The following is a 50,005-nucleotide window of genomic DNA, read 5'->3' on the forward strand; positions in this document are numbered from 1 at the left end:
CCCCCCCCCCCCCCCCCCCCCCCCCCCCCCCCCCCCCCCCCCCCCCCCCCCCCCCCCCCCCCCCCCCCCCCCCCACGCCGGGGGGCCGGTTCAGGCGTCCAGACGGACCGGCATCAGCAGGGAGAACGCCGTCCCGTCCTCGGGGCGGCGGACGGCCAGCGGGGCCGTCGGCGCGCCGAGTTCCAGGACCAGACGGTCCGCGCCGCCGGCGGCGAGGGCCTCCAGCAGGTAGGCGCGGTTGACGGCGACCCGGTCCGGCTCGCCGTCGCCGTCGCCCTCCTCGCAGATGACCGCCTCCCCGTCGGCCACCGTGAGGACGCTGAGGTCGCAGGCGCCGCCGTCGCGGCCCTCACCCGCCACCACCGGTCCGTTCTCCAGGGCCGCGCGGAAGGCCGGCACGTCGACGAGGACGCGGCGTCCGGCGGGCAGCCGGACCAGACGCCGGTAGTCGGGGTAGTCGTGGTCCGGGCAGGTCCCGGCGGTCTGGCGGTCCCCGGCCTCCAGGGAGACCCGGCCGCCGTCCACGGTGACGAGCGCGGTCGTGGAGCCGGCGAGCAGCGCCCGCATCGCGTCGGCGAGCGGGGACGGCACGACGACCTGGGTACGCGGCCCCTCGTGCCCGGCGGCGGGGACCTGGGCGACGGCCATGCGGTAGCGGTCGGTGGCGACCAGGTGCAGGCTCTGCCCCCGGAGGTCGAGGAGAACGCCGCCGAGGGCGGGCAGTTCCGGGTCGGTGGCGGCCGCGAAGCGGACCGAGTCGAAGGCGGCGGCCAGTGCGGCGGCCGGAACGGACGCACGGGCGTGCGCGGTGCTGAGCGGGGCCATGGGGTTCTCCTTGCGGGCGAAGAGCGAGCGGACCGCGGAGAACTCGCTGCGCGCCTCGGCCAGGCCGCGTTCGAGCCGGCGCAGATGGGCCTGGAGCAGCTGGCTGACGGCCCCGGTGTCCGGGCCGGGCCAGCCGGCGAGGACGAGCCGGATGTCGGCCAGCGGCATGCCCGCCCGGCGCAGCCGGGCCAGCAGACGGGCCTCGTCCACCTGCTCGGGGCCGTACCAGCGGTAGCCGCTGACCGGGTCCACCCGGGCCGGGACGAGCACACCGGCCCGGTCGTAGAACCGCAGGGCGCTCACCCCGAGGCCGCTGTCCCGTGCCGTCTCGCCGATACTGCGCATCGCGTTCTCCACGCCCGTCACTGTGGTCCCTGCACCAGGTCGAGGGTCAACATCCGCCCGGCCGCGGCGCTCACCGCGCGTCCGACGGGCCCGGGCCGGCCGCCCGGCGGAGGGCGTCGAGGACGCGGGCGACCGCGGGGGCCACGTCGCCGCCGCGGCGCGTGGCGGCGATGACGTGGCGGGTCGGGCGGTCGTGCGGGAGCGGGCGGACGGTGACGCCGGTGGCGCGGCCGGCCGCCATGCGGGGGATCAGCGCGACGCCCATGCCCGCTTCCACGAGGGCGAGGATCGCGGTCCAGCCGGCGGCCGAGTGGGCCTGTTCCGGTACGAAGCCGGCCGCCTCGCAGGCGGTCCGGGTGATCTCCGACCAGGGGCCGGAGCCCCCGTAGATCCACGGTTCCGAGGAGAGGTCCGCCAGGCGCAGGCCGGGCGCGGCGGCCAGGCGGTGGTCCGGCGGCAGCGCCACGTCCAGGGGGTCCGCCAGCAGCGGGATCCGGGTGAAGCGGGGGTCCCGGGCCGTCGGCGCGTGCGCGGCCAGCGAGACGGCGAGGTCGACGGCGCCCGCGGCCAGCAGTTCACAGGACTCCGCCGCCTCGGCCTCCCGTACGCGCACCTCCAGGCCGGGGTGGGTCCGCCGGAGCGCGGCCACGGCGGGCACGACGAGGGCGGGGACCGCGGTGGAGAAGGCGCCGACCCGGACCTCCCCGGTCTCACCGGCCCGGTACCCGGCCAGCTCGGCACCGGCGCGTTCCAGCTGGGCGAAGACCGCCTCGGTGTGCCGCAGGACGAGGTGGGCCGCGTCGGTGAGGCGGACGCCCCGGCCCTGGGCCTCCAGCAGCACCACGCCCAGCTGGCGGGCGAGGTTGGTCAGCTGCTGCGAAACGGCCGAGGGCGTCATGTGCAGCGCCTCGGCCGTGGCGGTCACGGTGCCCCGGTCGGCCAGGGTCCGCAGGACCCGCAGCTTCTTGATGTCCCAGTCGGTCACACGGTGAAACTACCGGCGGGCCGCACTGCCCAGGGCGACCCCGCCCAGGATCAGGGCCGTGCAGAGCAGCTGCGCCGGGCCGGTCCGCTCGCCCAGCAGGAGCAGGCCGAGGCCGGCGACGCAGACGGGCTGGAGGTAGTAGACGACGCCCGCGCGGGCCGCGCCGATCAGGGAGACGGCCCGGTTCCAGGCGAAGAAGGCGACGGCGGAGGAGAACACGCCGACGTACAGGAGCGGGCCGACGGCGGCGGCGGTGACCTCGAAGCCGCCCTGGACGGTGAGGGAGACCGCGTACGCGGGGGCCAGCATCAGGGCGCCGAGCACGAAGGTGGTGATCAGGAAGGCCAGTCCGCCGATCTCGGCGGGCTTGCGCTTGAGGAGGGCGCTGTAGGTGGCGAAGGAGAAGGCGGCGGCGAACATCCACAGGTCGCCGGCGCCGAAGTCGAAGCTCAGGGAGCCGTCACCGACCAGCAGCAGCACGCCGAAGGCCGCGAGCAGCATCCCGGACACCCGCCGGGCGCCGAGCCGTTCGCCGCCGAGGCGGGCGTACAGGGCCATGATGACCGGCGAGGCCGCCATGATCGCGCCCATGTTGGAGGCGGAGGTGGTCAGCCCGGCCTGGTGGACGAGGGTGTTGTAGAGGGTGACGCCGAAGAGGGTGGCGAGGCTGATGTAGCCGAGGTGCCGGCGGATCAGGGCCCGCTGCTGCCAGGCCTGGCGGGCGGCGAAGGGGGCGACCGCGACGGCGGCGATGATCCAGCGCCAGAAGACGGCCTGGACCGGTGGGACGGTCCCGGCCATGCCGCGGGTGGCGACGAAGCTGCCGGACCAGACGACCGTCGCCAGGAGGGCGAGGAGGACGCCGAGGCCGAGGGCGCCCTTCGCCCCCGTACCGGGCGTGGGCTGCCGGTCCTGCTGAGCCATGGTCCGCGCGCGGTCCGTGACGGCCACTTCTGGTGTCCCCCTCCGGGTTCGTCGGTTGTGGTGCGCTTACCGTCGCACTCCGGAACCATCCAGGTCCATCGAAAGATTTCGACAGGTTGGTTAAGCACACGCGAATGGTCCCCGGGAGGCGGGGTGACCGACCTCCCGGGGACCGGGCAAGGGGACCGGCAGTCTCAGGCGATCCTGACCTTGGGGGCCTCGGCCGCCGGGGCCTGCGCCACGGCCGGCTGCGGGCCCGCCGCCGCGGCCTGTGCCGTGGGGGCCCGGCCGGGGAGCTGTCCGAAGACGGTGGCGCCGAAGGCGATCGCCATGCCGAGCACCTGCACGAGGGTCAGCGACTGGCCGAGCGCCGCCCAGCCGATGACGGCGGCGGTCAGCGGGGAGAGGGGGCCGAGCAGGGTGACGGAGGTCGCGGAGAGCTTGCCGATGCCGCGGAACCAGAGGAAGTAGGCGGCGCCGGTGTTGATCAGCATCATGTAGCCGTAGCCGAGGAAGGCCTTGCCGTCGAGCGCCGGCGGGGCGCCCTCGACCAGGGCGGCGATCGGGATGATGACCAGTCCGCCCGCGGTGAGCTGCCAGCCGGTCACGGCCAGCGGGCCGACGCCCTCGGGGCGTCCCCAGAGCTTGGTCATCACGGTGCCGGCGCCCATGGAGGCCGAGGAGACGAGGCCGGCGATGACGCCGACCAGGTCGAGCTGGGCCTGGGAGGTCAGCACCACCATGCTGACGCCGAGTGCGGCGACGATCGCGGCGAGCACGGTGCGCAGCCTGGCCCGCTCGCCCAGCAGCAGCGCGGCCAGTCCGACGACGAACAGCGGGCCGGCGGAGCCCAGGACGGCGGCCACACCGCCGGGGAGGCGGTAGGCGGCGAGGAAGAGGAGCGGGAAGAAGGCACCGATGTTGAGCGTGCCGAGGACCGCCGACTTCCACCACCAGGCGCCCTTGGGGAGCGCCCGGGAGAGGGCGACCAGCAGGAGACCGGCGGGCAGGGCCCGCATCGCGCCGGTGAAGAGCGGCCGGTCCGGCGGCAGCAGCTCACTGGCGACGAAGTAGGTCGAGCCCCAGGAGACGGGGGCGAGCGCGGTCAGGACGATGGTGGTGACTCGGTTCACGGTCACTCACTCCTCGGGCAGGTGGCGGGTACGGCGGCTGGGGACGTTGGGCGCGACCCACCCGGGGGCCCGTCCCGGCCTCCCCGGGTAGGTCGCTTGTAAGTAGCTTAGCACTAAGCTACTTTTTGGCAAGCGACTTTCTTGTGAGCGAGTAAGCGGAACCCGATACTTGCGGGTATGACCGCACTGAAGAAGGACACCGCCAAGGACGCCGTCGACGCCATCACCGACCAGTGGTTCGCGGTGAGGCCCGACCTCGACACCACGCCGATGGCCGTCTTCGGCAGGATCTACCGGATCGCCAAGGCCATGGGGGACGCGGTGGAGCGGGCGTACAACCGTCACGGGATGTCCCGCGGGGAGTTCGACGTCATCGCCACGCTGCGCCGATCCGGAAGCCCGTACACGCTCTCGCCCCGCGAGCTGTCGGCCACCCTGATGCTCACCACGGGCGGGATGACCGGGCGCCTGGACAAGCTGGAGAAGGCGGGGCTGCTGACCCGCAGCCCCGATCCGAACGACCGCCGCGGGCTCCAGGTGACCCTGACCGACCGTGGACTGGCCCTCGTGGACGAGGCGGTCGCCGACGGCATCGAGGTGAACCGGACCGCCCTCGCCGGCTTCAGCCCCGAGGAGGTCGAGGCGCTCGGCGGGCTGCTGCGCAAGCTCCTCGCCCACATGCCCTGAGGCCGGTGGCCACGGGCGCCCCGCGCGGGGCCACCCCGCGCCCGGCGCCCCGTACCCGGGTACGCCAAGGCGCCGGAGGTCGCTGCGCAACCGGCTCATGCCGGCTCCGCGGACCTCCGGCGCCCGGAAGTGCTGGGGTTACTGGACCGCCCGGGGGCGGATCAGCCCTGGTTCTGCTGCTTGCGCGACTTGTCGCCGACCATCACGAGACCCGTGATGACCAGGAAGATCACGATCGGCAGGGCCACGTACAGGCCGAGCGTCTCGCCGATGCTCAGCCCCTGGCCCGGGTCGTCGCCGTCGTCGCGGGTGAGCGCCAGGGCGGGAGACGTCATCAGCAGCATCATCAGCGCGGTTCCGGCCGAGACGGCGCCGGCGCGCAGAGCGTTCTTCTTGTCCACGGTGCAAACGTAGCGAACACCTAAAGCGGGCGCGCGCCCGGGGGTGCCGTACGGGTCTGCGCGCCCTCCCGCACCGCGCTCAGCAGGGCGTTCGCCCGGGGCGAGGCCATCAGCGCCTCCAACGTCAGCGGCCGGCCCGCCGCGTCGGCCACCGGCAGCCGCCAGTTGGGGTACTGGTCCCAGGTGCCCGGCAGGTTCTGCGGCCGCCGGTCCCCGACCGCGTCCGGCAGCCACACGCCGACCAGCCGGGCGGGGGTGCGCAGCAGGAAGGCGTACAGGGCCCGTACGGCGCCCTCCTCGTCCTTGGCCTCCAGCCCCAGCCCGTCCAGCACCCGCAGCCACTCGGCGGTGTCGGCGGCGTCCTCGGCCCGTTCCTCCTCCACCGGGCGGGTCAGCAGGCCCAGCCGGTCGCGGAGTTCGACGTGTGCGCCGGCCAGCTTGGCGGCGGTGGGCGGCAGGTCGTGGGTGGTCGCGGTGGCCAGGCAGTCGGCCCGCCAGGCCCCGGGCGCGAGCGGCCGGCCGTCCCCGGCCCAGTCCCGCTCGAACCAGAGCACGGAGGTGCCGAGCACGCCGCGCCGGGCCAGCGCCTCCCGGACCCGGGGCTCGACCGTGCCCAGGTCCTCGCCGACCACCACCGCACCCGCCCGGTGGGCCTCCAGGACCAGCACGGCGAGCATCGCCTCGCCGTCGTAGGAGACGTACGTCCCCTCGGCCGCCGGGGTCCCCTCCGGGATCCACCAGAGCCGGAACAGGCCCATGACGTGGTCCACGCGCACCGCGCCCGCGTACCGGAACACCCCGCGCAGCAGGGCCCGGAAGGGTGCGTACGCGGCGGCCTCCAGCGCGTCGGGCCGCCAGGGCGGCAGCCCCCAGTCCTGGCCGCGCGCGTTGAAGGCGTCCGGCGGCGCGCCGACGGACACGTGCCGGGCGTGGAAGGGACCCGTACGGGCGTCCGAACCCTCGGGGTGCACTCCGACGGCCAGGTCGTGGACGATGCCGACCTCCATCCCGGCCTCGCGGGCGGCCCGCTGGGCGGCGGTCAGCTGGGTGTCCGTCAGCCACACCAGCCAGGCGTGGAACTCGGCCCGCTCCCCCGGGTCCTCCCCGGCGGCGGCCGCGCACCAGGCGGCGTGCGCGGCGAGCCCCTCGCCCTGAGCGCTGCGGAACGCCCGGTAGGCGGCCTCCCGGGCGGGGGTTCGCTGGACGCGGTACAGCAGCTCCAGGGCCGCGCGCTTCAGGGCCCACACCGCGTCCCGGTCGATCAGGGCGCCCTTGTCCAGCACCTCGCGGCGCAGCTCCCCGCCCCGCACGGCCAGTTCGGCCAGGGCCTCGCGGTCCGGGCAGGCCTCCCACTCGGGCAGGTCCCCGACGCACAGGTACACCGGGTCGGGGAAGCGGCGGGAGGCGGGCCGGTAGGGGGAGGGGTCGGTGGGGGTGCCGGGGACGGCCGCGTGCAGCGGGTTGACCTGGATGAACCCGGCGCCGTGGGTGCGGGCGGCCCAGCGGGCCAGTTCCGCGAGGTCGCCGAGATCACCCATGCCCCAGGACCGCTCCGAGAGCAGGGAGTACAACTGGACGAGCAGGCCGTGGGCCCGCTCGGGCGCCGCCGGGGCCCGGTCCGGGGCCACGATCAGGGTGGCCCCGGCGGTGCGGCCGTCGGGGGTCTCGGCCGTCAGCCGGTGCACCCCGAGGGGCAGGCGCGGGTCCCACGCCGCCTCCCCGGCCCCGTCCTCCAGGGTCACCCGCAGCCGGGTCCCGGCCGGCAGCGAGGGCGGCGCCTCGGGGACGGGCTCGCCGCGCCACTGGACCAGCGTCGGCGGGAGCAGCCGCCCGGCCGCCTCCCGGTCGGCGCAGTCGGCCATCCGCCGTACGTCCTCGGGGGTGTCGACGGGGACGCCGGTCAGCCCGAGCACGGCGCGGACCGTGGCCGGGGGCACCCGGACGGTGACGTCCTCGGCGGGCTGGTAGGAGGTGGCGACGCCGTGGTGGGCCGCGAGCCGGTCGAGGTCGTCCATCTGCATCCTTGGGGCTGGAAGGGCTAGGAAACCGCCTCGCTCGTGAGCGGGGCCTCGTGCACGAGCGGGGTCTCGCTGGTCAGCGGTGCGTACGCCGCGCCGGGCAGCGGGGTTTCACTGGTCAGCGGCGCGTCCGCGCACCCTGACAACGGCGGCGCCCCGGCCGGGGGCACGTCCGCCGGGCCCGACCGGGCAGGCAGGTGGGCGAGCGGGGCGCGGCCACGGGCGGCGGGCGGCGCGGTGCGGGTTTTCATGAGGGCTCCCTCGTACGTGCTTCGGGCCGGTGCTCCGGACCCTTCCGGTCCGGCGGACCCGCCCATGCAACACCTGCGCCGGACACCGCAGCCATACCCAGTACGGGGCACCGCATTCCTGGCCGATCTTGGTCAGATCGCCCTCCGTGGATTGACACTTCAGCCGCACGGGTGGTGGGCTCGGGCTCATTCGTACGGGCGGGGGACGACTCGGGACGGGGAGGCTCCGTGCAGCTCAGGGGCAGGAAGAGGAGCACCGCCGCGGCGGTCGCCGTCATAGGTTCACTGCTGGGCGGGGCGGTGGCCTCGGTCCCCGAGGGCATGCTGGCCGCCACGCCCGGGTCCCCGGCGGTGCCGCGCCCCGACAGCGGGTCCGCCGCCGTCGCCTCCGGCGGCCCCGGACCGCTCCTCGACCCGGCGTACGACGTTCCGCGATCCCCTTCCGAGGGCCCGGCGGTGTGGCCCCGGCCCCAGTCGGCGTCCGCCGACCCGGCCCGCGAGGTGCCGGTGGCGGCGGAGGCGGTGCTGGTGGCACCGGCCGACGCGGACCCGTACGCCGTGGACGTCGTGCGCACCGCCCTGCGCGCGGCAGGCGTACGGACCCTCCACGACCGGCCGCCGGGGGCGGTGCTGCCCGAAGGGGCCCTCGTCGTACGGCTCCAGGGGCCCGACGCGGAGGTGGCGCTGCGGGCGCTCGGCGCGGCCCCGGCGGGGGACCTGCCCGAGGGCGGCTACCGGCTGGCGGTGGGCAGGGCCGGCGGCCGTGACACGGTCGCGCTGGCCGGGGTCGGCTCGGACGGGCTGTTCCACGCCGCGCAGACGCTGCGTCAGCTGCTGGCGGCCGGGGGCGGGAAGGTACCCGGGATGCTGGTGCGGGACTGGCCCATCGCGCCGGTGCGCGGGGTCACCGAGGGGTTCTACGGGCAGCCCTGGAGCCGGGAACAGCGGCTCGCGCAGCTGGACTTCATGGGCCGCACCAAGCAGAACCGGCTGCTGCTGGCCCCCGGTGACGACCCGTACCGGACGACGGCCTGGCGCGAGGAGTACCCGGAAGCGGCCCGCGAGGACTTCCGCGCCCTGGCGGAACGGGCCCGGGCCGACCACGTGACGCTGGGCTGGGCGGTGTCCCCGGGCCAGTCCATGTGCCTGGCCTCGGCGGAGAACCGGGCGGCGCTGCTGCGCAAGGTGGACGCCATGTGGGACCTGGGCTTCAGGGCCTTCCAGCTCCAGTTCCAGGACGTCAGCTACGCGGAGTGGGGCTGCCGGGCCGACCGGGTGCGGTACGGCACGGGGCCCGTCGCGGCGGCGAAGGCGCACGCGGAGGTCGCGGGCGAGCTCGCGGCCCACCTGGCCGAGCGGCATCCGGGGGCGGCCCCCCTGTCGCTGCTGCCGACCGAGTACTTCCAGGAGGGCGCCACCGCCTACCGGACGGCTCTGGCCGGGGCCCTGGACCCGCGCGTGGAGGTGGCCTGGACGGGCGTGGGCGTGGTGCCGCGCACCATCACCGGCAAGGAGCTGGCCGGGGCGCGCTCCGCCCTCGGGCACCCCCTGGTGACGATGGACAACTACCCGGTCAACGACTGGGACCCGGACCGCATCTTCCTCGGCCCGTACGCCGGGCGCGATCCGGCGGTGGCGGGCGGTTCGGCGGCGGTGCTGGCCAACGCGATGCCGCAGGGCACCCTGTCGCGGATCCCGCTGTTCACGGCCGCCGACTACGCCTGGAACCCGAACGGGTACCGTCCCGGGGAGTCCTGGGCGGCGGCGGTGCGCGACCTGTCGGGCCCCGACCAGCGGACCCGGGCGGCGCTGGCCGCGCTGGCGGGGAACACCGCCTCCTCGGGGCTGAAGCTGGAGGAGTCGGCGTACCTGAAGCCGCTGGTGGAGGAGTTCTGGCGGGCCCGCGCGGCCGGGGACAAGGCCGCGGGTGACAGGCTCCGGGCGGCGTTCACGGTGCTGCGGGAGGCCCCGGCGCGGCTGCCCGGCCTCTCCGGGGAGGCGGGGCCCTGGCTGGAACGGCTCTCGCGCTACGGGGCGGCGGGCGAGCTGGCGGTGGACCTGCTGCGCGCCGAGGCCCGGGGGGACGGGGCGGCCGCCTGGCAGGCCTCGCGGGCCCTGGCGGCGGCGCGGGCGGCGCTGGCGGAACAGGACGGGGTCCGGGTGGACGCCTCGGTGCTGGACCCGTTCCTGGCGAAGGCGGCGGCGGAGTCGGACGCCTGGACGGGCGCCTCGCGGACCGCCGGGACGGTGCGGCACGATCCCGGCGCGTGGACCGTGTGGCTGGACGAGCCGCGGCCCGTGGCGGCGGTCACGGCGATGACCGACCCGCTGGCGCCCGGATCGCGGGGCGCGGCGGTGGAGGTCCACGTGCCGGGCGAGGGCTGGCGGCGCATCGGGGAGGCGGCGGGGTCCGGGTGGACCCAGGCCGACGCGGGCGGCGTCCGGGCGGACGCGGTGCGGCTGTCGTGGGCCGGCGAGGAACCGGTGGTCCACCAGGTGGTCCCGTGGTTCGCCGACGACCCTCAGGCGGGTTTCGAACTGGCGGACGGGGGCCGGGTGGACGTGGAGGCCGGCGGGGCCCCGCGGACGGTGTCGGCGCAGCTGTCGGCGGTCCGCCCCGGCGAGGTCCGGGGCTCCCTCACCCTCTCGGGGCCCCCGCCGGCGGGCATCGAGGTCCGCCTCCCGGGCGAGGTCACGCTCCCGCGCGGGGGCCGGCTCTCCCTGCCGGTGGAGGTCCGCCTCCCGGCGTCCACCCCGCCGGGCACGTATGCGATCCCCCTCGCCTTCGACGGGCAGGTGCGCACGCTCACGGTCCGGGCGGTCCCGCGCACCGGCGGCCCGGACCTGCTGCGCACGGCCCGCGTCACGTCCTCGGGGGACGAGTCGCCGCGGTTCCCGGCGTCGGCGGCGGTGGACGGCTCGGAGGCGACCCGGTGGTCCTCGAAGCCGGTGGACGGGGCGTGGTGGCAGGCCGAGCTGGCCGCCCCGGCCCGCGTCGGGCTGCTGACCCTGCACTGGCAGGAGGCCTACGCGTCGGCGTACCGGGTGGAGACCTCCTCGGACGGGGTCACCTGGCGGCCGGCCGCCGCCGTCTCCTCCCGGGGCGGTACGGACACCGTCCGCCTGGACCCGGCCGCGGACACCCGGTACCTCCGCGTCACCTGCGACCGGCGCGCCACGCGCTACGGGTGCAGCCTGTGGTCTGCGACGGCGTTCGCCGTGCAGTAGCGCCGCCGCATCCGGCCCCGCCGGCACCCCGGCGGGCGGCGGCCGGGGGGAGGGTCCGGGGGCGGGGCCCCCGGGCCCGTCAGGACGCGGCGGCGGTCGGTACCCCGATGCGCTCCAGCGCGTCGTCCGCCCCGTACGGCTGGAGGTAGGGCATCCAGCGCGGATCCCGGTGTCCGGTGCCGATGATCCGCCACGCCAGCCCCGACGGCGGAGCCGGCTGGTGCCTCAGCCGCCACCCCAGTTCCAGCAGGTGGCGGTCGGCCTTGACGTGGTTGCAGCGTCGGCACGCCGCGACCACGTTGTCCCAGACGTGCTGGCCCCCGCGGCTGCGCGGGATGACGTGGTCCACGCTCGTCGCGACGGCCCCGCAGTACATGCAGCGGCCGCCGTCGCGGGCGAACAGCGCGCGGCGGGTGAGTGGAACGGGCCCCCGGTAGGGGACCCTCACGAAGCGCTTGAGCCGGACCACGCTGGGCGCGGGGACGGCCTGTGTCGCGCTGTGCAGGAAGGCGCCGGATTCCTCCAGGGAGATGGCCTTGTTCTCCAGGACGAGGACGAGCGCGCGGCGGAGCGGTACGACGCCGAGGGGCTCGTACGACGCGTTGAGGACCAGGACGTGCGGCACGGACTGCCTCCTTGTACGCCGGCGGCGCGTGGCTCGCGCCGGGACGATCTGTTCTCCAGTCTCCCCTTACGGCTGGTCGAAACGCCACCACGCGCCGGTAACGGGCCCGAGGTGTTTTCAACCACACTCCCTACATCCCCAGGTGAGGGCGGTCTCTCCCTCGAACACCGCAACGAGGTCGGTGCCGTGCCCGGTTACTGTGGAAGGCCTGCCCGTACACCGCGTTCCGTTTCCACGGGCAGGACGCCATGCCTGGAGGTTCCCCCGTGCCCTCGCCCGCCACCCTGCTCCCGTTGGCAGCGACCACCACCGACGACGCCGCCGAGAGCGTGACCAACGCCGCGAGCTTCATCGAGGAGAACTGGGCCACCTGGCTGAGCATCGGCCTGCGCATCCTGCTGATCATCGTGATCGCGGCCGCGCTCCGCTCGGTCGTCCGCAAGGCGCTGACCAAGCTGATAAGCCGGATGAACACCAGCGCGGAGGCCGTCGAGGGCACCGCGCTCGGCGGTCTGCTGGTCAATGCCGAGCGCCGGCGGCAGCGTTCCGAGGCGATCGGCTCGGTGCTGCGCTCCGTGGCCTCGTTCCTGATCCTGGGCACGGCCGCGCTGATGGTGCTGGCCGCATTGAAGATCGATCTGGCCCCGCTGCTGGCGAGTGCCGGTGTGGCCGGTGTGGCGATCGGTTTCGGTGCCCGCAACCTGGTGACGGACTTCCTGTCCGGCGTGTTCATGATCATGGAGGACCAGTACGGCGTCGGCGACAAGATCGACGCGGGCGTGGCCTCCGGCGAGGTGATCGAGGTCGGTCTGCGCGTGACCAAGCTGCGCGGCGACAACGGTGAGATCTGGTACGTCCGCAACGGCGAGATCAAGCGCATCGGCAACCTCAGCCAGGGCTGGGCGACCGCGGGCGTGGCGGTGCAGGTGAAGCCGACGGAGAACCTCGCGCGACTGCGCGAGACGCTCCAGGAGGTGGCCGACACCTTCGCCAAGGAGTCGCCGTGGGACGAGCGGCTGTGGGGTCCGGTGGAGGTGCTGGGCCTGGACGAGGTGCTGCTGGCCTCGATGACCGTGAAGGTGTCGGCGAAGACGATGCCGGGCCAGCAGTTCGCGGTGGAGCGCGAGCTGCGCTGGCGGATCAAGGAGGCCTTCGACGCCGCCGGCATCCGGATCATCGGCGGACTGCCGGCCGCCGACGAGGAGGAGGCCCCGGCCGACCCGTCGGCCTCGGTCGCCCCGCCGTCGGCGCTGGCCAACCCGGCCTCGCCGCAGTCCGTGGCCACGACCCCGATCCCGGCGCCCCAGTTCCCCAAGTAGTCGCACGGTCCCCCTCCGCCCCGCCGGTCCTCCCGGCGGGGCGGTTTCATTGACAGGGCTCAGCGGGCGATAGGAAACTTACCTAACAGTTCGCTTCGGTGAGGGAGAGCCCCGTCATGCCCGCCGCCATGCCCGGAACGCCCAGCCTGCTGCGCGCCATCAACGACCGCGCCGCCCTGGAACTGCTGCTGACGCACGGCCCCCTCTCCCGCACCCGCATCGGACAGCTCACCGGCCTCTCCAAGCCCACCTCCTCCCAGCTGCTGGCCCGTCTGGAGGCCGCCGGGCTGGTCGTGGCGACCGGGACGGACGGGGGCCGGCCCGGCCCGAACGCCCAGCTGTACGCGCTCAACGCCCGCGCCGCCCACGTCGGCGGCCTCGACGTCACGCCCGACCGGGTGCTCGCCGCCGTCGCCGACCTCACCGGAGCCGTCCGCGGCCGCTTCGAACTGCCCTACGCGGAGGGTGCCGACGCCGTCGGCCAGGTCACCGGCGCCCTCGCCGGCGCCCTCGCGGACGCCGGCCTCGGTCTGGAGGACCTGCACCGCGTGGTCATCGCCACCCCCGGCGCCTTCGACCCCCGCTCGGGCCGCCTGCGCTACGCCAGCCACCTTCCCGGCTGGCACTCCCCCACCCTCCTCGACGAAATGGCGGCGGCCGTGCCCGTGCCCGTCGAGTACGAGAACGACGTCAACCTCGCCGCCGTCGCCGAACAGCGCCTCGGCGCGGCCCGCGGCCACGAGGACTTCGTCCTGCTGTGGAACGAGGAGGGCCTCGGCGCCGCCCTGGTGCTCGGCGGCCGGCTGCACCGGGGCTGGACCGGCGGCGCGGGCGAGGTCGGCTTCCTCCCCGTACCCGGGCACCCCCTGGTGCGCCAGGTCACCCGGGCCAACACCGGCGGGTACCAGGAGCTGGCCGGCGTACAGGTGCTGCCCGCCCTCGCCGCGGAGGCGGGCCTCGACACCACCGGCCTCCCCCGCGACGCCCAGGTGCCCGCCGCCGTCGCCCTGCTGCGACGGGCCGCCGCCGAGCCCGAGGGGGCGCACCTGGGCTTCCTCCGCTCGTACGCCACCGCCCTCGCGACCGGCCTGGCCTCGCTGGTCGCCGTACTCGACCCGGAGATCGTGGTCCTGGCCGGCGACGCCATCGCCGCCGGCGGCGACCCGCTGCGCGCCCTGCTGGAGGCCGAGCTCGCCGAGCTGGCCCCTTCCCGGCCGCGGCTGGTCTCCGGCGAGGTCCGCGAACGTCCCGTCCTGCGCGGCGCCCTGGAGAGTGCGCTGGCCGCCACCCGCGAGGAAGTCTTCGACACCTCCCGCTGAGCCCCACCCGCGCGCCCACCCCCGACTGGCATCCCCTCACCGGAAGTTCCTCCCCCCAGAGAGCGAGCCCTGCCATGCCCGAAGCCGGACGCCCCCGCCCCGCGGCCACCGCCCTGGCCGCCCTATCCGCCCTGGCCCTGCTCGCCACCGCCTGCACCGGCCAGGGCGCCACCACCGCCTCCGACGACCCGAAGGCGGACACCACCCTCACCTTCTGGCACGGCTGGTCCGCGCCCGGCGAGGTCAAGGCGATCGAGGAGAACATCGCCCGCTTCGAGAAGGCGCACCCCAACATCAAGGTCAAGGTCACCGGCAACATGACCGACGACAAGATCAACCAGGCGCTGCGCGCGGGCGGCGACAAGGCCCCCGACGTGGTCTCCTCCTTCACCACCGACAGCGTCGGCACGTTCTGCAACTCCGGCGCCTTCGCCGACCTCAATCCCTTCCTGAAGAAGTCCGGGGTCGACAAGGCGAAGGTCTTTCCCCCGACCCTGTTGGAGTACACGCAGTACAAGGGCAACCAGTGCACCCTGCCCCTGCTCGGAGACGCCTACGGGCTCGTCTACAACAAGACCGCCTTCGCCGCCGCAGGCATCACCGAACCGCCCCGCACCTGGAGCCGGTTCGCCGAGGACGCCCAGAAGCTGACCAAGCCGCGCGGGGACTCCTACGAACAGCTCGGCGTGATGCCCACCTTCCACGGCTACGAGACCACCCCCATGCGCCTGGCCGCCCAGTGGAGCCCCACCTGGTTCGCCGCCGACGGCAGCTCCGCCGTGGGCAAGGACCCGGCCTTCGCGAGGATGCTGACCGCCCAGAAGGACCTGGTGGACAAGCTGGGCGGCTACGAGAGGCTGGAACGCTTCCGAGCCGGCTTCGGCGACGAGTGGAGCTCCGAACACCCCTTCCACAAGGGGCTGGTCGCGATGCAGATCGACGGTGAGTGGCGGCCGGAGATGGCCAAGGAGGCCGGGGCGGGGTTCGAGATCGGCACCGCCCCGCTGCCCGTACCGGACGACCAGGCCGCCGACTACGGCAAGGGCTACCTCTCCGGCACCGTCATGGGGATATCGGCGGCGAGCCGCAAGCAGAACGCCGCCTGGGAACTCGTGCGGTACATGACCACCGACACCGAGGCGGTGGTGTCCTTCGCCAACGCCATCCACAACGTGCCCTCGACCCTGGCCGCCCTCGACTCCCCGCAGCTGAAGGTGAGCCCGGAGTTCAGGACCTTCCTCGACATCGCCCGGCACCCGAAGTCCAGCACCACCCCGGCCCGCGCGGACGGCGGCACCTACCAGCTGACCTTCCAGAACTTCGCGTACCGCACCGAAAAGGGCGAGGTTCCCGACCTGCAGGCCGGCCTCAACGCCACCGCGCGGCAGATCGACACCGACATCGCCAAGGCCGAGTAGTCCGATGGCCCCGCCCGCCCTCCTGGCCAAGCGCCGCCGGGCCGCCCTGCGGACCGCCGCGTTCCTGTCGCCCTGGCTGATCGGCTCCGCCGTCTTCTTCGTCTACCCGCTGCTGTCCACCGCCTACTTCTCCTTCACCCGCTACGACGGCTTCCGGCCGCCCGCCTTCAACGGCACGGCGAACTGGAGCTACGTCTTCACCGACTACCCCCTCTTCTGGCCCGCCCTGCGCAACACCCTGTGGCTGGTGGTGGTCATGGTGTCCTGCCGGGTCGTCTTCGGCCTGGGCGTCGGCCTGCTGGTCACCAAGGTCAAGACCGGGGCCGGGATCTTCCGCACCCTGTTCTACCTGCCTTACCTGGCCCCGCCGGTGGCCGCGACCCTCGCGTTCGTCTTCCTCCTCAACCCCGGCACCGGCCCGGTGAACACCCTCCTCGACGGCGCGGGCCTGCCGGCGCCCGGCTGGTTCACCGACCCCGGCTGGTCCAAGCCCGCCCTGACGGCGCTCGCCGTGTGGGGGGTCGGCGACCTGATGGTGATCTTCATGGCGGCCCTGCTCGACGTACCGAGAGAGCAGTACGAGGCCGCCGAGCTCGACGGGGCCGGCGCCTGGGCCCGCTTCCGGCACATCACCCTGCCGAACATCTCCCCGATCATCCTGTTCGCCGTGGTCACCGGGGTCATCCAGGCCATGCAGTACTACACCCAGCCGCTCGTCGCCGGGAAGGCCGCCGCCGGGGTCATCGGCGGGTCCGGGCAGCAGTTCGAGCCCGGCTACCCCGACAAGTCCACGCTGACCCTGCCCCAGCTCGTCTACAACCTCGGCTTCCAGCGCTTCGACTACGGCGCCGCCTGCGTGCTCGCGCTCGTCCTGTTCGCCCTCTCCATGGCCTTCACCGCCCTGCTGATGCGCCGCCGCGGCGGACTGACGGGAGCGGACGCATGACCGTACGGACCGCGAAGGCCGGCCGGCGGGCCGTCCTGCACTGGATCGGCGTGCACGCCCTGGCCGTGGCCGCCGCCCTCTTCTTCGTCCTCCCCTTCGTCTTCCTCCTGCTCACCTCCCTGATGGCCGACCAGCAGGCCCTCACCCGCGACCTGTGGCCGCACACCTGGGCATGGGACAACTACGCCACGGTCTGGCACACCCCCGGCTTCCTCACCTGGTGGCGCAACACCCTCCTCTACGCGGGCCTCGGCACCCTCCTCACCGTGGTGTCCTCCGTCCCCGTCGCCTACGCCCTCGCCAAGTTCCGCTTCCGCGGCCGACGGCTCGCCCTGCTGCTCGTCATCGCCGTGATGACACTGCCGCCGCAGGTGGTGGTCATCCCCATGTACCTCTTCTGGGCGAGGGAGCTGAACCTGTCGGGCACCCTGTGGCCGCTGATCGTCCCGATGGCCTTCGGCGACGCCTTCTCCGTCTTCCTGCTGCGCCAGTTCCTGCTGACCATCCCCGACGAGTACCTGGACGCGGCCCGCGTCGACGGCTGCGGCGAGCTGCGCACCCTCCTGCGGGTGGTCCTGCCGATGGCCAAGCCGGGCATCGCGGCCGTCGCCCTCTTCCAGTTCTTCGCCGCCTGGAACGACTACTTCGGCCCGCAGATCTACGCCTCCGACAACCCCGCCGCCTGGACCCTCAGCTACGGACTGGAGTCCTTCAAGGGCGCGCACCACACCAACTGGAACCTCACCATGGCGGCGACCGTGCTCGTCATGGCCCCGGTGATCCTCCTCTTCTTCCTCGCCCAGAAGGCGTTCGTCGAGGGCGTCACCCTGACCGGCGTGAAAGGCTGAACGCGATGAAACTCGCAGTGGTGGGCGGCGGTTCCACCTACACCCCCGAACTGGTCGACGGGTTCGCGCGGCTGCGCGACACCCTGCCCGTCGGCGAACTCGTCCTGATCGACCCCGCCGCCGAACGGCTGGAGCTGGTCGGCGGCCTGGCCCGGCGGATCTTCGCCCGCCAGGGGCACCCCGGCCGGATCACCACCACCGCCGACCTGGACGCGGGCGTCGCCGGCGCGGACGCGGTGCTGCTCCAGCTGCGGGTCGGCGGGCAGGCGGCCCGGCTGCGGGACGAGACCTGGCCGCTGGAGTGCGGCTGCGTCGGCCAGGAGACCACCGGCGCGGGGGGCCTGGCGAAGGCCCTGCGCACCGTCCCCGTGGTCCTCGACATCGCCGAACGGGTGCGGCGGGCCGCGCCGGAAGCCTGGATCATCGACTTCACCAACCCCGTCGGGATCGTCACCCGGGCCCTGCTCCAGGCCGGGCACAAGGCGGTCGGGCTGTGCAACGTCGCCATCGGCCTCCAGCGGAAGTTCGCCGCGCTCCTGGGCGCCCGGCCCGCCGAGGTCCACCTCGACCACGTCGGCCTCAACCACCTGACCTGGGAGTTCGGCGTACGGCTCGGCGGACCCGGCGGCGAGGACGTGCTGCCCCGGCTGCTGGCGGAGCACGGGGAGGCCATCGCCGCCGACCTGCGCCTGCCGCGGGCGGTGCTGGACCGGCTCGGCGTCGTCCCCTCGTACTACCTGCGGTACTTCTACTCCCACGACGAGGTGGTCCGCGAGCTCGGCGAGAAGCCCTCGCGGGCCGCCGAGGTCGCCGCGATGGAACGGGAACTCCTCGCCCTGTACGCGGACCCCGCGCTCGACGAGAAGCCCGCGCTGCTGGCCAAGCGGGGCGGGGCCTTCTACTCGGAGGCGGCCGTGGACCTCGCGGCGGCCCTGCTGGGCGGCGGCGGCCCGGCCGTCCAGGTGGTCAACACCCGCAACGGCGGCACCCTGCCCTTCCTCCCGGACGACGCGGTGGTCGAGGTGCAGGCCGCCGTCGACGGTTCCGGGCCCGTACCGCTGGCCGTGCCCCGCCCTGACCCCCTGTACACGGGACTCCTCGCCCATGTGACGGCGTACGAGGACCTCGCGCTGGACGCCGCGCTGCGCGGCGGGCGCGGGCGGGTCGCAAGGGCCCTGCTCGCCCACCCCCTGATCGGGCAGTTCGACCTGGCCGAGGCGCTGACGGACCGGCTGCTCGCGCACAACAAGGAGCACCTGCCATGGGCGTGAGCCGCCCCTCCCCCGTCGCGGTGCTCGCGCTGGACGCGGGGAACAGCAAGACGGACGCGGCCCTCGTCGGCGCCGACGGCACCGTCCTGGGCACCGGCCGCGCCGGGGGCTTCCAGCCGCCCCGCACGGGCGTGGAGGCGGCCGTGGACGTCCTCGGCGAGGCCGTCTCCGAAGCGGCCGCCGCCGCCGGCCTGGCCGGGCCGCCGTACGCCGCCCGGGTCTCCGCCTGTCTGGCCAACGCGGACCTGCCGGTGGAGGAGCGGCGGCTGGCCGACGCGATCGCCGCGCGCGGCTGGGGCGCGGCCACCGAGGTGCGCAACGACACCTTCGCGGTCCTGCGGGCCGGGGTGGACCGGCCGCGCGGGATCGCCGTGGTGTGCGGGGCCGGCATCAACTGCGTGGGGATGCTGCCCGACGGGCGCACCGCCCGCTTCCCCGCCCTCGGCCGGATCTCCGGGGACTGGGGCGGCGGGGGCGGCCTGGCGGAGGAGGCCGTGTGGTGGGCGGCGCGGGCCGAGGACGGACGCGGCGGGCCCACCGGGCTGGCGCGGGCCCTGCCGGCCCACTTCGGGCTGGCGTCGATGGCCGCGCTGATCGAGGCCCTGCACCTGGGCGGGATCCCTCCGGGGCGGCTGCACGAGCTGGTGCCGGTGCTGTTCGCGGTGGCGGCGGGGGGCGATCCGGTGGCCTCGGCGATCGTGGAGCGGCAGGCGGAGGAGGTGGTGGCGCTGGTGACGGTGGTGCTGGAGCGGCTGGGCCTGCTGGAGGAGGAGGTTCCCGTCCTGCTGGGCGGCGGCGTCCTCGCGGCCCGGCACGCGCAGCTGGAGGGCCGCATCGGGGAGCTCCTGTCGTCCCGCGCCCCGCACGCCCGGCCCACGGTGGTCACGGCCCCGCCGGTCCTGGGGGCGGCCCTCCTGGGCCTGGACGCGGTGGGCGCCCCGGCGGGGGCACACGCCAGGCTGCGTGCCCAATTCGGGTGAACCCGCGCCGGGGGCGCGGGCGGGCGGAACCGTGGGGGCGGGTCCGGCGTATTCACGGTGAAGGGGTGGCGGGGGAGGCCGGGGGGAGGGTGATCGGGGCGGTCCGGGGAGGGGATCGCCCAAGATCGGGCACCGGGTGCTGTGGTCCGGCGCCAGTGCGGCCATACTGCTGCGGAGCAGAGGGACCGAGGGGGAGGTCAGGGTGGCCATCACGACACGCCCGTCCGCGCCCGGGGGCGGTGCCTCCGGGGCACCCGCCGGGCCGACCGGGCGGGGTACCGCCTGGGCCGAGGGCGTGGAGCGGCTGCGCGCGGCGGCGACGACCGAGCCGGGCCGGCTGCGGATCATCGGCGCGGTGCTGGCGGCGCTGGTGCTGCTGTTCGGCGCGGTGGCGGTGTGGGAGGTCTCCGGCCGGGTCACCGCCGCGGAGGACGTGGTGGGCCGCAGCCAGCCGCTGAGCGCGGACGCGGCGAGCATCTACCGTTCCCTGGCGGATGCCGACACGGCCTCCTCCAGTGGGTTCCTCGCCGGCGCGCAGGAGCCCCGCGAGGTCCGCCAGCGCTACGAGAAGGACATGGCGAACGCCTCGCGGCTGCTGGTGAACGCCGCCGCGAACACGGGGGCGGGCGGGGAGTCCCGCAAGGAGATAGCGCTGCTCGGCGAGCAGCTGCCCCGCTACACCGGTCTGATCGAGCAGGCCCGCGCGAACAACCGGCAGGGCCTGCCGCTGGGCGGCGCCTACCTGCGCTACGCCAACGAGCAGATGAGCACGGTACTGCTGCCGGCCGCCCAGCGGCTGTACGAGGCGGAGACCGGGCGGCTGTACACCGACTACGACGAGGCCCGGGACTGGCCGCTCGCGGCGACGGGGGCCGGGGTGCTGGCGCTCGCCGCCCTGGTGTGGGCGCAGCGGCGCAACTACCTGCTCACCCACCGGGTGTTCAACCACGGTCTGCTCGCGGCGACGGCGGCGACCGCCGTGGTGCTGCTGTGGCTGACCGTGGGGCAGACGGTGGCCCGGTCGGGGCTGGGTGAAGCGCGGGCGGACGGACAGGAGTCCCTGAAGGTGCTCAACGACGCCCGGATCGCCTCGCTCCAGGCGCGCGCGAACGAGAACCTGACGCTGATCGCGCGGGGCGCCGTACTGGCGGGGGACAAGAAGTCCGACAAGTACGACGTGGACTACGAGAAGAACATGAAGCAGCTCGACGCGGGGCTGGCGCGGGCCCTGGAGCTGTCCGACGACGCGAGCGGCCGGGATCCGGTGGCGAGGGCCGTCGCGGGCGTGGCGCAGTGGAAGCAGCGGCACGCGGCGGCCCGGGAGACGGACATGCGGGGCGACTACGAGCTGGCCCTGCCCCAGGTGATCGGCGGCAAGGGGCGGACGGACAGCAGCGGGGCCTCGTTCGACACGGTGGACGCCTCCCTGGAGCAGGCCGTGGCCCATGAGCAGAAGCAGTTCACCCTGGCGGCCCGGGGCGGCCTCGGCGCGCTGGCCGGTCTGGTGACGGGCTCGGCGGTGCTGGCGGCCGTCGGCGCGGGTGCGGCCCTCCTCGGCATCGGCCGCAGGCTTTCGGAGTACAGGTGAGTGCGGTGCGGATACGGCGGACACAGGCGGAGCGGCCCGGCCGGCTGCGGCGCGCGGCGCGGCGGCTGCGCGGCTGGGGCGGGGTGAGCGCGATGGCGACCGCCTGCGCGATGACGGCCGCGGCGGTGCTGCTGCCGCTGGCGCAGTCCTCCCCGGGCAGGGGGCACCACCCGGGGGTGGTGCGGGAGCCCGCGTCGATGGCGGCGGCGCCCTTCACCCTCGCCGACACCTGCCAGGACCCGGAGGCAAGCCTGCGGCCCTCCGCGCTGGACGGGCCGGCGATCGAGCGGATCCGCAAGGCGGGCAAGCTGGTCGCCGGCGTCGACCAGAACAGCTTCAAATGGGGCTACCGCAATCCGGACGGTCACCTCGACGGCTTCGACATCGACCTGGTCAAGGCCATAGCCAAGGACATCCTGGGCAGTGAGGAGGCGGTCATCTACCGGGCCATCCCCACCAGCCAGCGGATCCCCGCGCTCCAGGAGGGCCGGGTCGACGTCGTCGTGCGGACCATGACGATCAACTGCAAGCGGCTGGAGGACGTGGCCTTCTCCACCGCCTACTTCGAGGCGGGCCAGCAGGTCCTGGCGCCCAAGGGCTCCCCCATCACCGGGTACGACGCCTCGCTGAAGGGCCGCCGGATCTGCACGGCCGCCGGTTCCACGGCGGAGACGGCCCTGAAGTCCCAGGGGTACGGCTCGGTGCCGGTGTCGGTGCCGAACCAGCTGGACTGCCTGGTGCGCCTCCAGCTCGGCGAGGTGGACGGGATCATCACCGACAACGCGCTGGCCGCCGGCCAGGCGGCGCAGGACCCCTCGGTGCAGCTCGTGGGCGCGCCCTTCACCCGGGAGTTCTACGGTGTGGCGATGAACAAGGACGCCCCGGACCTGGTGCGCCGGGTGAACAAGGTGCTGGAGAACTACCGGGCGGGCGGCGAGCAGAGCCCGTGGGCGACCTCGTACCGCAAGCACTTCGAGGACGTCCTGCCGAAGGCCGCGGTGCCGCCCGCGCCCAAGTACCGGGAGGGGTGAGGCCGGTGGTGGGGGTACCGCCCGCTCGCGGGGCAGGATCGGAGCCGTACGTGGGCCAGACGGGGCTGATGGACCGGGACGACGTCGACCGTGCGCTGGCGCGGCTCGGCGCGGAGCACGAGGCCGTGGAGACCTCGCTGCTGGCGTTGCAGGACCATGCCGGGCGGCGGCTGCTGGAGGGTGCGGCGCTGAGCGGGGTGACGAAGGAGCGCTGGGCCGTCGCCGACGCGGCCGTGACCCGGCTGTGGACGTACTTCGACGCCTACAGCGGGGCGCTGGCCGCCGCCCGGGAGATCCGCGAGCGGCGCCGCTGGCCGACCCGGGAGGACCTGGCGGAGCTGACGGAGCGGCTGCGCGGGCCGGGCGTGACGATCGCCGGGGCCGGCGTGGAGGGCGCCGCGCTGGCGGAGCGGTTCTCGCTGGCCGAGCTGGTGGCCCGGATGAACGAGCTGTACGCGGCCTCGCTGGACGTGGTGGTCGCCGCCGACGCCGTGTGGTCGGCGCTGCCCGCGCGGATCGACCTGCTCGCCGCCGAGCTGCACCGGACGCGTTCGCTGGCGTACTCGGTGGGGGTGCGGCCGGGCGAGCACCCGTCGGGGGACGACCTGGAGGAGATCACGGCCGAGCTGGCGCAGCTGCGCGAGGCGGTGATCGCCGATCCGCTGGCCTTCTGGGTGCCGGCGGCGGGGAGTGCGGCGCCGGGCGGCGGCCGTCCCGACACCGCCCGGTACGACCGGGCGGCCCGCGCGCTGGACGACGTACGCCGTGAGGTCGAGGCGGTGCTGACCGTCCGGCAGGACGCGGAGGCCCGGCTGATCGCCCTGCGGGACGTGCTGTCGCGGGCCGACCGGACCCTGGCGGAGGCGCGGGCGGCGCGCGGCGAGGTGCTGGCGAAGATCGCGGCGTCGGAGGTCCCCGCGGTGAGCGGTCCGCCGACGGCCCTGCAGGAGCAGCTGGCCGCGGCGGCCGAGTACCGGCGGCAGTCGCAGTGGCACCGGCTGTCCCCGCTGCTGGACGCGCTGGAGGTCCGGGCCGACGAGGAACTGCGGCGGGCCCGCGAATCGTTGACGGCGGTGACGGCTCCCCTGGCGGTACGGGCCGAGCTGCGCGGGCGGCTGGACGCGTACCGGGCGAAGGTGGCCCGGCACGGCCTGGCGGAGGACCCGCTGCTGGTCGAGCGCTACGACACGGCGCGGCGGATGCTGTGGAGCGCGCCGTGCGACCTGCGGGTGGCGGAGGGGGCGGTCCTGCGCTACCAGCAGGCGGCGGCCGAGGCACTGGCCCCGCCGCGGGACCACCGGCCCGAGGGGCCGGGGGAGGAGGAGGCGTGAGCCTGATCGGAACGCCCTGCCTGCGCTCCGGCTGCCCGGGCGCGTACGAGGACATGGGCGCCGGCGAGGTGTACTGCGACACCTGCGGGCTGGCCCCGGTGGGTGCGGTCGCGGCGGGCGCGGAGGAGCTGGTGTCGCCGCCGACGGGGATGACGAGCGCCGCCCGGCAGGGCGATTCGCGGGGTTCGGCGGGGTCGCGCGGCTCCGGCCGTTCCTCGGCGTCGGCGCGTTCGGCGTCCTCCCGGTCCTCCTCCTCGCGCCGCTCGGTGTCGGGACGGCTGTCGCGGTCCCTGGCGGGCTCGGGGTCCAGCAGGTCGGTGTCGGTGCGCAGTTCGGGGTCGGCGGCCGGGTCCTCGGGGCGCAGCCGGCTGGGCGCGGGGCTGGTCAGCATGCCGGAGGTGCCGCGTCCGGATCCGTCGAGGGCGGTGCTGGAGAACCCGGAGGTGCCGGAGCGCAAGCGGTTCTGCTCGCGGGCGGACTGCGGGGCCCCGGTGGGCCGGGCGCGCGGGGACCGGCCGGGGCGGACGGAGGGGTTCTGCACCAAATGCGGGCACCCGTACTCCTTCGTGCCGAAGCTGCGCGCCGGGGACGTGGTGCACGGCCAGTACGAGGTGGCGGGCTGCCTGGCGCACGGCGGGCTGGGCTGGGTGTACCTGGCGGTGGACCGGGCGGTCTCGGACCGGTGGGTGGTGCTGAAGGGCCTGCTGGACACCGGGGACCAGGACGCGATGGAGGCGGCGATCTCCGAGCGGCGGTTCCTGGCGGAGATCGAGCACTCCAACATCGTGCGCATCTACAACTTCGTGGAACACCTGGACCAGCGGACGGGTTCGCTGGACGGGTACATCGTCATGGAGTACGTGGGCGGCAAGTCGCTGAAGGAGATCGCGAACGAGCGGCGCCGGCCGGACGGACGGCGCGACCCGCTGCCGGTGGAGCAGGCGTGCGCGTACGGCATCGAGGCCCTGGAGGCGCTCGGGCACCTGCACAGCCGCAACCTGCTGTACTGCGACTTCAAGGTGGACAACGCGATCCAGCAGCAGGACCAGCTGAAGCTGATCGACATGGGCGCGGTGCGCCGGATGGACGACGACGAGTCGGCCATCTACGGCACGGTGGGCTACCAGGCGCCGGAGGTCGCGGAGCTGGGGCCGTCGGTGGCCTCCGACCTGTACACGGTGGCGCGGACGCTGGCGGTGCTGACGTTCGACTTCCAGGGCTACACGAACGTGTTCGTGGACTCGCTGCCGGACCCGGAGCACATCGAGGTGTTCCACCGGTACGAGTCCTTCTACCGGCTGCTGGTACGGGCCACCGACCCGGACCCGGGGCGGCGGTTCGCGTCCGCGCAGGAGATGGCGGACCAGCTGACGGGCGTGCTGCGGGAGGTGGTCGCGCTCCAGACGGGCCGGCCGCGGCCGCAGCTGTCGACGCTGTTCGGCCCGGAACTGCGCGTCCCCGACACCCAGTTGTACGAGGACGCCGCGGACGCGGAGGTCTCCCTCCTGGGCCGGCGCCCCCTGCCCCGCCGGGGCTTCGCCCTGGGCCGCCGCCGGGCTGCCGGCGGCGCCGTACCGGCGCTGTCGGGCCCGACGCCCGAGCCGGCCGCCGCGGCCGGGGCGGGTACGCCGGACCCCCGGAACCCCGCGACCGGGACGCCGGAACCCTCCGGGCCGGTCCCCCCGGCCCCCGGCACCACGGCACCGCACCCCACCCCAGGGGCCGGTGTTTCCGGGGCCGGGGTTCCCGGGACCGCAGGTCGCGCGGCCGGAGGGGCCGGGGTTCCCGGGGTTGGGGGTGGCGGGAGCGGCGTGTCCGGGGCCGGGGCTCCTGGGAATCGGACCCCGGGGGGCGGGGTTTCCGTGCTCGGGACCACGGCCACGCACGTGGGCCGCGTCGGCGTGCCCGGGCCCCGGCCGGCCGCGGTGGCGCCGGCGGCTCCGGCTGCCGCCGCCCCCTCCGCCCCGGCCGGGGCCACCGCCGCCGCGGCCGGACTGGCCCCGCTCGACGCCCGCGACACCGCCCTGGCCCTGCCCGTACCGCTGGTGGACCCGGCCGACCCGAACGCCGGGTTCCTGGCGGGGCTCCTCGCCTCCGCCCCCGCCGACCTGCTCGGCGCGCTGGGCGCGGCCTCCGCCGACTCCGTCGAACTGCGGCTGCGCGAGCTGCGCGCCCGCCTCGAACTGGGAGAACTGACCGCGGCCGCACGGGTACTGGCCGAGCTGGAGGCCAAGTACCCCGACGACTGGCGGGTGGTGTGGGCGCGCGGCATCGCCTCGCTCGCCACCGGTGACGACGAGATAGCGGCCCTGTCCTTCGACGCCGTCTACGACGCCTTCCCCGGCGAGCCCGCCCCCAAGCTGGCGCTCGCACTGTGCGCGGAGATCCTGGGCCAGCTGGACAACGCCGCCGAGTACTACCGGCTCGTCTGGATCACCGATCCGGGCTTCGTGAGCGCGGCCTTCGGTCTGGCCCGGGTCCAACTGGCGTCCGGCGACCGGGCGGCGGCCGTCCGCACGCTGGAATCCGTACCGGAATCCTCCATCCACTACACCGCCGCACGGGTGGCGGCGGTACGGGCACGCCTGCGCGACCGGTCCCCGCACGAGGAGCTGCTGGCCGACCTCTCGGCGGCGTCCGACCAGGTCGAGGCGTTGCGGCGGTTCGGGCTGGACCCGGAACGCCAGGAGCGGCTGGCGACGGAGGTTCTGGGCTCGGCCCTGGACTGGGTACTGTCGGGTAGCCGGGGTGCCGACCCCGGCCGGAGCTCGTTGCTCGGCAGTCAACTGGACGAGCGGGGGCTGCGCTTCGGCCTGGAGCGCTCCTACCGCGTCCTCGCCCGGCTGGCACAGCGGGGCGAGGACAGGATCGAACTGGTGGAGCGGGCCAACCGTTTCCGTCCCCGGACGTGGGTGTGAGTGATGTCGATGCATCGGCTGTCGGGCTGCCCCAGCTGCGCGGAGCCCCTGGAGGAGGGTGACCGTTTCTGCGGGGTGTGCGGGTACGCCCTCTCCGCCCCGCCCCCGCCCCCTCCCCCGGACCACGCGCCGACCCTGCCCGACCCGGCACGAGTGGTCGGGGCCGGCGCCGGACACCCCGCCGCGGCGGGGGTGCGGGCCGCGGGCCACGGATACCCCGGCGGGGCGGCGGGGCACGACGCCGGGGCCGCCGCGGGTGCGGCCGGCGCGCTCCCCGGCCCGGCCCCGTACGAGGCCGGCGCCGGCTCCTTCGGCCCGGGCCCGGTCGACGACTCCGACCCCACCCCCGGCTTCGGCAGCCCGGCCGGGTCCCCATACGCGGTGCCGGCACCGGCGGGGGGCGGCTACGGCGTGCCCGCGCGCCAGGGAGGCCAGGGCTTCGGCTCGGCCGTCGGGGTACCGGCCCCCGGCTGGGAAGGCACGCCGGTCCCTCCGGGCTCGGCGAGCACCCCCTGGACCGGCACCGGCCCCGAGGCCCCCGACGGCCACCCGGGAGCGACCGGGGCCCGGTACGGCACCGCCCCGCAGGCGAACCCGCACGAGGCCCCGTACGACGCCCCCGCTCAGGGCGACCCGCACGAGGGCCCGTACGGCACCCCCGGCGAGGACCGGCCCGAAACCCGGTACGGCACCACCCCGCAGGCCCGCCCGCACGAGGCCCCGTACGGCACTCCCCCGCAGGGCGACCCGTACGACGCCCCCGGCGGGGAACCGGACCAGGCGCCGGACGGCGCTGCCGCTCGGCCGGAGGCCCGGGCGGACCCGTACGGCGGCGTCCCGGAGGGCGACCCCCACACGGCCCGGCCCGGAAGCGCCCCGCAGGGAGACCCGTACGGCGGCGCCCCGCTCGGGGATCCGCCGGGCGGCGGCGGGCGGACCTGTGTCGCCTGCCGGGCCGGCGCCGTGGACACCGACGGGTACTGCGAGCACTGCGGCCACGCGCAGCCGCGCGAGCGGGACCACCTGGAGGAGGAACTCTGCAGCGTCGCGGCCGTCAGTGACCGGGGGCTGCGCCACCACCGCAACGAGGACTCCTTCGCGGTGGCGGCCACGGCCCTGCCCGACGGCTCGGCCGCCACCGTCGCCATCGTCTGCGACGGGGTCTCCTCCGCCAGCCGCCCCGACGACGCCTCGGCGGCGGCCGCCGGCGCCGCGAGCGAGGCGCTGCTCGACGCGCTGCCCCGCGGCGCGCACCCGGCGGAGGCCATGCACGAGGCGATCCTCGCGGCGGGCGCCGCCGTGAGCGCCCTCGCCCCGCAGCCGCCCGGCGCGCAGAACGCCCCTGCCTGCACCCTGGTCGGCGCCGTGGTCAGCGGCGGCGTGCTGACCGTCGGGTGGGTCGGCGACAGCCGTGCCTACTGGGTGCCCGACGACCGCGCCACCCTGCCCCGCCGGCTCACCGAGGACGACTCCTGGGCGGCCCAGATGGTGGCGGCGGGCCTGATGGGCGAGGCCGAGGCCTACGCCGACGCGCGGGCGCACGCCATCACCGGCTGGCTCGGGGCCGACGCGTACGACCTCGACCCGCACACCGCCAGTTTCAGACCGGACCACCCCGGTGTGGTCGTCGTCTGCACGGACGGCCTGTGGAACTACGCCGAGTCCGCGACGGACATGGCCCGGATCCTGCCGGCGGACGCCGCCGAACGGCCGCTTCACTGCGCCCAGGTGCTGGTCGGGCATGCCCTCGACGGGGGCGGACACGACAACATCACCGTCGCCGTCGTCCCGTTCACGGCCGCGCCGCCGCAGCCGGGAGCGGAGACCGCGGCGGAACCGGAACCGCAAGCGGGGGCCGGGGCGGAGCGGGAGGCGGCGGCCGAGCCTCCGCACCCCCCGGCCTGAGCCCGGCCTCCCGCCCCGCCCGGCCCGCCCGCCCCGACAGCCCCCGAGGAGTCATCCCGATGGCGAACTTCGCCAAGCCGCGCGCCCCGCGCTTCAGCATGGAGGTGTACCAGAACGAGTTCCTCCCCCAGGGCGGGCGGGACGTGCACGCCATCGTGACGGTGACCTCCACCGGCGGCGCCACCGCCACCGCTGCGCGGGCACTCGGCCAGGACGCGGCCGTCGTGATCATGGTCGACTGCTCCGGTTCGATGGAGTACCCGCCGGAGAAGATGCGCGGCGCCCGCGAGGCCACCGCCGCCGCGATCGACACCCTGCGCGACGGCACCGCCTTCGCGGTGATCGCCGGCACCCACGAGGCCCGCGAGGTCTACCCCGGCAAGGGCCTCCTCGCCACCGCCGGGCCGGACACCCGCGCCCGGGCCAAGGAGGCCCTGCGCGGCCTGAGCGCGGGCGGCGGCACCGCCATCGGCACCTGGCTGCGGCTGGCCGACGGCCTGCTGCGCCGGTCCACGGCCGCGATCCGGCACGGCATCCTGCTGACCGACGGCCGCAACGAGCACGAGGACCCGGCCGTGCTGCGCGCCACCCTCGACGCCTGCGCCGGCCGCTTCACCTGCGACGCGCGGGGCGTGGGGACCGACTGGGAGGTCAAGGAGGTGACGGGGATCGCCGGCGCCCTGCTCGGCTCCGCCGACATCGTCGCCGATCCCGCCCACCTCGCCGAGGACTTCACCCTCATGATGGAGAAGGTCATGGGCAAGGAGGTGGCGGACGTCGCGCTGCGCCTGTGGACCCCGGTCGGCGCGGAGATCCAGTACGTCAAGCAGGTCTCGCCGTCCGTCCAGGACCTCACCGGCCGCCGTACCGAGGCCGGCCCCCGCGCCGGGGACTACCCGACGGGCTCCTGGGGCGACGAGGCCCGTGACTACCACGTGTGCGTGCGGGTGCCGGACGCGTCCGTGGGTCAGGAGATGCTGGCCGCCCGCGCCTCGCTCGTACTGCCGGGGCCGGCCGGCGAGCCGCAGCCGCCGCTGGCCCAGGGGCTGGTCAGGGCCGTGTGGACGAACGACCTCGCCGCCTCGACCGCGATCAGCCCGCAGGTGGCGCACTACACGGGGCAGGCGGAGCTGGCACAGGCTATCCAGCAGGGCCTGGAAGCCCGCAAAATGGGCGACGTCGACGGCGCCACGGCCAAGCTCGGCCGTGCCGTGCAGTTGGCGAGCGCCTCCGGGAACGCCGACACCGCCAGACTGCTCGCCAAGGTGGTGGATGTGGTGGACGCGGCGGCGGGTACTGTGCGCCTGAAAGCGAAGGTCGCCGATGCCGACGAGATGACCCTTGAAACGCGTTCGACCCAGACCGTCCGAGTGAAGAAGACCTGAGAAGAAGCCTGCCGCGATGACGCAGGGAGAAGGGGGAAGCGCCGCGATGCCGACCTGCCCGAACGGGCACCAGTCCGCCTCAGACGACTGGTGCGAGGTCTGCGGCCACCGTATGGCTGCCCCGACGAGTCCCCCCGCGGCGCCCTCCTACGGTTACGGCTACCCTCCCACGACCGGTGAGCCGACCGCCCAGGCGGAGCTGTGCCCGCAGTGCCGGACGCCGCGCGAGGCCATGGCGCCGTTCTGCGAGGAGTGCCGGTACAACTTCCTGACGCGGACGGCGACCCCGTACACCCCGCCGCCGGCCGCACCGTCGTCGCCCCCGTCACCGCCGGCACCCCCGTCACCGTCCGTCCCGGACGCGGGTCCGGCCGGCCCGGGTGCGCAGCCCCTGGGCGCCCCGGTCGGCGGCGGGACCCCGCCGCCCCCTCCGCCGGTGCCGCCGCAGCCGGTGTACTCCCAGGACCACTTCGAGTACCAGGGCTCGCGGCCCTCGCGGGTCAACCGCCCGGCCGAGCCGCTCCAGGCCGAGGACGACTGGCTGCTGCCCCCGCCCGCCGCACCGGAGCCGCCCGCTCCGCCGGCCCCGCCGGTGGCCCTGGCCCCGCTGCCCGCGGCCCCGGCCCCGGCGCCCGTGCAGCCGCCCGTCCAGCCCGACTACCCGGCGGCGTCCGTTCCGGATCAGCACGACGGCGGCTCCTGGACGGCGACGATCGGCCCCGACCGTTCGTACTTCATGGCGATGATGCGGCGCAGCGGCCCCGAGGCGGCCGGACTCAACCTGCCCGCCTACTCCCCGGAGCTGCACCTTCCGCTCTCCGGCGGCCAGATCACCATCGGCCGCCGCCGCGCCTCCACGGGCGAGTCCCCGGACATCGACCTGTCGGTGCCGCCGGAGGACCCGGGCGTCTCGCACAGCCACGCGGTGCTCGTCCAGCAGCCCGACCTCAGCTGGGCGGTGGTGGACCAGAACTCCACCAACGGCACCACCGTCAACATGGGCGAGGAGCCGATCCAGCCCTACGTCCCGGTGCCCCTCGCCGACGGCGACCGGGTCCACCTGGGCGCCTGGACCACCATCACCATCCGGCGCGGCTGAGCGGCTAGCCGCCCGACGCTCCGGCGGCCTCCCCCAGGGGCCACACGTAGGGCCCCTGGGGGTCGTCGAGCCAGGCCCACTGCCCCTCGGCGGTGACGGTGACGCCGAACCGCTCGCGTGCCGGCCGGCCCTCGCCGCGCCACAGGTCCAGCGCCTCGCGGGGGCGCAGGACGCCCGCGGTGAGGATCAGCAGGAACTGGAAGCGCTCGTTCTCCACCAGTTCGTACGGGACCCCGTGCAGCGGGCCCCCCGTGCCGGGCGGCGGCGGGCCGGCCGTGGCCCCGCGCAGCGGGACGAAGTAGGCGGAGGTGTGCAGGAAACGGCCCTCCGCGAAGTCGGCGTCGCGGACCGTGAGCGCGATCAGCCCGGTGGACAGCGGGGCCAGGATCCGCGCGCCCGGACGGCACTGTCCGAGCCAGGCGTGCGGGATCAGCGGCAGGGTGCACGTCACCAGGATCCGGTCGAAGGGAGCGCGGGAGGGGCAGCCGCGCGCGCCGTCCCCGGTGACGACGGCGGGCCGGTAGCCGAGCCGCGCCAGGTGGGCCCGGGCCGACTCGGTGATCTCGTCGTCCAGGTCGACCGTGGTGACGTGCTCCTCGCCGAGCCGGTGGCAGAGCAGGGCCGCGTTGTATCCGGTGCCGGCGCCGATCTCCAGCACGTCGTCCCCGTCGCGGACGTCGAGGGCGTCCAGCATCCTCGCCATGAGGGAGGGCTGACTGCTGGAGGAGAGCAGTTCGCCGTCGCGCAGCCGGGTCGCGAGCGGGGCGTCGGTGTAGACCCCGCGCAGCCAGCGGGCCCGGCGCTCGGGGTCGGGGTCCTCGGCCCACAGCCGTTCGTGGCCGGCGCCGCGGCCGGTCCAGAAGTACGGCACGAAGACGTGCCGTGGCACGGCCGTGAAGGCCGCCCGCCAGGCCGCGTCCTGCAGCACCCCGGCGGCGGTGAGCTCCCGCACCTGGGCCGCGTGCGCGATCTCCCGCAGGTCGCGAACCGGCTGCTCCGGTTCCCGCGGGGGGTGTGCCGCGTGTCCGCCCTTGCCGCCCGTGCCCATGTCTCCACTGTGCGGCGGGCGGACGCCGCGTGCGAGCCCTCCCGGACCCCGCCGGAGAGGGGACCTAGGACCGGGGTCCTCCGTCCGGGTGTCTGAGACGATGGTCGGGTGAATGACGATCCGCAGAGCAACGTCCAGGAGACGACCTTCTTCGAGCAGGTGGGCGGCGAGGCGACGTTCCGCCGTCTGGTCCACCGCTTCTACCAGGGTGTCGCGGAAGACCCGCTGCTGCGTCCGATGTACCCGGAGGGGGACCTCGGGCCCGCCGAGGAGCGGTTCGCGCTGTTCCTGATGCAGTACTGGGGCGGTCCGGGCACGTACAGCGAGAACCGCGGGCACCCGCGCCTGCGCATGCGGCACGCCCCGTTCCAGGTGGACTCGGCCGCGCACGACGCGTGGCTGAAGCACATGCGGGTGGCGCTGGACGAGCTGGGGCTGGCGCCGGAGCACGAGGCGCAGCTGTGGCGGTACCTGACCTACGCGGCCGCCTCCATGATCAACACCGCGGGTTAGCGGGCGGGCGTCCCCGCAGCCCGGGCGGGGCTGTGGGGGGCCGGAAACCTAGAGCGGCCGCACCTGGAGGGCGCCGAGGCCGCCGCCCGGTCCGGGCAGGCGGGTCGCGACGGACCCGTACGGGGTGCTGAGGCGCAGCCAGCCGCCGGAGGCGAACAGCGCCACGGGCGCGGGGGCGCCGCCCGCCGCGCCGGGGGTCCCGCCGGACGCGGGGGCCGGCACGGTGGCGCGTAGGGGCCGCAGGAAGCCCAGGGACTGTGCGGCGTGCACGGCGCGCAGCGGGAGCTCGGTGTCGCCGAGCGTCCGCGACCAGATCTCGCGGCCGATGCGGTCGCGCTCGGAGCGGGTGCGGTGCTGCGGCGGCAGGGCCTCGTCCCGGGCCCGGAACTCGGCGACCGCCGCGGCCAGGACCGCCCGTACCGCGTCGGGGCGGGGCAGCCCGGGCACGGGCCGCCAGCCGCCCTGGGGCGGCAGGACGCCCGTCCAGGGCGGGCCGGTGACGGCGCCCGGGATACGGACCCCGGCGCCGGTCTCGTCGACCGACTCCAGCAGTTCGCCCGCGGAGACGGTCACGTCCAGCGGCGTGGCGAGGGGTGCGGCGAGCCGCACCGCGCGGACGGCCAGGACCTCGAAGGACGGCGGCCGTCCGAAGACGGCGAGCGCGCCGCCGCCCGCCCGCCCCTGGAGGCGGACCGCGGCGGCACGGTCGTAGTGCACCAGCCTGCCCAGGAAGGCGGCGAGGTCCGCCGCCTCCCCGGAGTCGGCGAAGTGCAGCTGGTCGGTCATGCCGCCAGGCGCCCTTCCGCGCCCTGGGGACGGCCGGCGGCGCGGCCCGCGGGCTCCTCCAGGTACTCCTGGAGGAAGACCCGCTCCTCGTCGGTGATGCGGCGGGGCCGCCCCTCGGCGAGGTTGTAGGGCACGACGACCGTCTCGGCCCTGACGTAGACCGTCTCGGGCGCGTCCTCGGTCGCCTCGTCCTTGACCTCGTAGCGGATGGTCAGGGACGCGGCGCCTATCCGGGTCACCCAGGACTCGATGAGCACCGGCTCGTGCCGGTGCACGAGGGGCAGCTTGTAGTCGATCTCGTGACGGGCCACGACGGAGCCGCCCGTGAAGGACTCGCTGCCCTCACCGGGTGCCAGGCGGAACATGAAGTCGATGCGCGCCTCCTCCAGGTAGCGGAGGAAGACCACGTTGTTGACGTGCCCGAAGGCATCCATGTCCGCCCAGCGCAGCGGGCACCGGTAGTGGTGTCTGGCCATGTGCGCGACCTAGCCCCGGGTGAGCTTCTTGTAGGTGGCACGGTGCGGACGGGTGGCGTCCGGGCCGAGCCGCTCGACCTTGTTCTTCTCGTAGGACTCGAAGTTGCCCTCGAACCAGAACCACTTCGAGTCGCCCTCGTACGCGAGGATGTGCGTGGCGACCCGGTCCAGGAACCAGCGGTCGTGGGAGACGACCACGGCCGCGCCGGGGAACTCCAGCAGCGCGTTCTCCAGGGAGCCCAGGGTCTCGACGTCGAGGTCGTTGGTGGGCTCGTCGAGGAGCAGCAGGTTGCCGCCCTGCTTGAGGGTGAGCGCGAGGTTGAGGCGGTTGCGCTCACCGCCGGAGAGCACGCCGGCCGGCTTCTGCTGGTCCGGGCCCTTGAAGCCGAAGGCGCTGACGTAGGCGCGGGACGGCATCTCGACGTTGCCGACGTTGATGTAGTCCAGCTCGTCCGACACGACCGCCCAGAGGGTCTTCTTGGGGTCGATGTTGGCGCGGCCCTGGTCGACGTACGAGATCTTGACGGTCTCGCCGACCTTGATGTCGCCGGAGTCGGGGGTCTCCAGGCCCTGGATCATCTTGAACAGCGTGGTCTTGCCCGCGCCGTTCGGACCGATGACGCCGACGATGCCGTTGCGCGGCAGCGTGAAGGACAGGTCGTCGATGAGGACCTTGTCACCGAAGGCCTTGGTGAGGTTGTTGACCTCGACGACGATCGAGCCCAGGCGCGGGCCCGGCGGGATCTGGATCTCCTCGAAGTCCAGCTTCCGCATCTTGTCGGCCTCGGCCGCCATCTCCTCGTAGCGGGCGAGACGGGCCTTGGACTTGGCCTGGCGGCCCTTGGCGTTGGAGCGGACCCACTCCAGCTCTTCCTTGAGGCGCTTGGCGCGCTTCTCGTCCTTCTTGCCCTCGACCTTGAGGCGCTCGGCCTTCTTCTCCAGGTAGGTGGAGTAGTTGCCCTCGTAGGGGTGGGCGCGGCCGCGGTCGAGTTCGAGGATCCACTCGGCGACGTTGTCGAGGAAGTAGCGGTCGTGGGTGACCGCCACGACGGCGCCCTTGTACTGGGCCAGGTGCTGCTCCAGCCAGTTCACGGACTCGGCGTCGAGGTGGTTGGTGGGCTCGTCGAGGAGCAGCAGGTCGGGGGCCTCCAGCAGCAGCTTGCAGAGGGCCACGCGGCGCTTCTCACCACCGGAGAGGTTGGTGACCGGCCAGTCGCCGGGCGGGCAGCCCAGGGCGTCCATGGCCTGCTCCAGCTGGGCGTCGAGGTCCCACGCGTTGGCGTGGTCCAGGTCGTCCTGGAGCTTGCCCATCTCCTCCATCAGCTCGTCGGTGTAGTTCGTCGCCATTTCCTCGGCGATCGCGTTGAACCGGTTGAGCTTCTGCTTGATCTCGCCGACGCCGTCCTCGACGTTCTCCAGGACCGTCTTGGACTCGTCGAGCTTGGGCTCCTGCATGAGGATGCCGACCGTGTAGCCCGGGGACAGGAAGGCGTCACCGTTGGACGGCTGCTCGATGCCCGCCATGATCTTCAGAACGGTGGACTTGCCGGCGCCGTTCGGGCCGACCACGCCGATCTTGGCTCCCGGCAGGAAGTTCAGGAAGACGTCGTCGAGGATCACCTTGTCGCCGTGCGCCTTGCGCGTCTTGCGCATGGTGTAGATGAACTCAGCCAAGAGAAACCGTCCGGCAGATCGATGATGGGCAGATACACCCCATACTGCCGTACGTCCATCCCCTGGGGGAAACGCGAATGGTCAGGGCCCTGATCTGCGCCTGCTCCCGCCGGGAGGGAAATGCCCCGCGGACGGCGCACGGGGGCGGCAGGATGGCGCCCGGTCCCGGTACCGCCGCACCCCCGGAGGAAGCAGCAGCAATGGAGAGCACCGTGGTCGCGCTCGCCGGCACGACGATCGCCGTGGCGGGGACCCTCCTCGCCCCCGTCCTGTCGCAGCGGTTGCTGTCGCGGGCGCAGTCGGAGCAGTTCGAGCGGCAGGAGCGGGCGGTCGACGCCCAGTGGGCGCGCGAGCAGCGCATCGCCGAGCTGGACAAGCGGCGCGCGTGCTACGTGGCGGCGAACTCCGGCTACCGGCGGCACCGGGTCGAGCTGATGAACTACCTGTGGCGGGTCCACAAGGGGGAGGTCACCCCGGAGGCGCGGGCCGCGCTGGAGGACGCGCGGCACGCGATGCACGCCTCCTTCGCCGAGGCCCAGATGGCCGCTTCCGACACCGTCCTGGCCGAGCTGGACTCCATGGCGCAGACCCTCGCCCAGGCGTACGACCGGGTCATGCGCCTGGACGAGAGCGCCCCCGGGGCGGACGGGGCGTTCGAGGAGATACGGACGATGCTGCTGCGGGCGAACGAGCAGTGGGTGGGCATGCGGTCGGCGATGCGGGCGGACCTGGGGGTGGAGCCGGGGGCGGCCCGCCCGTGACCTCAGCGGGGGCGGTAGACGGGGAGGGCGTCGGGGAGGGTGTCGAGGACGAGGGCGGGCGGGGCCTGGGCGTACTCGCCGTCGTAGGCGAGGGGGGTACCGGGCGGGATGTCCTCGATGTGCAGGCGGCGCAGGCGGATGGCCACGTGCGCCGGTGAACGGGTCAGCGGGCCGGCGAGGGCGGCGGCGAGGAGGCGGGGCCCGGGGCGGCCGCCGCCGTGGACCAGCCGCAGGTCGAGCAGGCCCTCGCCGAGGCTCTCCCGGCGGCGGGGGGTGGGGCCGGAGCCCTGGTAGGTGCCGTTGCCGGCGAAGAGCAGCCAGGCGCTGCGCGGCCGCCCGGCCAGCGTCAGCCGTACGGGCCGCTCGGCGCGCAGCACCCGCCAGGCCGCCAGGAGCGCGGCCGGCCCGCCGCCGATCCGCGGGGCCCAGCGCAGCCGGTGCCGCAGCAGCTCCGGGTAGACCCCGAAGCTGAAGGTGTTCAGGAAGTACCCGCCCCCCTCACCGGCCGGGGCGTCCGGGCCGGCCGTCCCGGGGGAGGGTGGCCGCGTGCCCGAGGCCCGGGCGCGGGAGGAGCCCGCCGGGGCGGCCGGGGTGAAGCGGCCCACCGCCACGCGGACGGCCTCGCCCCCGGCCACCGCCCGGCAGGTGTCCTCGGGGCCGGCGAGGCCGAGGTCGAGGGCGAAGTGGTTCAGGGTGCCCCCGGGGAACACCGCGAGCGGGACCCCCGCCCGCAGCGCGGCGGTCGCGGCCGCGTTGACCGTGCCGTCGCCGCCGCACACCCCGAGCACCCGCGACCGCGCGGCGGCGGCCGCGAGCTCCGCCGCCAGCTCCTCGCCCCCGCACTCCACGACCTCCGCCCGCGGCAGCCGGTCCTTGAGGGCGGCGAGCACCGGGCCGCCGGCCGTGCCCGCGCCGGTGTTCACCACCACGGTCAGCCCGTCCCCGTCCGGCAGCGCGGGCACACCGGCCGCCGGCCGCTCGTCGCCCGGGGCGGCCCGGACCCGCTGCACGCCGCGCGCGAGCTCGCGTACGGCGAACCCCGCCCCCACCCCGAGCAGGGCGCCCGCCGCCACATCGGACGGGTAGTGCACGCCGGTGTAGACGCGGGAGAACGCCACCGACGCGGCCAGGGGCGCCACCGCGGCCCCCCACACGGGGGACTCCAGCGCCAGCCCCGCCGCGAAGGCGAAGGCCGAGGCGGAGTGCCCGGACGGGAAGGACGTGGTCCACGGGGGTACGGCCGGCCGCCGCACCAGGGGCACACCTTCCAGCACCGGCCGCGGCCTGCGCACGGACCATTTGCCGACGGTGTTGACGGTCGCGGAGGCCAGCGCGAGCGAGGCGGCCCCCCGCAGCGCGGCCTTGCGGGTCCGCGGCGCGCCGAGGGTGATGAGGGCCGCCGCGATGCCGCCCCACAGCACGCCGTGGTTCGCTGCCCGCCCGAGCGCGGGCAGCGCCCGCTCGGCCGCGGGCCAGTGCCGTCGCGCGACGGCGTCGAACAGCCGCCGGTCCCACAGCGCGGCGGTACCCCGCCAGGTCAGTTGCTGATCACGATCTGCCATTTCCCGCGCTTACCCGGAGGGTGGCGGGGTGAAGCCCCCCGACCCTCATTCAGCCCTCCGTCTCCCCCTCCTCTCCTTCCAGCGGCCGCTTGCGCAGCAGCAGGACCACCATGCCGCCCATCACCACCAGCCCCACCGCCAGCGAGGCGATCACGGGGGTGGCGGCGGAGCTGCCGCTGACGGCCAGCCGCTCCTCGTCCGGTGACTGGGTCTCCGTCCCCGGGTCGGGGGCGGGCGCCACCTCGGCGCTGCCGGCGAGCGTGCCCACCTTCCCCTCCGCGACAGTCGGCGGCTGCGGCCAGACCGCGGTGGCGGTGGCGGCGGTCGCGGACTCGCTGGAGCCGGCCACGACCTGTGCCTCGGCCGGGATCCCACTGGCGAAGACCCGCCCGACGGGCACCTTCGTGGAGCCCTGCACGGTGACCGAGGCCGTCCCGTCGGGGGTGCCCGCGGGCACCTCGAAGTACAGCCGGCTGCCGTCGGCCGCGGCGGCGACCGGCTGCCCGTCGGCGTCGACGACCCGCACCCCCATGGCCAGGGCCGCCGCGTCGGGGGTCACGGTGACGCTCTGCGCCGCCGTGCGGACGGTGACCGGACCGAGCCGGGTCCCGCTGGGTCCCGTCACCGTGCCGGACACCCGGCCGGGGTCCAGCCCCAGCGAGGCCGGCGGCTCCGGCAGCCGCCCCGCCTCCCGCTGGAGGTAGTCGGCCAGCTTCTCGGCCGCCTGGTCGGCGGCCTCGACCCGCGCCCCGTCCGCCAGCCGCCAGATCGCCACCTGGGTGCCGGCCGCCGCGCTCTCCGCCGTCAGTGCCCCGGCGCCGGCCGCCTTCGCCAGCCCGGCCAGGTCGTTGTGCTGCGGGTAGGAGTGCTCCAGCACCCAGCGGATCCGGCCGCCCGCCTCGCTGTTGCCCGCGACGGGGCTGCCGCCCCAGCCGCTCTCGGTGTAGCGGGCCTGCGGCTGCGCGTTGCCCGCGACGCCGACCCCGTACGTCTGGAGCATGCCGCCGCCGTCGACCCGCATCTCGTACAGCCCGGCCGGGATCTGCCGGACCGAGCCGTCCCCCGCGTGCAGGACCGCCTGGCCGTAGGTCTTCAGGCCGTCGAGCACGGCGCTCGCGCCCCCGGCCGTCGAGCTGGCCGCAGCCGGGTCGGAGTCGGCCGAGGCCCGGGCGCCCGGAGCGGCGGTGAGAGCCGCCGCCAGCAGGGCCACCGCCAGCGGCCGCCGCGCGGAGCCCCGCACACCGCCCGCCGGGGCGGCGGGAGTACGCGCGGCGCCGGGGGTACGCGCGGCGCCGACGGCGGGAGCACCGTCGGCACCGACCGGGCAGGAACCGGGAACAGGACCGGGACCGGATTCGGCAGCAGAGCCCACAGCACCGGCCGGAGCAGCGGGCACGCCAGGAAGCGGAACCGGCGGCGGGGCCGCCGGGGCGGCGGCCGGTCCGCCCGTGGACGCGGCGCGGGACTCGGAGGGCGCGCAGGACGCGGGAACAGCAATCGACACAGTCTTCCCCTTCGGGCCAAAGACCCAGGTGCCCGTGGATACCGGGGAATCCTAGCCTCATCGAACACTCAGACCACCGCCGCCTTCTGAGGGCCCATCAGCGGGGTCTCGGTCTTGACCACCCGCCGGAAGGCCGCAGTTCCGCGGTTCAGGTCGTGCCCGACGGCGATCGCGTCGATGTCGGCCGAAAACCATCGGACCCCTTCACCGTCGGGCGGCCCCTCCCGCACCCGCAGCCGGCCGTGCACCACGAGCGGTTCCCCCACCGAGACGGAACTGGCCAGGTTCACCGCCAGCACCCGGCGCGCCCAGACCGTGTAGAAGCTGGTCGTGCCGTCGGTCCAGGCCTCGGTCCGCCGGTCGAAGTACCGCGGGGTCACCGCGAAACGGAACCTCGCCGACGGTCCGGTCACCGTTTCCTTGAAGTCGATCTGCGTCGCCACGTGCCCCACCAGCGTCACCAGGGTGTCGTTCATCCCGGCCGCCCTCCCCCGCATCTCGTACGGCTCGCGCGGACCCTCCGCACGAGGTACGTCCATGCTGGCCCGGCCCCCCGTCCCGCCGCTCCGGCCTGTGGGCTACTGGCGGGTTGTGGACAACTTCGTCCCCCCTGCGGAGACGGTCGCGTACTGCTCGCGGACCTCCCGGTACCGCAGCAGCTCCGCCGCCACGGGCTCCAGCACCCGGGCCCGCCCGCAGCCGGCCGCGGCCTGCCGCAGCCTCCGCTCGGCGTCCTGCCCGTACCGGCGGGCGGGGCCCCGCGCGGCGATCGAACAGGCCCACTCCACCAGCGGCCCGCCGACGATCCCCGCCACCATGAACAGCACGGGCGGCAGCAGCTTCGGCTCCAGGACCCCCGCGATCTGCCCGACGAGCCACAGCCCGCCGAACACCTGCACCAGCGTCATGGCGGCCTGCGCGAGCACCGCCGCGGGCCACCAGGCCGGCCGCGGCGGCTTCGCGCCGGGGGCCGGTACGGCCGGCCCGAGGGTCACCGCCAGCTCGTCCAGCGCCTCCGGCAGCCGGGCGGCGCCCCGCACCGCGGTCTCCCGTACGGCCTGCGCCCAGGGTTCCGGCAGCCCGACGGCCGCCTCGTCCGCGACGGTCCGCACAGCCTGCTCCACCCGCTGCCGTGCGGTCACCTCCTCCTCGACCGGCACGGCGGCGGGCGTGGTGGAACGGCCGATCACCGCCAGGGCGGACAGGCCGGCCAGCGAGCGCGGGGCGCGCCGCCCCTCGTACCAGCGCCACAGCCGCAGCCAGGGTGTCCCGCAGGCCTTGCCGGCGTTGCGCCGCCAGGCCCGTTCGGCGGCGAGACCTGCCGCGTGGGCCCCGACGGCCTCGGCGAGGCGGTCCTCGAACTCGGCGCGCGCCGCCTCGCCGATCTCCGGCCCCGAGGGGCCGCTGTGCCCGTCGGCGACGTACAGCGGGCGCAGCCGGGCGGCGGCCCGGTCGACGTCGGCGGCGATCCGCCGGGTCGCGGCGCCCTTCTCCTGGGTGAACTGTCCGAGGAGTTCGCGCAGTTCCGCCACCCCTTCACCCGTCAGGGCGGACAGGCCGAGGACGGTCGCGCCGGGCTCGCCGTGCTCGCCGAGCGCGATCCCGTCCTCGTCCAGGAGCCGGCGCAGGTCGTCCAGGACGAGGTCGGCGGCCTCGCCCGGCAGCCGGTCCACCTGGTTGAGGACGACGAAGGTCACCTCCGCGTGCCCGGCCAGCGGCCGCAGGTACCGCTCGTGGAGGACGGCGTCCGCGTACTTCTCCGGGTCGACGACCCAGACGACGGCGTCGACCAGCGCCAGCACCCGGTCGACGTGCTCGCGGTGCACGCCGAGCGCCGAGTCGAGGTCGGGCAGGTCGACGAGGACCATCCCGCGCAGCGCCTCGGCCTCGGAGGTCTCGCGGGGCCGGCGACGCAGCCGTCCGGGGATCTCCAGCCGGTCCAGCAGGCCCGCGGCCCCGTCCGACCAGCTGCAGGCGATGGGCGCGGCGGTGGTCGGCCGGCGCAGGCCGGTCTCGGAGATCTGCACTCCGGCGAGGGCGTTGAAGAGCGTGGACTTGCCGCTTCCGGTGGCCCCGGCGACGGCGACGACCGTGTGCTGGGCGGACAGGCCCCGGCGCGCGGCCGCCTCGTCGAGGACCCGGCCGGCCTCGGCGAGGGTCTTGCCGTCGAGTCGGGTGCGGGAGAGCCCGACCAGCTGGCGGAGCGCGTCGAGGCGGGTGCGCAGGGCCTGCGCCTCGGGGCTGAGCGGGGGCGCGGGGGACTTGCCGCCGTCGCTGCCGGCGCCGGAGACGGCGCGGACGAGGGCCTCGTCGCCCGCGTCGGCCTCCTCGTCGGTCTCCTCGTCGAGCGCCTCGGCCGGGGGCTCGTCGTCGGCGCCGCGTGAACGGGTCCAGCCGAAACCACTCTTTCGGGCGGTCCGGTGGCGTGAGCGGGCGATGAACCCGTCGTCCCAGCGGTCGGCCGCCCGTTCGGTGGCGGGGTCGGCGGTACGGCCGTCCGTGCGCTCCGCGTCCGCGTCCCGGCCGGCGGTCCGGCCGGACGCCCGGTCGCGGACGCGCTCGGCGGCCAGGCCGCGGACGCGCGCCCCGTCGCCGGGCAGGTCGCCGGCGTGGCCGCGGTCCCCCGCCTGATCGCGGTCACGGTCGCGGTCGGTCAAGGCGGTCACCCCGTCACCTCTCCTTCTGCAGTAGGGACAGCGCCGCGATCAGCTCGGCCTGTGGTTCCGGGGTCACTTCGAGGGCCTGGAGCGGGGCGAGCCGGCGGTCCCGTTCGGCGCGCAGGATCTGGTCGAGGTGGTCGCTGACCACTTCCCCGCCCCGGTCGCGCAGGCGTACGGCGGCCTGCACACCGATCCGCTCGGCGAGCTTCTCCCCCGCCGGCCGGGCCCGTTTGCCGCCGAGGAGGGCGGCGACGAGGAGGGCGGCGATGCCGTCGGGGTCGGGCGCGGGCTGTCTGTCGAGCTTGGCGACCTCCTCCTCGGCGAGTTCCTCCAGCACGCGCCGCCAGCGCCGTACGGCCATGCCGATACGTTCCGCCGCCTCCCGGTCGGGCCCGGGCGGCGACAGCGCACCGGCGGCCGGCTCGCGGCGCCAGGCCTCGGCGATGCGCTCGTCGGCGGCGGCGACGGCGCACTGGAGCAGCGCGGCGAGGGATTCCGCGAGGGAGTCGAGGAGTTCGTCGGCAGTGGTGTCGAGGGGGTAGCCGCGCCAGCGGGTGAGGGCGTCCCCGGCGAGGACGGCGCCGCTGTCGAGGCGGCCCTGGACCCGCTTGCCCTCCCTCTTGTACGCGTCCTCGACGGCCGAGGTCAGCCGGACGGCGGCGGCGTGCTGGGCGGCGACGGCGGAGGCCAGCTCCGGCATGCGCCGTCCGAGGGAGTCGAGCGCGCCGAGCGCGGTACGGCTGACGGCGTACTGCCGGGCGGCCGGGTCCTGGACGTGGTGGGTGAGCCAGGCGAGCAGCGGTGCGACGGCGCTGGCCGGCAGCAGTCCGCCGCCGCCGGCCGACTCGGGCAGCTCGGGCACCGTGAACCGCGGTACGTCGCCCAGTCCGGCGCGGGTGAGCAGGGCCCCGTACTGGCGCGAGACCTCGGCGAGCACCTGGTGCGGGACCCGGTCGAGGACGGTGATCAGGGTGGCCTTGTACTGCTTGGCGGTGCGCAGCAGGTGCCAGGGGATGGCGTCGGCGTACCGCGAGGCGGTGGTGACCATGACCCAGACGTCGGCGGCGCAGATCAGCTGGGCGGCGAGGGTCCGGTTCTCGACGACGAGGGAGTCGACGTCCGGGGCGTCGAGGAGGGCGAGGCCGCGGGGGAGGGTGGAGACGGTCTCGATCCGCAGCTCGCGGGGGGTGGGGCGGCGGTGCGCTCCGGGCCGGCGGCCCCCGCGGGAGGGGGGGAGCAGGTCGTCCTCCTCCGGGGGCGCCCAGACGCGCATGAGGTCGGGGAGGATCCGCATCCCGGCGAACCAGTGGTGGTCGTCCGGGTGGCAGACGAGCACCGGGGTGCGGGTGGTGGGGCGCAGCACCCCGGCTTCGCTGACCTGGCGGCCGACGAGGGAGTTGACGAGGGTGGACTTACCGGCTCCGGTGGACCCGCCGACGACGGCGAGCATCGGCGCCTCGGGCGCCTTGAGCCGGGGTACGAGGTAGTCGTCGAGCTGCGCCAGCAGCTCGGCTCTGGTCTGGCGGGCGCGCGGGGCACCGGGCAGGGGCAGCGGCAGACGCACGGACGCGACCCGGTCGCGCAGGGCGGACAGGGCATCGAGCAGCTGAGGCCGAACATCCAAGGTCACCACATGCGAAGAATGCCCAATTTGGGACCATTTTTGAAGCTTATACGCCCTCTGCGCGCCGACCGCGACTCCAGCGGGACATCATGGACACCGCGGACGAGTGGGACGCAGGCATAACGAGTGCACAACACCCAGGCCGCCGCGGCGCAAAAGCGATGCGAGAATCGCACCTGCCTGCGATTATCGGGACCGCTTCACCGAACCTCCACAACGTGGCACGCGAGCGAAGCAACCGGGACAAGGCAACCGGAGCCCTATCCTTGACCCGGCACGGACCGCAGTCCCACCCCCACCAAGGGGCTCCAGGCCACCACGGTCACCACCGGCCCCCGTAGCTCAGCGGATAGAGCAGGCGCCTTCTAAGCGCTTGGCCGCAGGTTCGAGTCCTGCCGGGGGCACTTCTTCTCCTCCCCGAGGGGAGCGCGCGGGCGCGTCGGGGGACGGGGGCCGCTGTTGGCGGAGATTCACCCGTCCGGATCCTTGCAGGCGCAAAAGGGCCGCCACCCGTGCGGGGGCGGATCAGGGCGTCGGAGGGGCCGCCGGGGTGGGTGCCGCGGGGGTGCCGAAGGCCTTGACCGCCTGGTAGTAGGTCCAGGCGGTGCCGTCGCAGGAAGTCCTCCGGGCGCCGGTGTAGTGGGCGCAGACCCGTTTGAGGTCCGCGTGGAAGGCGTCGTCCAGCCGGCGCTTGCTGGCCTGGAAGTCCGCCGGCGCGCGGTAGTTGCGGTAGCCGAAGTCGTGGCGGGCGCAGGCCTCGGCGAAGGGGAAGCCGAAGGGGTTGTCCGGGGAGGACGTGCAGTAGTCCGTCGTCCAGTCGAAGCCGTACGCGGTCCAGTCGGCCTGATGGGCGCGCGCGGCGAGCCAGGCCTCCTGGCTGGACGCGGCGGTCTGCGTCCAGCGGCTGAGCACCTGCGCCTTGTCCGCCGGGACGGCCGACGCGGGGGCGGCGAGGACGAGCAGCGCGGCGGCCGCCGACGCGAGGAGGGGGACGGGGCGGCGGCGCATGGCATTCCTGGGGGGACGGCGGACGGGCGGCCGCCCCGGGCGTGAGGGCCGCCGCCGCGCCGGGAGTTGACCGGACTGTCCCTCCTAACGCGTTCCGGGCGCGGGCGTTCTGCCCCAGCGGGTTGACGGTGGCCGGTACCACTCTCAGGTATGACTTCGTATGCGACTTCCGGCAGATTCCAGGTTCGTACCGGGGAGGGACGCGGGAACGCCTCCGGACACGAACACTTGACGGTATGAACCGCCGTCCGCTCGTCATCGCCGCCGCCATCGTGGGAGCCCTCGCCACCGCGGCCTTCGCGCTGCCCAACCTCCCGCCCAACCCCGTCACCAACGCCCTCAACGACCGGTTCTTCAAGGAGAAGGGCCGGCACTTCGCCACCGCCACCGCCGCCGCGGAGCGCACGCGTGGCGACCGGGCCCTCGCGCTGCCCACCTGGATGCCGAGGGACGCGACGGACATACGCATCCAGGCCCGCGCCGACGGCAAGGCCCGGCTCATCCGGTTCACCCTCGGCAAGACGCCCCTGGACGGGCCGCAGTGCGCCGCGGAGGCCCCGCGGAAGGCCGGCGGCCCCCGGCTGGGCGCCCGCTGGTGGCCGCGCGACACGCGGGGTGAGGAGCGGCCGGAGTGCCGGGACCACGTCCAGTACCAGGTGGCGGTGCGCGGCCGGAAGGTCTACGCCTGGACCGACGGGACGCCCTCCCCGGGCGCGCGAATACCGGAGGGCACGGCGGCCGTCCCGCAGCCGGGGGCCGTTCCGGCCGTCCGCCGCTGACGGGTCAGTCCCGGGCGAGGGCCTCGGCCGCAGCCCGGGCGAAGCCCTCGGGGTTGTCCAGCATGATGTTGTGCCCGCATTCCGGTACGGGGACGACGGCGACCCCGGCGGCTTCCAGGGCCGCGGTCCCGGCGGGGGCTCCGTCCGCCTCCGGGTAGAGGAAGCTGCGGGGGACCTCCAGTTCCAGCAGGAGTTCCCGCATGGTGGGCGTCGTGCCCGCGGCGAGGTGCACGGCGCTGCGGTACAGGCCGGTGCGGCCGGCCAGCCGCATGGTCGACCACCAGTGGGCGCCGACCCGGTCGCGGACCTCGGCCCAGCCGCGGGCCAGGAACTCCTCCTCCGTGTAGGAGGCGATGCCGCTGCTGCCCGCCGTCCCGGGCGTGGGGGGCAGGGGGTCGAGATTGGCGTCGACGAGGACGAGCCGGGAGACCAGGTGCGGGTGGCGGGCGGCCAGCACGATGGCCACCGCGCCGCCCATGCTGTGGGCGATCACCTCGGCGGCGCCGGTGCCGGCGGCCGTGAGCGCCCGGGCCACGGTGTCCGCGTGCGCCTCCAAGGTGTACGGGAAGGCCTCGGGCCGGTCGCTGTGCCCGTGCCCGAGGAAGTCCAGCAGCAGCGAGCGCCGCCCCGCCAGCCGGGGGTGCGCGGCGCTCGCCGCGAAGTAGGCGGGCGCCGTGGATCCGAGCCCGTGCAGGTAGACACGGGCCGGCTCCTCCCCCGGCAGCTCGACCCAGCGGATCCGGTCGTCCTCCGGCGTCACGACGGCGCTGTGCATGGTGTGTCTCCCCCTGACTCGTCCACGGTGGACCGGCCACGAGGCTAACCGAGACGTCAACTGCCCCCACTACCCTCGTGAGGTGATCGAAGAACTGAACCGACTCGACGGTGCGGCGCCCTTGCCCGGGGAGATCCCGGCAGGCTCGGGCACGGCGGTGTGGGCACTGGACACCACGCGCGAGGTGGTCGGCGGCCACGCGGTCGCGGGGGCCGCGGCGCTGCTGGACGCCGAGGAGCGCGGGCGCGCGGACCGGCTGCTGCGCCCCGGTGACCGGCGCACCTACCTGGCCTCGCACCTGGGGCTGCGGGTGCTGCTCGGCGGATACCTGGGGGTGGCTCCCGGGGAAGTCCGGTTCGTCCGCGAGGACTGTCCGAACTGCGGGGGGCCGCACGGCCGGCCGGCGGTGGCCGGGGGCGGGGTGCACTTCTCCCTGTCCCACAGCGGGGACCTGGCGTACCTGGCCTTCGCGGGGGTGCCGGTCGGCGTGGACGTGGAGGGACTGCCGAGCGCGGCCGCGGTGGCCGACGTCCTGAGTGCCCTGCACCCGGAGGAGAGGGCCGAGGTGGCCGCCCTGCCGGAGGACGGGCGGCGGACGGCGCTGGCCCGGGTGTGGGCCCGCAAGGAGGCCTGCCTGAAGGCGACCGGCGCGGGCCTCGCCGAAGGCCTGGTCGAGCCCTACGTGGGTTCCGCGCCGGCCCCCGCCCCGGTGCCGGGCTGGAGCCTGCGCGACCTCCCGGCTCCGCCCGGCTACGCCGCCGCGCTGGCCCTGCGCACGCTCTGACGCCCGGGCGGCCGACGCGCCCGCCGGGGCGGCGTGTCGTGCCGCCGGTCGGCGCACCCTCCGCGCGGCGCCGCCCGGGCGGGCCGAGCATCGGCGGCATGACCGTGATGACCGCGCTCCTCCCGGCCGCCGCCCTGCTGGCGGCGGCCACCGCCCTGCCCCCGCACCCCGGCGCGCACGCCGACGGCGCCGCCGCGCCCACCGCTTCCTACGTCGTCGTGCTCAAGGACGCCACCACCCGCGCCCCGGCCCGCGCCCTGGCCTCCGAGGCGGCGAAGGCCGGCGACCGGGTGGACGCGGTCTACGACACCGCCCTCGACGGCTTCGCCGTGACCACCACCGCGGCCCGCGCCGCCGCACTCGCCGCCGACCCCCGAGTGGCCTCCGTGGAACCGGACACCGTCTACCGGATCACCGACCCCACCAACGGCACCCCGGAGCCGCCCGCACCAGCACCGCCCACCGCCGCCCAGCCCGCGCCCCCGGTCGCCACCCCCGCACCGGCGCGGCCCGCCGCCGGACAGCCGTCACCCGCGCCGTCCGCACCCGCGCCGTCCGCACCCGCGCCGTCCGCACCCGCGCCGTCGGCACCCGCGCAGGCCGGCCCCGACCAGCCCGCGCCCCCGCAGCCCTCCCCCGCACCGTCCACCGCCGACCAGGCGGCGCCGCACTCCCCCGCACCGACACCGCCCACCGCCGACCAGCCCGCGCCCACGCCGTCCGCGCCCGCACCGCCCACCCCCGACCAGCCCGCGCCGACGCCGTCCGCACCCGCGCAGGCCCGGCCGGAGCGGCCCGGGGTCGCGGGTGGAAGCCAGGCGCGGGCACCCTGGCACCTCGACCGGCTCGACCAGCACGCGCTGCCGCTCGACGGCTCGTACACGTACCCCGCCACCGGCGAGGGCGTCACGGTCTACGTCGTCGACACCGGGATCAACACCCTCCACCAGGAGTTCGGCGGCCGCGCCCGCACCGGCTTCAACGCCCTGTGGATGGAGGGCTCCGACGACTGCAACGGCCACGGCACGCACGTCGCGGGAACCGTCGGCGGGACGACGTACGGGGTCGCCAAGGGGGTCTCCCTCGTCGGGGTGAAGGTGGCCGACTGCCGGGGCGACGCGCGGCTCTCGCACATCCTGCGCGGCCTCGACTGGATGGTGAAGGACGCCACCCGCGGCGGCCTGCCGCTGCGCCCCGCCGTCGCCAACATGAGCCTGGGCGGCTCCCGCAGCCACTCCATGGACGCGGCGGTCATCCGCGCCGCCGCCTACGGGATCACCGTCACCGTGGCCGCCGGCAACGAGGGCCGCGACGCCTGCGCCGGTTCCCCCTCCAACGTCCCGCAGGCCGTCACCGTCGCCGCCACCGACACCGCCGACCGCCACCCCTCCTTCTCCAACCGCGGCCCCTGCGTGGACATCTCCGCGCCGGGCGTGGCCGTCGTATCCGCCTGGAAGGGCACGGCGACCGCGCTCGCCCGGGCCACCGGCACCTCCATGGCCGCCCCGCACGTCGCGGGCGCCGCGGCGCTGCTCCTGGCGGGCGGCACGGTGCACACCCCCGAGCAGGTGCGCGCCGCGCTCCTGCGCGACGCCGCCCGGGGGCTGATCGCGGACCTGCCCGCCGGCACCCCGAACCTGCTCCTCCAGGTCCCCGCCGGAACCTGAGGGGTCCCGAGCGGTTCACCGACCACTCGGTACCCGATGTCCCGTCAGACCGGGTCTGATGGGACATCAATGTCTGTGTGCTTTGCACCCGGGCAATCCATTGACTTCTCGGCACCGCGACGCGTCAATGACGGCCATCCGCACCGGCTCGGCCTCCCCCACACAGCGGGTGGGGGGAGGGTTCGTCATGACGAAGGAGTCGCGACCCAGTGAGTACGAGAACGCTCAAACGAAGAGTGCTGGCCGGGGCGGGCGCCCTGTCCCTGGCCCTGACGGGCGGCGTCGTGGCCCTGACCGGGCCGGCGCAGGCCGCGACGAAGACCACTTCCGTCCCCGTGAAGTGCGTCGCCCCCGCCCCGCAGCCGGGCGCCAACGGCAACCAGGACTACACGATCACGGTGCCGGACACCGCCAAGGCGGGTGAGACCGTCCCGATCACCATCGACCCGGGCGAGACTCCGGTCGTCCCGATGTTCACGATCGACACGGTCAACACCATCAAGGCGAAGCTGCTCGTCGGCGGGGTCGCCCAGACGGTCACCAGCCTGGCCGTCCCCAGCCACCAGGAAGCCGGCAAGAAGTCCGACCCGCCCGCCTTCTCCGGCACGGTCAGGATCCCGGACGGCAGCGAGGGGACCACCGTCCAGATCGCCATCGACCAGGTGGTCACGGACGCCGACCTGGGCGGCACCGTCTACACCACCACCTGTACCCCCGACCCGCGCCCCAGCGCGTCCGTGGGCTCCATCGCCGTCGAGGCCCTCCCCAAGGACCCGGTCACCACCAGGCTGACGCCCAACAGCGGCAAGGCGGGCACCGCCGTCGTCGCCACCGGCGCCAACTTCCCGGCCGGTCCGGTCACCTGCTCCGCCCTCCTCGCGGGCGCGGCCACCGGTGACACCGGGACCGGCACGGCGGACGCCTCCGGCGCCGCCACCTGCACCCTCACCGTCACGAAGAAGGCCGACGCCATCAGGATCGACGGCTCGGTCGCACCGGCCAAGCCCTTCGTGTTCGTCGAGGAGCAGGCGGGCGTGAAGAACCCGGTGGACGTCGAGGTGCTGCCCGGGCCGCTGGCCCTCGGCCCCAAGGACGGCCAGCCGGCCGTCAGCTTCGGCTCGGTGACCGTCAACGGCAAGGCCCAGTCGGTGTTCGGCGCGTTCAACGCCGCCACCGTCCAGGACTTCCGCGGCGGCACCCTCGGCTGGGACGTGACGGCGACCCGTACGCCGTTCCTGAACCAGTCGACGGGCCACTCCCTGGCCAAGGCGCAGCTCGGCATCCAGCCGTCCTGCACCGTGACCAACCCGGACAGCCCGAGCACCTGCACCGCGGGCGCGCCGGGCGCGATCACGCAGACCCCGATGAAGGTCGCCTCGCAGGCGGCCGGCGGTGACGAGCTGACCGGCGGCGAGTTCGCCGTGGGCGGCGCGGCGATGCTCCAGTTGCCGCCGTTCATGTTCGCCGACACCTACCAGTCGGTCGTGACCTTCTCGATCGCCTGACCGTCCCGCCCGGACGGGCCCCGGGGGGGGGGGGGGGGGGGCCCCGGCCCCCCCCCCCCCCCCCCCCCCCCCCCCCCCCCCCCCCCCCCCCCCCCCCCC

General features: G+C 75.3%; 41 protein-coding genes and 1 tRNA gene. 23 read left to right on the forward strand and 19 right to left on the reverse strand.

Annotated features, from left to right (window positions below; translation table 11 throughout):
* Positions 1-90: 90 nt before the first annotated feature.
* The 4 genes from WDV06_RS19685 to WDV06_RS19700 form a co-directional block, all read right to left on the reverse strand.
* On the reverse strand, positions 91-1,182 hold the full coding sequence (locus WDV06_RS19685; protein WP_395511080.1) for a DNA polymerase III subunit beta family protein: 1,092 nt from the start codon (positions 1,180-1,182) through the stop codon (positions 91-93).
* Positions 1,183-1,240: 58 nt separating this feature from the next.
* Positions 1,241-2,155 (reverse strand): LysR family transcriptional regulator, encoded by a 915-nt coding sequence (locus WDV06_RS19690; RefSeq protein ID WP_395511081.1) that lies wholly within the window; start codon positions 2,153-2,155, stop codon positions 1,241-1,243.
* A gap of 9 nt (positions 2,156-2,164) precedes the next feature.
* Positions 2,165-3,079 (reverse strand): DMT family transporter, encoded by a 915-nt coding sequence (locus WDV06_RS19695; protein WP_395511082.1) that lies wholly within the window; start codon positions 3,077-3,079, stop codon positions 2,165-2,167.
* Positions 3,080-3,273: 194 nt separating this feature from the next.
* Entirely contained in the window at positions 3,274-4,218 is a 945-nt protein-coding gene (locus WDV06_RS19700) for an EamA family transporter (RefSeq protein ID WP_395511083.1), read from the reverse strand.
* Positions 4,219-4,389: 171 nt separating this feature from the next.
* On the opposite strand from WDV06_RS19700, the gene WDV06_RS19705 reads away from it, so the two are divergent.
* A complete protein-coding gene (locus WDV06_RS19705) occupies positions 4,390-4,899 on the forward strand; it encodes a MarR family winged helix-turn-helix transcriptional regulator (RefSeq protein ID WP_395511084.1) in 510 nt (169 codons plus the stop codon).
* Positions 4,900-5,060: 161 nt separating this feature from the next.
* On the opposite strand, the gene WDV06_RS19710 is transcribed toward WDV06_RS19705, so the two are convergent.
* From WDV06_RS19710 to WDV06_RS19720, 3 genes are read right to left on the reverse strand one after another with little or no spacing between them, the layout of a single operon-like run.
* Positions 5,061-5,300: a hypothetical protein gene (locus WDV06_RS19710; RefSeq protein ID WP_395511085.1), complete on the reverse strand. Its 240-nt coding sequence runs from the start codon at positions 5,298-5,300 to the stop codon at positions 5,061-5,063.
* A gap of 20 nt (positions 5,301-5,320) precedes the next feature.
* Positions 5,321-7,321, reverse strand: a complete 2,001-nt coding sequence (locus WDV06_RS19715; protein WP_395511086.1) for a 4-alpha-glucanotransferase — start codon at positions 7,319-7,321, stop codon at positions 5,321-5,323.
* Positions 7,322-7,338: 17 nt separating this feature from the next.
* Complete coding sequence (locus WDV06_RS19720; RefSeq protein ID WP_395511087.1) at positions 7,339-7,569, reverse strand: hypothetical protein; 231 nt, start codon at positions 7,567-7,569, stop codon at positions 7,339-7,341.
* A 228-nt stretch (positions 7,570-7,797) separates the two neighbouring features.
* Between WDV06_RS19720 and WDV06_RS19725 the strand changes: the two genes are divergently transcribed.
* Positions 7,798-10,797 (forward strand): beta-N-acetylglucosaminidase domain-containing protein, encoded by a 3,000-nt coding sequence (locus WDV06_RS19725; RefSeq protein WP_395511088.1) that lies wholly within the window; start codon positions 7,798-7,800, stop codon positions 10,795-10,797.
* Positions 10,798-10,876: 79 nt separating this feature from the next.
* Here the strand turns inward: WDV06_RS19725 and WDV06_RS19730 are convergent, their stop codons facing one another.
* Entirely contained in the window at positions 10,877-11,422 is a 546-nt protein-coding gene (locus tag WDV06_RS19730) for an HNH endonuclease (RefSeq protein ID WP_395511089.1), read from the reverse strand.
* Positions 11,423-11,670: 248 nt separating this feature from the next.
* Between WDV06_RS19730 and WDV06_RS19735 the strand changes: the two genes are divergently transcribed.
* The 14 genes from WDV06_RS19735 to WDV06_RS19800 all read left to right on the forward strand — a co-directional run bounded on the left by WDV06_RS19735 (position 11,671) and on the right by WDV06_RS19800 (position 30,780).
* Positions 11,671-12,741, forward strand: a complete 1,071-nt coding sequence (locus tag WDV06_RS19735) for a mechanosensitive ion channel family protein (protein ID WP_395511090.1) — start codon at positions 11,671-11,673, stop codon at positions 12,739-12,741.
* Positions 12,742-12,857: 116 nt separating this feature from the next.
* Entirely contained in the window at positions 12,858-14,060 is a 1,203-nt protein-coding gene (locus tag WDV06_RS19740; protein WP_395511091.1) for an ROK family transcriptional regulator, read from the forward strand.
* Between the two features lie 74 nt (positions 14,061-14,134).
* On the forward strand, positions 14,135-15,478 hold the full coding sequence (locus WDV06_RS19745; protein WP_395511092.1) for an ABC transporter substrate-binding protein: 1,344 nt from the start codon (positions 14,135-14,137) through the stop codon (positions 15,476-15,478).
* 4 nt (positions 15,479-15,482) lie between these two features.
* The gene (locus tag WDV06_RS19750; RefSeq protein ID WP_395511093.1) at positions 15,483-16,424 is read left to right on the forward strand and encodes a carbohydrate ABC transporter permease; all 942 of its coding nucleotides are present in this window, start codon (positions 15,483-15,485) and stop codon (positions 16,422-16,424) included.
* Positions 16,421-17,272 carry a carbohydrate ABC transporter permease gene (locus WDV06_RS19755; RefSeq protein WP_395511094.1) on the forward strand — a complete coding sequence of 284 codons (852 nt, stop codon included), beginning with the start codon at positions 16,421-16,423 and terminating at the stop codon, positions 17,270-17,272. The genes WDV06_RS19750 and WDV06_RS19755 overlap by 4 nt, the downstream gene beginning before the upstream one ends.
* Positions 17,273-17,277: 5 nt before the next feature.
* Entirely contained in the window at positions 17,278-18,543 is a 1,266-nt protein-coding gene (locus WDV06_RS19760; protein WP_395511095.1) for a 6-phospho-beta-glucosidase, read from the forward strand.
* Complete coding sequence (locus WDV06_RS19765) at positions 18,534-19,523, forward strand: N-acetylglucosamine kinase (RefSeq protein WP_395511096.1); 990 nt, start codon at positions 18,534-18,536, stop codon at positions 19,521-19,523. The genes WDV06_RS19760 and WDV06_RS19765 overlap by 10 nt, the downstream gene beginning before the upstream one ends.
* A gap of 202 nt (positions 19,524-19,725) precedes the next feature.
* Positions 19,726-21,111 carry a hypothetical protein gene (locus WDV06_RS19770; protein WP_395511097.1) on the forward strand — a complete coding sequence of 462 codons (1,386 nt, stop codon included), beginning with the start codon at positions 19,726-19,728 and terminating at the stop codon, positions 21,109-21,111.
* Positions 21,112-21,116: 5 nt separating this feature from the next.
* Positions 21,117-22,142, forward strand: coding sequence for a glutamate ABC transporter substrate-binding protein (locus WDV06_RS19775; protein WP_395511098.1), 1,026 nt, complete (start codon positions 21,117-21,119; stop codon positions 22,140-22,142).
* A gap of 68 nt (positions 22,143-22,210) precedes the next feature.
* A complete protein-coding gene (locus WDV06_RS19780; protein WP_395511117.1) occupies positions 22,211-23,473 on the forward strand; it encodes a hypothetical protein in 1,263 nt (420 codons plus the stop codon).
* 5 nt (positions 23,474-23,478) lie between these two features.
* Positions 23,479-26,391, forward strand: coding sequence for a serine/threonine-protein kinase (locus tag WDV06_RS19785; RefSeq protein ID WP_395511118.1), 2,913 nt, complete (start codon positions 23,479-23,481; stop codon positions 26,389-26,391).
* 3 nt (positions 26,392-26,394) lie between these two features.
* Positions 26,395-28,296 carry a protein phosphatase 2C domain-containing protein gene (locus WDV06_RS19790; RefSeq protein ID WP_395511099.1) on the forward strand — a complete coding sequence of 634 codons (1,902 nt, stop codon included), beginning with the start codon at positions 26,395-26,397 and terminating at the stop codon, positions 28,294-28,296.
* A gap of 59 nt (positions 28,297-28,355) precedes the next feature.
* Positions 28,356-29,681, forward strand: a complete 1,326-nt coding sequence (locus tag WDV06_RS19795; RefSeq protein ID WP_395511100.1) for a vWA domain-containing protein — start codon at positions 28,356-28,358, stop codon at positions 29,679-29,681.
* A gap of 46 nt (positions 29,682-29,727) precedes the next feature.
* Entirely contained in the window at positions 29,728-30,780 is a 1,053-nt protein-coding gene (locus WDV06_RS19800; RefSeq protein ID WP_395511119.1) for an FHA domain-containing protein, read from the forward strand.
* 4 nt (positions 30,781-30,784) lie between these two features.
* Here the strand turns inward: WDV06_RS19800 and WDV06_RS19805 are convergent, their stop codons facing one another.
* Complete coding sequence (locus tag WDV06_RS19805; RefSeq protein ID WP_395511101.1) at positions 30,785-31,828, reverse strand: methyltransferase domain-containing protein; 1,044 nt, start codon at positions 31,826-31,828, stop codon at positions 30,785-30,787.
* 108 nt (positions 31,829-31,936) lie between these two features.
* Between WDV06_RS19805 and WDV06_RS19810 the strand changes: the two genes are divergently transcribed.
* Complete coding sequence (locus WDV06_RS19810; RefSeq protein ID WP_395511102.1) at positions 31,937-32,341, forward strand: globin; 405 nt, start codon at positions 31,937-31,939, stop codon at positions 32,339-32,341.
* A gap of 48 nt (positions 32,342-32,389) precedes the next feature.
* Here WDV06_RS19810 and WDV06_RS19815 read toward each other — a convergent pair whose 3' ends face one another.
* The 3 genes from WDV06_RS19815 to ettA are packed head-to-tail and all read right to left on the reverse strand — an operon-like array spanning position 32,390 to position 35,277.
* Positions 32,390-33,127: a hypothetical protein gene (locus WDV06_RS19815; protein ID WP_395511103.1), complete on the reverse strand. Its 738-nt coding sequence runs from the start codon at positions 33,125-33,127 to the stop codon at positions 32,390-32,392.
* Positions 33,124-33,603, reverse strand: coding sequence for an acyl-CoA thioesterase (locus WDV06_RS19820; protein WP_395511104.1), 480 nt, complete (start codon positions 33,601-33,603; stop codon positions 33,124-33,126). The genes WDV06_RS19815 and WDV06_RS19820 overlap by 4 nt, the downstream gene beginning before the upstream one ends.
* A gap of 9 nt (positions 33,604-33,612) precedes the next feature.
* Positions 33,613-35,277 (reverse strand): energy-dependent translational throttle protein EttA, encoded by a 1,665-nt coding sequence (gene ettA / locus WDV06_RS19825; protein WP_395511105.1) that lies wholly within the window; start codon positions 35,275-35,277, stop codon positions 33,613-33,615.
* A 200-nt stretch (positions 35,278-35,477) separates the two neighbouring features.
* Here ettA and WDV06_RS19830 point away from each other — a divergent pair, with 200 nt between their 5' ends.
* Complete coding sequence (locus tag WDV06_RS19830; RefSeq protein ID WP_395511106.1) at positions 35,478-36,038, forward strand: hypothetical protein; 561 nt, start codon at positions 35,478-35,480, stop codon at positions 36,036-36,038.
* A 2-nt stretch (positions 36,039-36,040) separates the two neighbouring features.
* Here the strand turns inward: WDV06_RS19830 and WDV06_RS19835 are convergent, their stop codons facing one another.
* The 5 genes from WDV06_RS19835 to WDV06_RS19855 all read right to left on the reverse strand — a co-directional run bounded on the left by WDV06_RS19835 (position 36,041) and on the right by WDV06_RS19855 (position 43,388).
* The gene (locus tag WDV06_RS19835) at positions 36,041-37,600 is read right to left on the reverse strand and encodes a bifunctional phosphatase PAP2/diacylglycerol kinase family protein (RefSeq protein WP_395511107.1); all 1,560 of its coding nucleotides are present in this window, start codon (positions 37,598-37,600) and stop codon (positions 36,041-36,043) included.
* A gap of 49 nt (positions 37,601-37,649) precedes the next feature.
* Positions 37,650-38,840: a TQXA domain-containing protein gene (locus tag WDV06_RS19840; RefSeq protein WP_395511108.1), complete on the reverse strand. Its 1,191-nt coding sequence runs from the start codon at positions 38,838-38,840 to the stop codon at positions 37,650-37,652.
* Positions 38,841-39,172: 332 nt separating this feature from the next.
* Positions 39,173-39,580, reverse strand: coding sequence for a single-stranded DNA-binding protein (locus WDV06_RS19845; RefSeq protein ID WP_395511120.1), 408 nt, complete (start codon positions 39,578-39,580; stop codon positions 39,173-39,175).
* A 102-nt stretch (positions 39,581-39,682) separates the two neighbouring features.
* Complete coding sequence (locus WDV06_RS19850) at positions 39,683-41,770, reverse strand: GTPase (protein ID WP_395511109.1); 2,088 nt, start codon at positions 41,768-41,770, stop codon at positions 39,683-39,685.
* A gap of 4 nt (positions 41,771-41,774) precedes the next feature.
* A complete protein-coding gene (locus WDV06_RS19855) occupies positions 41,775-43,388 on the reverse strand; it encodes a dynamin family protein (RefSeq protein ID WP_395511110.1) in 1,614 nt (537 codons plus the stop codon).
* Between the two features lie 331 nt (positions 43,389-43,719).
* Between WDV06_RS19855 and WDV06_RS19860 the strand changes: the two genes are divergently transcribed.
* Positions 43,720-43,792 (forward strand) — tRNA-Arg (locus WDV06_RS19860).
* Between the two features lie 121 nt (positions 43,793-43,913).
* On the opposite strand, the gene WDV06_RS19865 is transcribed toward WDV06_RS19860, so the two are convergent.
* Positions 43,914-44,396, reverse strand: coding sequence for a phospholipase (locus WDV06_RS19865; protein ID WP_395511111.1), 483 nt, complete (start codon positions 44,394-44,396; stop codon positions 43,914-43,916).
* A gap of 236 nt (positions 44,397-44,632) precedes the next feature.
* Here WDV06_RS19865 and WDV06_RS19870 point away from each other — a divergent pair, with 236 nt between their 5' ends.
* Positions 44,633-45,175: a hypothetical protein gene (locus tag WDV06_RS19870; protein WP_395511112.1), complete on the forward strand. Its 543-nt coding sequence runs from the start codon at positions 44,633-44,635 to the stop codon at positions 45,173-45,175.
* Between the two features lie 4 nt (positions 45,176-45,179).
* Here WDV06_RS19870 and WDV06_RS19875 read toward each other — a convergent pair whose 3' ends face one another.
* Complete coding sequence (locus WDV06_RS19875; RefSeq protein ID WP_395511113.1) at positions 45,180-45,950, reverse strand: alpha/beta fold hydrolase; 771 nt, start codon at positions 45,948-45,950, stop codon at positions 45,180-45,182.
* 82 nt (positions 45,951-46,032) lie between these two features.
* Here WDV06_RS19875 and WDV06_RS19880 point away from each other — a divergent pair, with 82 nt between their 5' ends.
* From WDV06_RS19880 to WDV06_RS19890, 3 genes are all read left to right on the forward strand, one after another.
* Entirely contained in the window at positions 46,033-46,734 is a 702-nt protein-coding gene (locus WDV06_RS19880) for a 4'-phosphopantetheinyl transferase family protein (RefSeq protein WP_395511114.1), read from the forward strand.
* Between the two features lie 98 nt (positions 46,735-46,832).
* Positions 46,833-48,401 carry a S8 family peptidase gene (locus tag WDV06_RS19885; RefSeq protein ID WP_395511115.1) on the forward strand — a complete coding sequence of 523 codons (1,569 nt, stop codon included), beginning with the start codon at positions 46,833-46,835 and terminating at the stop codon, positions 48,399-48,401.
* A gap of 209 nt (positions 48,402-48,610) precedes the next feature.
* Positions 48,611-49,906, forward strand: coding sequence for a hypothetical protein (locus tag WDV06_RS19890; RefSeq protein ID WP_395511116.1), 1,296 nt, complete (start codon positions 48,611-48,613; stop codon positions 49,904-49,906).
* The last annotated feature ends 99 nt before the right edge of the window (positions 49,907-50,005 follow it).

The sequence above is a fragment of the Streptomyces racemochromogenes genome (assembly GCF_044129415.1).
GTDB lineage: Bacteria > Actinomycetota > Actinomycetes > Streptomycetales > Streptomycetaceae > Streptomyces > Streptomyces racemochromogenes_A.

Bases quoted from the DNA above. Each gene is read 5' to 3' on its own strand.
- WDV06_RS19695 (WP_395511082.1), bottom strand. From the start codon at position 3,079: ATGGCTCAGCAGGACCGGCAGCCCACGCCCGGTACGGGGGCGAAGGGC.
- WDV06_RS19720 (WP_395511087.1), bottom strand. From the start codon at position 7,569: ATGAAAACCCGCACCGCGCCGCCCGCCGCCCGTGGCCGCGCCCCGCTC.
- WDV06_RS19765 (WP_395511096.1), top strand. From the start codon at position 18,534: ATGGGCGTGAGCCGCCCCTCCCCCGTCGCGGTGCTCGCGCTGGACGCG.
- WDV06_RS19750 (WP_395511093.1), top strand. From the start codon at position 15,483: ATGGCCCCGCCCGCCCTCCTGGCCAAGCGCCGCCGGGCCGCCCTGCGG.
- WDV06_RS19735 (WP_395511090.1), top strand. From the start codon at position 11,671: ATGCCTGGAGGTTCCCCCGTGCCCTCGCCCGCCACCCTGCTCCCGTTG.
- WDV06_RS19845 (WP_395511120.1), bottom strand. From the start codon at position 39,580: ATGAACGACACCCTGGTGACGCTGGTGGGGCACGTGGCGACGCAGATC.
- WDV06_RS19745 (WP_395511092.1), top strand. From the start codon at position 14,135: ATGCCCGAAGCCGGACGCCCCCGCCCCGCGGCCACCGCCCTGGCCGCC.
- WDV06_RS19835 (WP_395511107.1), bottom strand. From the start codon at position 37,600: ATGGCAGATCGTGATCAGCAACTGACCTGGCGGGGTACCGCCGCGCTG.
- WDV06_RS19800 (WP_395511119.1), top strand. From the start codon at position 29,728: ATGCCGACCTGCCCGAACGGGCACCAGTCCGCCTCAGACGACTGGTGC.
- WDV06_RS19870 (WP_395511112.1), top strand. From the start codon at position 44,633: ATGAACCGCCGTCCGCTCGTCATCGCCGCCGCCATCGTGGGAGCCCTC.
- WDV06_RS19740 (WP_395511091.1), top strand. From the start codon at position 12,858: ATGCCCGCCGCCATGCCCGGAACGCCCAGCCTGCTGCGCGCCATCAAC.
- WDV06_RS19780 (WP_395511117.1), top strand. From the start codon at position 22,211: ATGGACCGGGACGACGTCGACCGTGCGCTGGCGCGGCTCGGCGCGGAG.
- WDV06_RS19705 (WP_395511084.1), top strand. From the start codon at position 4,390: ATGACCGCACTGAAGAAGGACACCGCCAAGGACGCCGTCGACGCCATC.
- WDV06_RS19885 (WP_395511115.1), top strand. From the start codon at position 46,833: ATGACCGTGATGACCGCGCTCCTCCCGGCCGCCGCCCTGCTGGCGGCG.
- WDV06_RS19715 (WP_395511086.1), bottom strand. From the start codon at position 7,321: ATGCAGATGGACGACCTCGACCGGCTCGCGGCCCACCACGGCGTCGCC.
- WDV06_RS19815 (WP_395511103.1), bottom strand. From the start codon at position 33,127: ATGACCGACCAGCTGCACTTCGCCGACTCCGGGGAGGCGGCGGACCTC.
- WDV06_RS19795 (WP_395511100.1), top strand. From the start codon at position 28,356: ATGGCGAACTTCGCCAAGCCGCGCGCCCCGCGCTTCAGCATGGAGGTG.
- WDV06_RS19830 (WP_395511106.1), top strand. From the start codon at position 35,478: ATGGAGAGCACCGTGGTCGCGCTCGCCGGCACGACGATCGCCGTGGCG.
- WDV06_RS19755 (WP_395511094.1), top strand. From the start codon at position 16,421: ATGACCGTACGGACCGCGAAGGCCGGCCGGCGGGCCGTCCTGCACTGG.
- WDV06_RS19790 (WP_395511099.1), top strand. From the start codon at position 26,395: ATGTCGATGCATCGGCTGTCGGGCTGCCCCAGCTGCGCGGAGCCCCTG.
- WDV06_RS19820 (WP_395511104.1), bottom strand. From the start codon at position 33,603: ATGGCCAGACACCACTACCGGTGCCCGCTGCGCTGGGCGGACATGGAT.
- WDV06_RS19805 (WP_395511101.1), bottom strand. From the start codon at position 31,828: ATGGGCACGGGCGGCAAGGGCGGACACGCGGCACACCCCCCGCGGGAA.
- WDV06_RS19865 (WP_395511111.1), bottom strand. From the start codon at position 44,396: ATGCGCCGCCGCCCCGTCCCCCTCCTCGCGTCGGCGGCCGCCGCGCTG.
- WDV06_RS19875 (WP_395511113.1), bottom strand. From the start codon at position 45,950: ATGCACAGCGCCGTCGTGACGCCGGAGGACGACCGGATCCGCTGGGTC.
- WDV06_RS19760 (WP_395511095.1), top strand. From the start codon at position 17,278: ATGAAACTCGCAGTGGTGGGCGGCGGTTCCACCTACACCCCCGAACTG.